At 61.4% G+C, this 56,567-nt stretch carries 54 protein-coding genes (2 of these 54 cut by a window edge); 29 read left to right on the top strand and 25 right to left on the bottom strand.

All coding sequences use genetic code 11. The features are described 5' to 3' along the window. Positions 1-1,363, bottom strand: the 5' portion of a protein-coding gene (gene ftsY, locus IEV88_RS11785) for a signal recognition particle-docking protein FtsY (protein WP_188158257.1). Its footprint begins 197 nt before the window's first position; 1,363 of the gene's 1,560 nt are visible here — the first part of the coding sequence; its start codon is at positions 1,361-1,363; its stop codon lies off the left edge, out of view. Positions 1,364-1,387: 24 nt separating this feature from the next. Beyond that, positions 1,388-2,713: a tRNA (N(6)-L-threonylcarbamoyladenosine(37)-C(2))-methylthiotransferase MtaB gene (mtaB, locus tag IEV88_RS11780; protein ID WP_188158258.1), complete on the bottom strand. Its 1,326-nt coding sequence runs from the start codon at positions 2,711-2,713 to the stop codon at positions 1,388-1,390. A 120-nt stretch (positions 2,714-2,833) separates the two neighbouring features. On the opposite strand from mtaB, the gene IEV88_RS11775 reads away from it, so the two are divergent. Beyond that, positions 2,834-3,385: a DUF3833 family protein gene (locus IEV88_RS11775; RefSeq protein WP_188158259.1), complete on the top strand. Its 552-nt coding sequence runs from the start codon at positions 2,834-2,836 to the stop codon at positions 3,383-3,385. A 101-nt stretch (positions 3,386-3,486) separates the two neighbouring features. After that, complete coding sequence (locus IEV88_RS11770) at positions 3,487-4,032, top strand: DUF3833 family protein (RefSeq protein ID WP_188158260.1); 546 nt, start codon at positions 3,487-3,489, stop codon at positions 4,030-4,032. 4 nt (positions 4,033-4,036) lie between these two features. Here the strand turns inward: IEV88_RS11770 and dapF are convergent, their stop codons facing one another. The 8 genes from dapF to ccmA form a co-directional block, all read right to left on the bottom strand. Continuing rightward, positions 4,037-4,897 (bottom strand): diaminopimelate epimerase, encoded by an 861-nt coding sequence (gene dapF, locus IEV88_RS11765; RefSeq protein WP_188158261.1) that lies wholly within the window; start codon positions 4,895-4,897, stop codon positions 4,037-4,039. 55 nt (positions 4,898-4,952) lie between these two features. Beyond that, a complete protein-coding gene (locus tag IEV88_RS11760) occupies positions 4,953-5,753 on the bottom strand; it encodes a hypothetical protein (RefSeq protein WP_188158262.1) in 801 nt (266 codons plus the stop codon). Next, complete coding sequence (locus tag IEV88_RS11755) at positions 5,750-7,312, bottom strand: glycosyltransferase family 2 protein (protein WP_188158263.1); 1,563 nt, start codon at positions 7,310-7,312, stop codon at positions 5,750-5,752. Before IEV88_RS11755 ends, IEV88_RS11760 begins: the two co-directional genes overlap by 4 nt. Beyond that, on the bottom strand, positions 7,309-7,572 hold the full coding sequence (locus IEV88_RS11750) for a hypothetical protein (protein ID WP_188158264.1): 264 nt from the start codon (positions 7,570-7,572) through the stop codon (positions 7,309-7,311). The genes IEV88_RS11755 and IEV88_RS11750 overlap by 4 nt, the downstream gene beginning before the upstream one ends. Then, on the bottom strand, positions 7,572-8,354 hold the full coding sequence (locus IEV88_RS11745; protein ID WP_188158265.1) for a hypothetical protein: 783 nt from the start codon (positions 8,352-8,354) through the stop codon (positions 7,572-7,574). The genes IEV88_RS11750 and IEV88_RS11745 overlap by 1 nt, the downstream gene beginning before the upstream one ends. 112 nt (positions 8,355-8,466) lie before the next feature. Further along, the gene (locus IEV88_RS11740; RefSeq protein ID WP_229731464.1) at positions 8,467-8,973 is read right to left on the bottom strand and encodes an invasion associated locus B family protein; all 507 of its coding nucleotides are present in this window, start codon (positions 8,971-8,973) and stop codon (positions 8,467-8,469) included. Positions 8,974-9,103: 130 nt separating this feature from the next. Further along, positions 9,104-9,757 (bottom strand): heme exporter protein CcmB, encoded by a 654-nt coding sequence (locus IEV88_RS11735; protein ID WP_188158266.1) that lies wholly within the window; start codon positions 9,755-9,757, stop codon positions 9,104-9,106. Then, positions 9,754-10,395, bottom strand: a complete 642-nt coding sequence (ccmA, locus tag IEV88_RS11730) for a heme ABC exporter ATP-binding protein CcmA (RefSeq protein WP_188158267.1) — start codon at positions 10,393-10,395, stop codon at positions 9,754-9,756. Before ccmA ends, IEV88_RS11735 begins: the two co-directional genes overlap by 4 nt. A gap of 144 nt (positions 10,396-10,539) precedes the next feature. On the opposite strand from ccmA, the gene IEV88_RS11725 reads away from it, so the two are divergent. The 3 genes from IEV88_RS11725 (at position 10,540) to IEV88_RS11715 (ending at position 12,256) form a co-directional block, all read left to right on the top strand. After that, complete coding sequence (locus tag IEV88_RS11725) at positions 10,540-10,737, top strand: hypothetical protein (protein WP_188158268.1); 198 nt, start codon at positions 10,540-10,542, stop codon at positions 10,735-10,737. Positions 10,738-10,831: 94 nt separating this feature from the next. Then, positions 10,832-11,368, top strand: a complete 537-nt coding sequence (locus tag IEV88_RS11720) for a Dps family protein (protein ID WP_188158269.1) — start codon at positions 10,832-10,834, stop codon at positions 11,366-11,368. A gap of 135 nt (positions 11,369-11,503) precedes the next feature. Beyond that, positions 11,504-12,256, top strand: coding sequence for a DUF3667 domain-containing protein (locus IEV88_RS11715; RefSeq protein WP_229731463.1), 753 nt, complete (start codon positions 11,504-11,506; stop codon positions 12,254-12,256). A gap of 82 nt (positions 12,257-12,338) precedes the next feature. Here IEV88_RS11715 and IEV88_RS11710 read toward each other — a convergent pair whose 3' ends face one another. The 4 genes from IEV88_RS11710 to IEV88_RS11695 form a co-directional block, all read right to left on the bottom strand. Continuing rightward, the gene (locus IEV88_RS11710; RefSeq protein ID WP_188158271.1) at positions 12,339-12,629 is read right to left on the bottom strand and encodes an anti-sigma factor family protein; all 291 of its coding nucleotides are present in this window, start codon (positions 12,627-12,629) and stop codon (positions 12,339-12,341) included. Positions 12,630-12,636: 7 nt separating this feature from the next. Then, entirely contained in the window at positions 12,637-13,158 is a 522-nt protein-coding gene (locus tag IEV88_RS11705) for an RNA polymerase sigma factor (RefSeq protein WP_188158272.1), read from the bottom strand. 498 nt (positions 13,159-13,656) lie between these two features. After that, positions 13,657-14,187 (bottom strand): alkylhydroperoxidase, AhpD family, encoded by a 531-nt coding sequence (gene ahpD / locus IEV88_RS11700; RefSeq protein WP_188158273.1) that lies wholly within the window; start codon positions 14,185-14,187, stop codon positions 13,657-13,659. A 156-nt stretch (positions 14,188-14,343) separates the two neighbouring features. Then, positions 14,344-14,889 (bottom strand): peroxiredoxin, encoded by a 546-nt coding sequence (locus IEV88_RS11695; protein WP_188158274.1) that lies wholly within the window; start codon positions 14,887-14,889, stop codon positions 14,344-14,346. A gap of 155 nt (positions 14,890-15,044) precedes the next feature. Between IEV88_RS11695 and IEV88_RS11690 the strand changes: the two genes are divergently transcribed. After that, positions 15,045-15,980 (top strand): hydrogen peroxide-inducible genes activator, encoded by a 936-nt coding sequence (locus IEV88_RS11690; protein WP_188158275.1) that lies wholly within the window; start codon positions 15,045-15,047, stop codon positions 15,978-15,980. Between the two features lie 12 nt (positions 15,981-15,992). On the opposite strand, the gene IEV88_RS11685 is transcribed toward IEV88_RS11690, so the two are convergent. Then, entirely contained in the window at positions 15,993-17,201 is a 1,209-nt protein-coding gene (locus tag IEV88_RS11685; protein ID WP_188158276.1) for an AI-2E family transporter, read from the bottom strand. A 127-nt stretch (positions 17,202-17,328) separates the two neighbouring features. Here IEV88_RS11685 and IEV88_RS11680 point away from each other — a divergent pair, with 127 nt between their 5' ends. Genes IEV88_RS11680 through IEV88_RS11665 form a run of 4 tightly spaced genes read left to right on the top strand, consistent with a single transcriptional unit; the run spans position 17,329 to position 21,351 of the window. Then, complete coding sequence (locus IEV88_RS11680) at positions 17,329-18,753, top strand: anthranilate synthase component I family protein (RefSeq protein WP_188158277.1); 1,425 nt, start codon at positions 17,329-17,331, stop codon at positions 18,751-18,753. Continuing rightward, a complete protein-coding gene (locus tag IEV88_RS11675; RefSeq protein ID WP_188158278.1) occupies positions 18,750-19,346 on the top strand; it encodes an anthranilate synthase component II in 597 nt (198 codons plus the stop codon). The genes IEV88_RS11680 and IEV88_RS11675 overlap by 4 nt, the downstream gene beginning before the upstream one ends. Further along, positions 19,346-20,200, top strand: coding sequence for an aminotransferase class IV (locus IEV88_RS11670; RefSeq protein ID WP_188158279.1), 855 nt, complete (start codon positions 19,346-19,348; stop codon positions 20,198-20,200). Before IEV88_RS11675 ends, IEV88_RS11670 begins: the two co-directional genes overlap by 1 nt. After that, positions 20,200-21,351, top strand: a complete 1,152-nt coding sequence (locus IEV88_RS11665) for a class I adenylate-forming enzyme family protein (protein ID WP_188158280.1) — start codon at positions 20,200-20,202, stop codon at positions 21,349-21,351. Before IEV88_RS11670 ends, IEV88_RS11665 begins: the two co-directional genes overlap by 1 nt. A gap of 63 nt (positions 21,352-21,414) precedes the next feature. On the opposite strand, the gene IEV88_RS11660 is transcribed toward IEV88_RS11665, so the two are convergent. Beyond that, positions 21,415-21,882 (bottom strand): pilus assembly protein N-terminal domain-containing protein, encoded by a 468-nt coding sequence (locus IEV88_RS11660; RefSeq protein ID WP_188158281.1) that lies wholly within the window; start codon positions 21,880-21,882, stop codon positions 21,415-21,417. Between the two features lie 241 nt (positions 21,883-22,123). Here IEV88_RS11660 and IEV88_RS11655 point away from each other — a divergent pair, with 241 nt between their 5' ends. The 10 genes from IEV88_RS11655 (at position 22,124) to IEV88_RS11610 (ending at position 32,077) form a co-directional block, all read left to right on the top strand. Then, entirely contained in the window at positions 22,124-22,852 is a 729-nt protein-coding gene (locus IEV88_RS11655) for a Crp/Fnr family transcriptional regulator (RefSeq protein ID WP_188158282.1), read from the top strand. 138 nt (positions 22,853-22,990) lie between these two features. After that, the gene (locus tag IEV88_RS11650) at positions 22,991-23,164 is read left to right on the top strand and encodes a Flp family type IVb pilin (RefSeq protein ID WP_188158283.1); all 174 of its coding nucleotides are present in this window, start codon (positions 22,991-22,993) and stop codon (positions 23,162-23,164) included. Positions 23,165-23,325: 161 nt separating this feature from the next. Continuing rightward, positions 23,326-23,832, top strand: coding sequence for an A24 family peptidase (locus IEV88_RS11645; RefSeq protein ID WP_188158284.1), 507 nt, complete (start codon positions 23,326-23,328; stop codon positions 23,830-23,832). 98 nt (positions 23,833-23,930) lie between these two features. Next, positions 23,931-24,689, top strand: coding sequence for a Flp pilus assembly protein CpaB (gene cpaB, locus IEV88_RS11640; RefSeq protein WP_188158285.1), 759 nt, complete (start codon positions 23,931-23,933; stop codon positions 24,687-24,689). 63 nt (positions 24,690-24,752) lie between these two features. Continuing rightward, positions 24,753-26,213, top strand: a complete 1,461-nt coding sequence (locus tag IEV88_RS11635) for a type II and III secretion system protein family protein (RefSeq protein ID WP_188158286.1) — start codon at positions 24,753-24,755, stop codon at positions 26,211-26,213. Between the two features lie 20 nt (positions 26,214-26,233). Then, positions 26,234-26,908, top strand: a complete 675-nt coding sequence (locus tag IEV88_RS11630) for a CpaD family pilus assembly protein (RefSeq protein WP_188158287.1) — start codon at positions 26,234-26,236, stop codon at positions 26,906-26,908. 26 nt (positions 26,909-26,934) lie between these two features. Beyond that, positions 26,935-28,590 carry a CpaE/TadZ family protein gene (locus tag IEV88_RS11625; protein WP_188158288.1) on the top strand — a complete coding sequence of 552 codons (1,656 nt, stop codon included), beginning with the start codon at positions 26,935-26,937 and terminating at the stop codon, positions 28,588-28,590. Positions 28,591-28,599: 9 nt separating this feature from the next. Further along, positions 28,600-30,066 carry a TadA family conjugal transfer-associated ATPase gene (locus IEV88_RS11620; protein ID WP_188158289.1) on the top strand — a complete coding sequence of 489 codons (1,467 nt, stop codon included), beginning with the start codon at positions 28,600-28,602 and terminating at the stop codon, positions 30,064-30,066. A gap of 2 nt (positions 30,067-30,068) precedes the next feature. Continuing rightward, the gene (locus tag IEV88_RS11615; protein WP_188158290.1) at positions 30,069-31,067 is read left to right on the top strand and encodes a type II secretion system F family protein; all 999 of its coding nucleotides are present in this window, start codon (positions 30,069-30,071) and stop codon (positions 31,065-31,067) included. Between the two features lie 29 nt (positions 31,068-31,096). Next, a complete protein-coding gene (locus tag IEV88_RS11610; protein ID WP_188158291.1) occupies positions 31,097-32,077 on the top strand; it encodes a type II secretion system F family protein in 981 nt (326 codons plus the stop codon). Between the two features lie 894 nt (positions 32,078-32,971). Here IEV88_RS11610 and IEV88_RS11605 read toward each other — a convergent pair. Then, positions 32,972-34,012 (bottom strand): tetratricopeptide repeat protein, encoded by a 1,041-nt coding sequence (locus IEV88_RS11605; protein ID WP_188158292.1) that lies wholly within the window; start codon positions 34,010-34,012, stop codon positions 32,972-32,974. A 142-nt stretch (positions 34,013-34,154) separates the two neighbouring features. Between IEV88_RS11605 and IEV88_RS11600 the strand changes: the two genes are divergently transcribed. Beyond that, a complete protein-coding gene (locus IEV88_RS11600) occupies positions 34,155-35,531 on the top strand; it encodes a leucyl aminopeptidase family protein (RefSeq protein WP_188158293.1) in 1,377 nt (458 codons plus the stop codon). Between the two features lie 13 nt (positions 35,532-35,544). Here IEV88_RS11600 and IEV88_RS11595 read toward each other — a convergent pair whose 3' ends face one another. Beyond that, positions 35,545-35,859 (bottom strand): RedY/HapK family protein, encoded by a 315-nt coding sequence (locus tag IEV88_RS11595; protein ID WP_188158294.1) that lies wholly within the window; start codon positions 35,857-35,859, stop codon positions 35,545-35,547. Between the two features lie 94 nt (positions 35,860-35,953). Here IEV88_RS11595 and IEV88_RS11590 point away from each other — a divergent pair, with 94 nt between their 5' ends. Then, on the top strand, positions 35,954-36,367 hold the full coding sequence (locus IEV88_RS11590; protein ID WP_188158295.1) for a VOC family protein: 414 nt from the start codon (positions 35,954-35,956) through the stop codon (positions 36,365-36,367). Positions 36,368-36,378: 11 nt separating this feature from the next. Here the strand turns inward: IEV88_RS11590 and IEV88_RS11585 are convergent, their stop codons facing one another. After that, complete coding sequence (locus tag IEV88_RS11585) at positions 36,379-36,996, bottom strand: hypothetical protein (RefSeq protein WP_188158296.1); 618 nt, start codon at positions 36,994-36,996, stop codon at positions 36,379-36,381. After that, a complete protein-coding gene (locus tag IEV88_RS11580; RefSeq protein ID WP_188158297.1) occupies positions 36,993-39,239 on the bottom strand; it encodes a peptidoglycan-binding protein in 2,247 nt (748 codons plus the stop codon). Before IEV88_RS11580 ends, IEV88_RS11585 begins: the two co-directional genes overlap by 4 nt. A gap of 306 nt (positions 39,240-39,545) precedes the next feature. Here IEV88_RS11580 and IEV88_RS11575 point away from each other — a divergent pair, with 306 nt between their 5' ends. Then, positions 39,546-42,026, top strand: coding sequence for a glycoside hydrolase family 9 protein (locus IEV88_RS11575; RefSeq protein WP_188158298.1), 2,481 nt, complete (start codon positions 39,546-39,548; stop codon positions 42,024-42,026). Here the strand turns inward: IEV88_RS11575 and IEV88_RS11570 are convergent. The 4 genes from IEV88_RS11570 to IEV88_RS11555 all read right to left on the bottom strand — a co-directional run bounded on the left by IEV88_RS11570 (position 42,008) and on the right by IEV88_RS11555 (position 46,070). Next, a complete protein-coding gene (locus IEV88_RS11570; RefSeq protein ID WP_188158299.1) occupies positions 42,008-42,283 on the bottom strand; it encodes a response regulator in 276 nt (91 codons plus the stop codon). The two genes, IEV88_RS11575 and IEV88_RS11570, sit on opposite strands and share 19 nt — an antisense overlap. Positions 42,284-42,377: 94 nt before the next feature. After that, positions 42,378-44,408, bottom strand: a complete 2,031-nt coding sequence (locus IEV88_RS11565) for a S9 family peptidase (protein WP_206711186.1) — start codon at positions 44,406-44,408, stop codon at positions 42,378-42,380. 96 nt (positions 44,409-44,504) lie between these two features. Next, a complete protein-coding gene (locus tag IEV88_RS11560; protein ID WP_188158300.1) occupies positions 44,505-45,518 on the bottom strand; it encodes a cupin-like domain-containing protein in 1,014 nt (337 codons plus the stop codon). A gap of 186 nt (positions 45,519-45,704) precedes the next feature. Next, positions 45,705-46,070: a hypothetical protein gene (locus IEV88_RS11555; protein WP_188158301.1), complete on the bottom strand. Its 366-nt coding sequence runs from the start codon at positions 46,068-46,070 to the stop codon at positions 45,705-45,707. 26 nt (positions 46,071-46,096) lie between these two features. Between IEV88_RS11555 and IEV88_RS11550 the strand changes: the two genes are divergently transcribed. The 4 genes from IEV88_RS11550 (at position 46,097) to IEV88_RS11535 (ending at position 54,529) form a co-directional block, all read left to right on the top strand. Further along, positions 46,097-49,822 carry a TonB-dependent receptor gene (locus tag IEV88_RS11550; protein ID WP_188158302.1) on the top strand — a complete coding sequence of 1,242 codons (3,726 nt, stop codon included), beginning with the start codon at positions 46,097-46,099 and terminating at the stop codon, positions 49,820-49,822. A 138-nt stretch (positions 49,823-49,960) separates the two neighbouring features. Beyond that, entirely contained in the window at positions 49,961-51,496 is a 1,536-nt protein-coding gene (locus IEV88_RS11545) for a tryptophan halogenase family protein (RefSeq protein WP_188158303.1), read from the top strand. Beyond that, positions 51,493-53,001, top strand: coding sequence for a tryptophan 7-halogenase (locus IEV88_RS11540; protein WP_188158304.1), 1,509 nt, complete (start codon positions 51,493-51,495; stop codon positions 52,999-53,001). The genes IEV88_RS11545 and IEV88_RS11540 overlap by 4 nt, the downstream gene beginning before the upstream one ends. A 10-nt stretch (positions 53,002-53,011) precedes the next feature. After that, positions 53,012-54,529, top strand: coding sequence for a tryptophan halogenase family protein (locus IEV88_RS11535; RefSeq protein WP_188158305.1), 1,518 nt, complete (start codon positions 53,012-53,014; stop codon positions 54,527-54,529). A 61-nt stretch (positions 54,530-54,590) separates the two neighbouring features. Here the strand turns inward: IEV88_RS11535 and IEV88_RS11530 are convergent, their stop codons facing one another. Further along, positions 54,591-55,370, bottom strand: coding sequence for a ThuA domain-containing protein (locus IEV88_RS11530; protein WP_188158306.1), 780 nt, complete (start codon positions 55,368-55,370; stop codon positions 54,591-54,593). A gap of 136 nt (positions 55,371-55,506) precedes the next feature. Between IEV88_RS11530 and IEV88_RS11525 the strand changes: the two genes are divergently transcribed. Further along, on the top strand, positions 55,507-56,130 hold the full coding sequence (locus IEV88_RS11525; protein ID WP_188158307.1) for a gluconate 2-dehydrogenase subunit 3 family protein: 624 nt from the start codon (positions 55,507-55,509) through the stop codon (positions 56,128-56,130). A 102-nt stretch (positions 56,131-56,232) separates the two neighbouring features. Beyond that, on the top strand, positions 56,233-56,567 hold the start of the coding sequence (locus tag IEV88_RS11520) for a GMC oxidoreductase (protein WP_206711187.1). Its footprint extends 1,345 nt past the window's final position; 335 of the gene's 1,680 nt are visible here — the first part of the coding sequence; it begins with the start codon at positions 56,233-56,235; the stop codon falls past the right edge of the window.

Here is a 56,567-nt window from a genome sequence, read left to right as displayed (position 1 = left end):
AAAAGGCCTCTGCCTGACTCAGCGCGTTCTGGCCGACCGTCGCATCGAGGACCAGGATCGCATCATGAGGCGCGGTCTCGTCCAGCTTCTTGATCACACGGACGATCTTGGCAAGCTCGTCCATCAACTCGCGACGGTTCTGCAGGCGGCCTGCGGTGTCGATCATCAAGACGTCGATGTTCTTTTCTTTCGCTTCCTTCAGCGCATCGAATGCAAGCCCGGCGGCATCGGACCCGACCGGGCGGGTAATAACGGGCGCGCCGGTGCGCTCGCCCCAGACCTGAAGCTGCTCGATCGCCGCGGCGCGGAACGTATCGCCCGCCGCCAGCATAACCGATTTTCCGTCATCAGCGAATTTCCTGGCAAGCTTGCCGATGGTGGTTGTCTTGCCCGCGCCATTGACGCCGGTCATCAGGATCACATGGGGCGCATTGCCCGCCTTGACCTCAAGCGGCCGCTGCAGCGGTTCCAGCGTTCTTGCGACTTCGCTCGCCAGCACGTCGCGCACCTCTTCGGGCGAAACATTCTTGTCATACCGCCCCTCTGACAGCGCCTTGATGATACGGGTCGTGGCCGGCAGGCCAAGGTCAGCGGAAATCAGCAGGTCTTCCAGTTCTTCCAGCGTTTCATCGTCCAGCTTGCGCTTGGTGAAGATCGCGCTGACACCGCCGCTTAGTTTTTCGGACGATTTCGACATGCCGTCGCGCAGGCGCGAGAAAAACCCGGGCTTCTTCGCAGATGTCGGTGTCGGCTGCGCGGACCGCGGTGCGGGCGTGTCCGGAACATCGGGTTCCGGATAATCGATGACCGGGCTTCGGGGCTCTGCTTCCGGCGCTGGCAGATCATCAGCAATGCCGTCGACCGGTTCGGGCATGTCGGATATGGAGGCTGGCTGTTCCTCTGCCACCGTGTCCCCAGGCGCAGTCCGTCGTTCCTTTATCTCCGGCGCGACGTCACCCTCGGTTTCCGTAACCGGAACATCGTTCAGGTGGCGCGCCTCGACATCGGGTACGGCCGGGCCGGTGTCGGCGACGGGCATCGCGTTTTCGTCGTCGATCTCGAGATAGCCGTCCACATTTGCATTCGGGGCGAGGTTGTCCGCGTCCTCGCGCTGTACCGGCACAGCGGCCTCTGCTTCCAGACCCTCACGCAGGGTGACCGCCGCTCCAGCCTCGCTGTCCTCGACAGCGGTGGCGGCGGCTTTTTCCTTGTCGTCGTCCGGGCGTTCCGCATCGACATCATGGGCGTCGCGATCGGTGACACCCTGGCGTCCCTCACTCGTCTTTTGGCCGCTCTTGACCTCATCATCGGCAGCATCGCGTGCGCCGAACAGTCGGCTGAAGAATCCCTTTTTCTCGCTCATCCGTTTGTCCGTTCTCTTTGCCTTCTACAGCGTCGCGACCAATGCGCGCCCGTCATGCCCGGTGATGATGACATCAATTATATGTCCCGCCGCGCGCAGATGGCCATTGCCGCCCGCCTCGAAGCGGACTTCGGTAAAGTCGGCGAGCCTTGCATGGCCGGTGCCGTCCTTGCCGGCTTTCTCCGTCAAGACACTCATCCTGTTGCCAACAAATCCGGCGAGATGACGTTCCAGCGCGGCGTCCCCGGCTGCACGCAAGCGCGCGGCGCGGTCCTTGATGATGGCGCCATCGAGCTGTGGCATGCGCGCGGCCGGTGTGCCCTTGCGCGCCGAATAGGGAAAGACATGCAGGAAGGTCAGCGCGCACTCCTCGACCAGCTTCAGCGAGTTCTCGAACATCTCGTCCGTCTCCGTCGGGAAGCCGGCGATGATGTCGGCACCGAAGGTCACTTCCGGCCGGCGCTCCTTGATGCCGGCACAGAAGGCGATTGCCTGTTCGCGCGTATGGCGGCGCTTCATCCGTTTCAAGATCATGTTGTCGCCGGCCTGCAGCGACAGATGCAGATATGGCGCGATACGCAGCTCGCTGACCAGCAGCTCGAACAGATGCCCGTCGATCTCAGCCCCGTCGATGGATGACAGGCGCAGGCGCGGCAGCTCCGGGACCTCTTTCAGAATGCGCGAGACGAGCATTCCCAGCGTCGGCATGCCCGGCAGGTCGGGACCGTAGGACGTGACATCGACACCGGTCAGCACGACCTCCTTCACGCCCTGCGCGGTGATGGCGCGGCACTCGGCGACGACATCGGCAATCGGCACGGAGCGGGAATTGCCGCGGCCATAGGGGATGATGCAGAAGGTGCAGCGGTGGTCGCAGCCATTCTGGATCTGCACATAGGCGCGGGCGCGTTCGACCCTGGGCAGCGGCGTTGCCGTCTCGGTCGTTGTTTCCTGCATGATGTCGCCGACGACCGCCGCGTTCCCGGCGGATACGGACTGCCATGCCGTTGCCGTCAGCTTGTCGGCATTGCCGATCACGGCATCCACCTCGGGCAGGCTGGAGAAGCCGTCAGGGTCGATTTGCGCGGCGCAGCCGGTCACCACGATGCGGGCACCGGGCGCCCGCTTGCGCGCCTTGCGGACGGCCTGCCGCGCCTGTCTCACTGCCTCGTTCGTCACCGCGCAGGTATTGATGATGATCGTATCCGACAGACCGGTGCTCTTTGCCAGTTCAGCCATCTTCTCGGACTCATAGGCATTGAGCCGGCAGCCGAGGGTGACGACCTCGGTCTTCCTGCCGGTCACTGGCGCAAGGGGGGATCCGATAGAGGGCGCGGCGGTTTCTGTCATGTCAGGGTACATGAGGCATGAACCGGTCCGTTGCAAGCGTGGGGCCGGCCTGAGACCCCTCCGGCTGTTCAGCCCGTCGCCGAGGCCTATGTCGATAACACAGACAGAACTGGAGATGCCATGAAGCACCGCGTGACCCTCCTGCTCATCCTCGCGATGACCGCTGCGTGCGAACAGCCGCCGGCAAACCCGCTCGACAGCGGCGACACCGCGCCGATCGATATCGCCCGGGACCTGCAAGGCGCCTTCATTGCCAATGCCCGCTTCACGGCGGTCAACGGGACCGACACGGAGTTTTCCGCGCGCATGAGCGGACGGATGAAGGATGACACCCTGATCTATGTGGAGGACTTCACCTATGAAGACGGGCGTGAGGAGCGCCAGACCTGGCACCTGACGAAACTCACCGACGGCACATGGCTCGGGTCGCGCGAGAATGTCATCGGCGAGGCGCGGGGCTGGCAGGACGGACCGGCGTTCCGCCTGTCCTATACTGGCCACCTGCAGGGCAGCGAGGAGGGAGAGGGCATGACGGCCTCGTTCGAGCATGTCATCGTCAAGCGCCGGGACGGCGTCATCGTGAATGTCGTCTCCGTCGGCAAGTACGGCATCGGGATCGGCAAGGCAGTCATGACCATCGTGCCGGTCGACGACACTGCATCGGCGGACTAGCGTTCGGAATTCGGGGCGCGGAGTCACATCTCACCGCAGGCGCTGTGCGCGCCGTGCTGCCGCCCTATCTCTTTTGTCAGCAATCCTGATGGGGGGAAACCATGTCCGCTTTTCGCATCCTTGCAGCAATGGCCTTGGCAACAGTAGCGACGACCGCCTGTGCTGGCCGCCCGGCCGTGCCGTTGGATAAGGCCGCGATCCAGCCATTCGTGGTCGAGCGCGATCTCGCGGGCAAGACGGTGGGGGAAGGGTCCTTCTCCGCCATCAACGGCACCAACCGCTCCTTCACGGCCTATCTGGACGGCTCATGGGATGGCGACACGCTGACACTGGTCGAGGATTTCGAATATGATGACGGCGAGATCGACAAGAAGATATGGCGTCTGACGAAGCTTGAGAATGGCGAGTATTCCGGCACGCGCGAAGATGTGGTCGGCACGGCCCGCGGTTTTATGGATGGCGACGCCTTCCGGCTGGAGTATACGGTCGTCCTGCCGAGCGAGGATGGCGGCAAAGGAATGACGGTGAAATTCCGTGATGTGCTGGTCAGGCAATCTGATGGTGTCATCATCAACGAGGCGACGGTCGGCAAATGGGGCTTCCGGGTCGGCAAGGTCGACCTGACCATCACGCCGGTTACGGAGTAATCCGCTACTCGAGTATGCCGTCGTATTCGAAGGCGACAGGGCCGGCCATCATCACGTGGTTGTCGCTCTCGCGCCACTCGATAGCGAGCGTGCCGCCATCGAGAACGACGCTTGCCTTGCGTGCCGTCAGACGGCGGCGGTGAGCGGCGACGAGGGCGGCACAGGCGGCGGTGCCGCAGGCCTGCGTAATGCCGGCGCCACGTTCCCATACCCGCAGGCGGATCTCGTATTTCGATTTGACCTGGGCCACGGAAACATTGGCCCGTTCGGGAAACATCGGATGGTTCTCGATCATTGGCCCGAAGCGGTCGAGCGCCTGGGCATCGGCATCCTCGACGAAGAAGATACAATGCGGATTGCCCATATTGACGGCTGACGGTCCCCACAGCACCGGCTTGTCGATCGGCCCCAGCTTGATATCGACAAAGCGCGTGTCCTGCGTCTCTTCTGCGAGCGGAATTTCTTCCCACTTCAGGCGCGGTTCGCCCATGTCGACAACGACGCGGTTGGTGCCGACCCGCTCGGCACTGATCGGTCCGGACGGCGTCATGAAGGCGACGGCGTCCTCGCCGCTTTCATCCATCAGGATCTGCCCGACGCAGCGGGTGGCATTGCCACAGGCACCGACCGCGCTGCCATCGGCATTCCAGATACCCATGAAGGGTTCGCCTGCGCGCTCCTCGATCGTGATGATCTGGTCGCAGCCATAGGGGCCAGCACGGTCGCCGAGATAGCGGGCAGCCTCCTCCGTCACCTTCATGCCCCTGTGGGCGCGCAGGTCGATGATGACGAAATCATTGCCGAGGCCGTTCATCTTGCGGAAGGCGAGACCGGCAAGGTCGCCAAGAGGAGAGGGCGTATCCATGGCCTTGCGATGCCACAAAAACCCGATGGCGCCAACTGGCAATCGAGGATGCGGTTCACGACGCGTAGAGCCAGACGGTGCATTGCCCGCCGGCCAAGGCAAGGCCAAGCCCGGTCAGGGCCATGCGCGCCGGTACGACCGGGATAAACGGAATATTCGCCGCCAGCATCGCGCCGAAGAAGACGAGGGGCGACACCGGCAAGGAAAAGTTCGCCGCGATGGCGGGCGCGAGGATCAGGCTGATGATGACAAAGCCCGCATGCCTGGCGCTTGCCTGACCCCACGCCGTGACCAATCGGACGACCGGCAAAGGCGCAATAAACACCGTCCACACGATCGCGCCCGCCGCCGCCGTCTGGAAATGTCCGCCATAGCGCGAGAGCCAGAGGTCGGCGCCCGGCAGGGGCTGCCGCGCGGCAAACCAGTCGCGGGCATGAAAGATCGCATCCGTCCGGTCGAGCGCCCCGAGAAAATCGAGATAGGCGGCAGACAATACGGCGAGAATGACCGGCATCAGCAGGACGACAAGAAAGCCGAATGTGTGCCGGTGCAGATGCCTGCGCGGCATGATGATCACCAGTCCCGATATGAGGAAGGGCATGAAGAGAATGCTGTAGACGCTCGACAGATAGAGCGCCGCGAGGCTGGCACCGGAGAGCACGCTTGCCTGCTGCAGGCCGGTACGCGGCAAGAGCCCCGTCGCCATGAACACCAGCGCCAGCCCGGCAGCCAGAAGCAGCGCTTGCGAATCAGCGAAGAGCGCGATGATCAGCGGATTGGTCAGCAGAAGGAGCGCCACGACGGCCTGTACCGCCCACTGGTGCCATGCGGCGCGCTGTCCGAACCGGGCCGTCATGATTTCTCCGTCACCGGCATGGCGCACGCGCCGCTCGTCGGCTCGTGTGTTCCGGACATTTCCCCGCCTGTCCCATGGGTGGTCTTTTCCCAATAGAAGGGCTTGATGATCAGCTGCCAGACCGCCTTGTAACCGGCGGCAGACAGCATCAGCCAATAGACAGGCAACAGGACGACACAGGCGCAATGGTCGAACCAGCGCCGCCGCAACGGGGCGATCAGCGTCAGATAGGCCATGAATGCATTGCCGCCGAGAAGGGTGAAGACTGACAATTCAAGCAGCGGCGGTGGATAGATCGCAGCGAGCCAGTCGCCGTGACCGGACAGCCACACAGCGTAGAGAACCCAGAACACCGGATTGACGACGGCAGAGATCAGGACCCCGCCCATGACGAGATGAAGCGTCACGAACCGGGTCAGCCCCGCTTTCGAGAAAAGCGGTGGCTTGGTAAAGTGAGGGTTCGTCCGTGTGTGGACCAGCCATGTCTGGAAATATCCTTTCAGCCAGCGCGAGCGTTGCCGGACCCATGCGCCGGGCGCGCTGACCGCTTCTTCGAAAGTCGTCGAGTTGATGATGCCGACATGATAGCCCGCCGCAGCGAGGCGCAGGCCGAGATCGGCGTCCTCGGTCACATTATAGCCATCCCAGCCGCCGATATCCTGCAGCGTGCGTGTACGGAAAAAATTCGACGTACCCCCCAGCGGGATCGGCGCACCGATGCGGGCAAGGGAAGGCAGCACGATATCGAACAGCAGCGCATACTCCATGGAGAAGAGCTGTGTCAGCCAGTTCTTGCGGCGATTATAATAGTTCAGCCGCGCCTGGACGCAGGCAAGGCGATCATCGCCAGCGCGAAACGCCATGACAGCCTTTTTCAGCTGATCGGATTCGGGACGGTCCTCGGCGTCATAAATGACGGTGAACTCGCCAAGCGCGGTCCATAGCCCGTAATTGCAGGCCTTCGGTTTTGTCCTCGGCAGGTTATCGGGCACATGGACGAGGTCGAAACAGGGAGCGTTGCACAGCTTTTCAGCCAGCGCCTTGGTCTCTGGATCGTCCTCTTCGAGCAGGATCTTGATGTCAAGCCTGTCGGGCGGATAGTCGAGGCCGAGCAGCGCCTTGACCAGATGGGGCAATGTGGCGGCTTCCCTGTAGAGGGGAATAAGAATGGTCACGACCGGCCAGTTTTCCGGCGCAGCCCGTGCGGGCTTCCTTGGCGGTGGTTTCAGATTGGACGCCAGCATCCAGCCGCGCAGCGCGAGACCGGCGCAGCAATAAAGGACGAACAGGCCGTTTATCACGGTCAGCGTGCTGATCGGGACCAAGGCGACGGACGCGATGAAGACCGCTGCCAGGACAAGGGCCATGGTCTTCTGTTGGCGCGACAGGCGGTGGCTGGCGCTCAGCATCGGCATTTCACTGCGCAGCTTTTCACGTGCCGCCCAGTCCAGAAACCCGGCATTGTCACGCCTGATGGCTGCCGTGTCCGCGTGGGTGGCGCGGGCAAGGCGGGCCTGCAAACCGGCGGCCTGCGCGGTGCGGTCCTCGAGAGAACTCATCGTCCGTGCCGTCTCCGCCAAAACCGGATACGGGCCACTGTCCAGTATGCCACGGGCATGGCGACCAGCATGGCCAGGATCAGGAGCGACGGCAGGCGCACGCCCGAGATCGCGTCACCAGGGTCCAGCCACTGAATCGCCAAGCCAAGGCTGGCCTCGAAACTGGCATTCGGGCGTGTCGTCGCCGGCGGACTTGTCAGCGAGGACAAGACCAGCAGGCAGAAAAGACCTGTTGCGACAAGGTGAAGGCTATGGCGCATCAGAACCTGCTCCATATGCCGAAAAAGGCGGCGGTGCCGGTCGCCGTATTCCGGCCTTCGACATCAGACCGCACGCCGATTTCATAGGTCGTTTGACCCTTCGGCGTCCAGGCGATCACAGGCTCGAGGCGATAGATGTCGTAATCGGAAAGAGGTCGGTTGCCATCGGTCAGGCTGGTCGTGTTGAGCGATTTAACCATGAGCATCCAGTGCTCGTCCGGTTTCCAGCCGATCACCAGTTCGGTGTTCAGCCGTTCCGGATCGAGCCCCAGCGAGGTCCGGTATCCCGCCTTCGCCGACACAAACACGGGCCCGATATCGCGGCCATAATGGAGCGCCGCCTCCAGTCCCGCATCCTGCTCGACCAGTTCGCCTGTGCCCGCTGCCAGCACCCGGCTGATATTGGTTTCGGCACTGTAGAGAAGGCTGCCCGAGACAACCGACGTCCCGGTCCGGTGAAACCGCGCCTGAAGGAAGGCTTCGGCGGTGGCGATGCCGGAGGAGGCGCCAGCGAATTCACCGTCATTGACCTGGTCGGCATAGAACAGCGTCCCGCCCAGCATCAGAACGTCGCTCAGGCCAGCCTCCAGATAGAGGCTGGTAGCAATCTGCTCGTAGTGGGAGGCGCGGTGGTTTCCCCTGAAATACTCGCCGCGATTGATGAGAAGGACTTCGCCCGACGGCCGGGTCCAGGCCGAGGCAGAGGCAAGGCACGGATACGCTGCCAGCATTGCGGCAAGCGTGACCAGTCCGAATTGTCTGAAACAAGCCCCCCAGCTCACTCCCGTCCCCCTTGCAACCCACGGTTATGGTCACGCAACGGTGCGGGCAATCAGCAATGTATCTACCTTAGGTAGATAAAGCTGGAAATGCAACCTCGAATCAGCTAGCCGGTCAGCGGCATTCGCGCGAGGCGCGTTCCAGCGCATCGGAAACGCCGATCAGCGAGAACGTATAGTTGGTTGCCGTCCCGCGCTCGGATACGGCAGAAATACGCATGTCCGAGCCACGCCGCATGGCGGCGATGAGACGTTCTTCGTCGCTCGTGTCGTCGATGAAGCCTTCGGTTTCGGAAATGAACATATCCCATTTGTCAGAGCCGATCCGGATGGTCGGTTCCGGCGCGTCGCGCAGGGCATAGCCGGTCATCAGGCTCGGCTGGTTTTTCGCGACACCGGATTTCCAGGTCGAGACGAGGAAGAAGACGTTGCCGTGGTTGACCGCGCTCGGCAGTTTTTCCGTCGGCTCGGTCACGACATAGCAGACCGTGTCGCCGTTCAGATCCTGCCTGTATACGACCCAGTCACGGTAATTGGCGATCGTCTGGGGCGCGGCCATTGCGGGCAGGGCGATAAGGCTTGAGATAAGCGAAAACAGAAAAATCAGGCCAGTCTTCTTCATGTAGTCCTTCCCGTAGTGTCTTTCCCGGCAATCACTTGCAAGAGTGGTAGCGCAACCCTGTTCTACATCAATCCCGCGCAAAAATGACCCAGTAAGTGGACCATGTCATGTGCGCCTTGTCCATTTAAAGCTATTCCATGTTCTGACGTATGGCGAGGCCAGCCAGAAGCGGGCACAGGGCCACAGCCTGAAGGCTGAAAGCGGCAAGAAAAAGACCGGCGGACAGTGCGTCCTCTGCGGCGCCGGCGAGACGCGTGCCAAAGATCAGCGCCGGTGCAAAGAACGGCAGGGCGAGAAAGATGACGAGGCCGGTACCGCGTTTCACAACCCCGGCAATGGCGGCGAGCGTCGCACCCAGCATAGCGAGGGCCGGGGTGCCGATCAGGAGCGAAACAGCAATGGCCAGGGCAGCATCGCCTGTGCCGGAAAGAAGATAGGACACGGGCAGGCTCGCGATCACGACCGGCAGGCAGACAACCAGCCAGTAGACGCTCATGGTCGACAGCGCGATCGCCCAGCTCGGCAGGCCGGACAGGCGCAGCACCGCCATGCGGCCCGAGGCGATGTCCTCCTGGAACAACCCCTCGAGCCCGACCAGCACCGATATCGCCGCGATCAGCCAGACATAGCCGGGCGCGATCCGGGCCAGCAATTCCGGGTCCGGGCCGAGTGAGAAGGGCGCGAGGACGCCGGCCAGCACGAAAAAGCCGAAAGCGACATAAGGCGAAGGCCCGCCGGCACGCAGGCGCAACTCGTCCTGTATCAAGGCGCGCATCTTGTTCATGCGGCATCCGCCTGTTGGAGCGACAGCGCGATGACGTTCTCGATCGGGAACAGTCCGTGTGAAGAGGAGATGATCATGCCGCCCCCTGCGCGGTGGTTCACGCACAGGCCAACCAGCATGTCGCGCCCGGCGGCATCGAGCGCGGTAACCGGTTCATCGAGGAGCCAGATCGCCCGTGGTGCGACCAGCAGCCGGGCGATGGCAAGGCGCTGTTGCTGGCCCGCCGACATCTTCCATACGGGGCCATTCAGCAGCCCGACAGCCTGCAGTGCTGTATCAGGGGTCAGCCCTGCGTCGCTTTCGCCGGGGTTGAGGAGATCGCGCCAGAAGAAGAGGCTCGTCAACCCATCAGCGCGCCGGTTCAAGCCCGTCTCGTGCCCCAGATAATGGATATGGGCAGCGATCGCGTCCTGCCGGTCGCGCGGTCCGGCGCCGTCGCCAAAGGCAATGGTGCCAGAAAAGCGGGCAAAGCCTGCAATCGCGCGCAACAGGCTGGTCTTGCCGGACCCGTTCGGCCCTGTCAGCATCAGTGCATCACCGGGCTCGAGGCCAACACTGACCCCTGCGACAACATCCATGCCGCCGCGCGCGACGCTCACATTATCGAGAGAGAGGGTGACGGTATGGTTCAATGACATAGGTCTTCTATAGAACGCGCTGTAAGGGCGCCACAAGAGACGCTGTGTGGCAGGCTCTTAACCAAGTGCCGGCAGCCCGGATGAGTGGAACCCGCGGGCTTCCAGTGTGTTATGACAGTGCAGGAAATCTGAAAGGACTGAACAATGGTCGAAGTATCAAAAGAAGAGGGACGCCAGGGCGAAACCCGCAACGAGATGCGCTGGGTACTGCTGATTTCGACGATCCTCGCTGTGCTGGTACTGGGCGCTTTCCTGTTCTTTAATACAGGTGGCGACACAGATACAGCTCAGCAGCCCACAGGATCTGCCGCAACAGCGATTTCATCCAGCTTCATAACCTGACGCGCTGACCCCCTTAACACGATCGGGCGCATGGCGCTGTTCCAGCGAACAGGCCGCAATGCGCATGACGCAAACGCAATGAAGAGGTATCATCATGGCAAACGCCGCATTTGACGCAAGAAGTGAAGAGCTGCCGGTAGACTCCGGTATAGACCGCGATCAGCGCAAGATCCTGGCCAAGAAACTCGGTCATGCCCTCGCCAGCAGCTATGTGCTCTATCACAAGACCCACGCCTATCACTGGAACGTAACGGGTCCCCTGTTCTATTCGATCCACAAGCTGACCGACGAGCAATATACCAATCTCGCCGACGCCATCGACGAAATCGCCGAACGCATTCGTGCGCTGGGTTTCCTGACGCCGGTCGGGTTCGAAAAATATTCCAAGGACAGCGTTGTTGAAGGCGTGTCGTCCATCCCCGACGCCGCTCACATGGTCCATGAGCTGGCCAGCGACCACCACAAGATTTCGGCCCAGATGCGCAAAATCGCCGAAGCCGCCGAAGAAGCCGAAGACGTCTACACGGCCGATCTCCTAACAGCACGTATCGGTTTCCACGAGGAAGCCGCCTGGATGCTGAATTCCCTCATTGTTGAAAACAAGGACGGTCTTCTGCACGCGGACGACTGATTCCGGGTCCAGCTTCGCCGCCGAGACTGATAAAGCCCTGCATGACCAGTGCAGGGCTTTTGTTTATGAAATTGAATAGCGATCCTTCCCGGATTTCATCTAAAGTCGGGGGTGTTAAACCCTGGCAGGTGGATGATGAAAAACATGGACGCGAAGCGGCATTGCGAGAATTGCCAATCCCTGTTGCATGGCCGTTATTGCAGCCGATGCGGGCAGGATTGCACATCACCCATCAAGCCGGTGCGCCAGGCTTTGATCGACGCCGTCGCGGATATCCTCTCGTTCGACTCCCGGATCCTGAAAAGCCTCAAAGTGCTGTGCCAGCCGGGCCGGTTACCGGCGCGTTATGTCGGTGGGGAGCGGGTCGGCCACGTTCCGCCTTTCCGAATGGCGTTGAGCGTCAGCCTCGTCCTGTTTCTCGTCGTGACCCTGGTCCTGCCCGACTATGGCGAGCCGACAGCACAGTCCGGCCTTGCCGCCGATCTCAGCTTCGTCGCCCGCGAGCATGCCTTGGCCCTGGTGCTCGCCCAATTGCTCACCCTGCCGCCGCTGGCGCTGCTGCTAGGGCTGCTGTACCGGCGCCGTCACCTGCTGTTCCTCGCCCATCTCGGCTTTACATTTTACTATCACGCCGCTTTCAATTTCGTGTTGATCGGGCTCTTCGCGGCCTCTCCTGTTCTACCCACTGAAACACTCGGATATCTGACGTTGAGTGCGCTGTTTGTAGTACTCGGCCCATACCTCTTCTTTGCCCTGAAGGCCTTCTACCGGGCAGGATTTGTGCATACCCTGCTGTCGTGGCCACTGCTCGCCCTGTCCCATCTTGCCCTGATGGTTCTTTCCTTCCTCGCTGTCGTCGGCATCTTCGCATGGATACCTGCGTGGTAGTGGTCCATCAGAAAAGCCGCCTGCATTGCTGCAGGCGGCTCAATCGCAAAAATATGGGTGGGGCAGTATTCGATGAACTCGATCAGCCGCGATTGTGCATCATCACATTCTCGAAATGCGGCGGCTCGTTGTCGGCAGACCGATGCTTTTTCAACAGTCGCTCCACTTCCGACTTCAATTCCCTGTCCTCGTAGAATTTCTCTCGATAGCGATGGAGGCCAAGATTGGTGCGAAACAGCTCAACGGCCCGTTCGAGGGTCAGGTGCCGATCCGCCAGAAAGCGCTCGACGGCGCGCCGTCTCGGTTTGGACAGTTCACCGTCGAGGTAAGCGTGTAAGTCTTGTTCGCGTATGAGGTAATGCGGCTGTGTCATACCCCCCTTACACGACAGCGGCCAGGGAAGTTCCTTCTGCGACACCTTCGTCATCCATCAGCTCGACCAGTTTGGCGCGGGCGCGGGACAGGCGGGAGCGAACAGTACCGACCGGAATCTCAAGAACGGCGGCGGCTTCGTCATATTTCAGGCCCTCGATGACGACCAGCGACAGGATCACCTTGTCGTTCAGCGGAAGCTTGGAAAAGTTCTCGACTACGTCCTGAAAGTGCATTTTGTCCTCCTGAAGGGCTTTGGCGGAAAATTTGGACTCGGGGGTATTTTCGATATCGACTTGCGTACCGCGGCTCTTTTCCTTGCGGATCTGGTTGAGAAAGACGCGGCGGCAGATGGTGAACATCCATGAGCGCAGGTTCTGGCCATCGAACAGATGGGCTTTGTTCAGGGCGCGCTCTACACAATCCTGTACCAGGTCGTCGGCGCGGTCGGCGTTGCGGGTCAGTTTAAGCGCGAACCGATTCAGCGCCGGCAGACATTCCTGAAGCTCTGCTGAAGTAATGGTCGTCACAATCAACTCTCCTGTGTTCGTTGCTGATGACGAAATTACGCGGGCTCAGAAAAAATGCAAACAAAAACATATACTTAGCATGAGTGGGTGCCTCATTATGAGGGGCGTGACGAGGACTGTCAGGGCCCTCGGGCCACTCATGATGAGGGGGTCACTCATCATGAGTGAGTGGAGTTGTTTTTGGTCATTTTCGAGTTCCGTTAACACGCTGAAAAACCGGTGAAAATTTCCGGGCAACTAACCTGGGTTAAAGGATCGTTCATGGAACCGGCCGCGGGTCAGGCCGTCACGGAATCGCGGATTCGCCGCTTCCAGCCTTTCACCGGCCACGAAACGGGACAGAATTTTTTTCGAAAAATTCGCTTGCAGCGCCAATTTTTCGGGCTCTGGCGACGCGCCGCTCAAAGAAAAAGGCCCTGCCGGGTGAGGGCAGGGCCTTCGGGATGCTCAAGGCGGTACGCGCCTCGAGCCTCGGGGGAGAGGGAAACCGGCTCCTGATCAGCTTAGCGCGTCTTCACCGTCGATCACTGCGGCGGCTGCCGCAACCACGGAGGCGATGCGGGCGGCAGTCTGGACCATCTCGGTGGACATGCCGGCCTTGCGCACGACGGCCTCATGGGCGTCAATGCACATGCCGCAGCCATTAATGGCCGATACGGCGAGCGACCAGAGCTCAAAATCGGCCTTGTCGACACCCGGATTGCCGAGGACGTTCATCCGCAGCTTCGCCGGCAGTGTCTTGTAGGTCGGGTCCTTGGTCAGATGCAGGAAGCGGTAATAGACATTGTTCATGCCCATGATCGCCGCGGCGGATTTCGCCGCCTCGATCGCTTCCGGCGACATCTTGTCTGCAATTTCTTCGTTGATCGCGCGGATCACGTGACCATTGCCAGTGGCCAGGGCGGACGCGAAGAAGCAGCCATATTTCTGTTGATCGTTGAGAATGGTTTCGTTCGCCAGGCTGCCGAGATTGAGGCGGATATCCTTGGCGTAGTCGGGAATTCGGCCGCGCAGGGCTTCAATAGACATCGAGCAGGTCTCCTGTGTGAAAAGGGATTGCGTGAGCGGTGAGGAAGAGAGTGGAAAGTACCGGCTCGCCATTTGGGCAGGGGAGAGGGGCGAGCCGGTACTTCCTATACTTGGTTGCCAGAAAGGGCAGGAACGGCAACCAAAACTTCATCAGCGCTACAGTGTGTCCCCGCCAACAGGGCGGTTGCAGGGACAGAGCTCATCTGTCTGAAGTGCGTCGATAACACGGAGCGTATCCTGCGGGTTCCGGCCAACGTTCAAATTATTCACGTAAACGTGCTGGATGACGTTATGCGGGTCGACGACGAAGGTCGCGCGCAGGGCAACGCCTTCATTCGAGCGGATCCCGAGACCGTCGACAAGGGCACCGGTCGTGTCGGCAAATTGCCAGGCCGGGTGCTTGTTGAGGTCGGCGTGATCGCGGCGCCATGCGAGTTTGACGAACTCGTTATCGGTCGAGCCGCCCATGACGATGGCATCGCGGTCAGCGAACTCGCTGGCCAGTTTGCCGAACTCGGCAATCTCGGTCGGGCAGACGAACGTGAAATCCTTCGGGTAGAAATAGATGACTTTCCATTTGCCCTCGAAGGAATCCTGGGTGAGGTCCTCGAATGCGGACTCACCGTTTTCCTCGATATCGTTGAAGCCCGGCTTTACGCCAATGACTTTGAACTCAGGCAGTTTATCGCCAACACCTAGCATTGAAATCTCCTTGCAGGTTGGTGTGAACTTGAAATTTCTGTTTGAAACAACGAGGTCCCCCGCTGTCAGGCCCTATATGGCGCAGCGCAGCATGTTTAATCAAATAGATTATACATCTTGATCATATCGATTAACTTGATAGTGTGCAGGTCATCATGAAAGCATTGCCAACGCTCCGCCAATTGCAGTTTTTTGTCGCCCTTGCGCGCCGGGAATCGTTTTCCCGCGCCGCCGAAGACTGTCTCGTGTCCCAGTCGACCCTGTCGTCGGCGATCAAGGAACTGGAGACGGTGCTCGATGCGACCCTGGTCGATCGCACCAGCCGGTCCTTCTCGCTGACGCCCGTCGGGGAAATGCTCCTGCGCCAGGCAGAGGAGCTGATCGCTCTTGCGGAAGACATGGTCCGATCGGCCAGCCGGCCGGAGCCGCTGACCGGGGTGATGAAGCTTGGCGTGATCCCGACGATCGGGCCGTTCATCCTGCCCGACGCGATGCCCCTGTTCGAAAAGGGCTATCCGGCGCTGTCTCTGTATCTGCGCGAGGATCTGACCGCGAGCCTGATCGAGCGGCTGCGGGCCGGGCTGATCGATGTCGCCCTCATCGCCTTTCCCTACGAGGCCGACGGGCTCGACACGATGGATATTGCGGAGGACCCGTTCTGGTTCGTGTGCGCGCCTTCGCACCGCCTCGCGGGGCGCAAGCGGATCGGCGTTGACGACCTTGCCGGGGAAGACCTGCTGCTGCTCGAGGACGGCCACTGCCTGCGCGATCATGCCCTGTCGGCGTGCCAGTTGCAGATGCGCGAAACCGCAAACACCTTTGGCGCGACCAGCCTGTTTACGTTGACGCAGATGACCCGGTCAGGCCTTGGCGCGACGCTATTGCCGGAAATGGCGATCCGTCAGGGGCTGGCAAAGGCATCGAACCTGATCGCGATCCCCTTCGCCGGAAAGGCGGATGAAGTGCCGGCCCGCCAGATCGGCCTTGCCTGGCGGCGCGGTTCCGGCTTCGAGCAGGAAGCCGAGGCGATCGCCGGCGTGCTGAAAGCGGCATTGAAGAAGCCAGTGCGCAGCGACGCGGCAATTGCCTGACCACATCCCTGCTTAATTCCCTTCGGCCTGTTCTTTCCGCGCCAGCCGCTTGATCGGTGAAATCTCGCCATTGTCGGACAACAGCACGGCGACGGGTCTTGTGTCCTGGAACTGCGTGCAGACGATCATCAGGGAGACCGTGATCGGGACGCAGAGCAGCATGCCGGCAAAACCCCACAAGCTGCCCCACACCGTCAGCGACAGGAGGATGATCAGGGGCGACAGGTTCAGCGAGCGGCCCATCAGCCGCGGCTCGATCACCGAGGAAACGGTCTGTTCCGCCGCCGTCAGCAGGCCGAGTGTCAGCAGAAACAGGGGCACGCCGCCGCCATCGGGCTGCACCAGCGCCAGGATCGATGGCAGCATGACGCCGGAGATCGCGCCGATGATCGGTATATAACCGAGGGCGAAGATCAATAGTGCCCAGAACCCGGCAAAGTCGATGCCGAGGATCGTCATGATGATGAAGGAGAAGGTCGCGGTGGTCAGGCCCATCAATGTCTTGATCGATATATACTGGCGCACGAGATCGCCGATATCATTGATGATCTGGCTGATATCGAGCTGATCTTCCTGCATTCCGGCGACGATACCGACCTTGCGCAGCAAGGCACCGCGTTCGATCAGCATGAAGCTGGTATAGAGCAGGATGGTAACGAGGTTCTGGGCCAGCGAGCGGATCGCCTGGCCGATTTCGCTGGCGATGCCCGAGATGAAACCGAGCAATTGCTGCTGGAACTGCGTGATCAGCGCCGAGACGCCTTCCGCCGTCGTAATCGAGCCATCCTCGGCGCGCAAGCTGTCGACATCGACATTGCTCTCGAACCAGTCGGTGAAAAAGGGCAGGCTTTCGAGAAAGGTCTTGATCTGGTCGAGAATGGCGATCAGGCGTTCCTGATAGGCGGGACCTGCCTTGATGATCGCCCCGGCATTGGCCGTGATGATCTGCCCGAGCGTGATCAGCACCAGGGCAATGACGGCGAATGACAGAATGTAGGCGATAAATTCCGGCAGCAGCTTGCCCAGAACCGGAATCCTCCTGATCGCGGTTTTCAGCGTCACGATGATGAAAGACAGGAACATGGCGATGACGAGGGGGATGAGAATACCGCGCGCGACGTAGAGGATGAAGCCGAGCAGAATGGCTATGCTGATCGCATAGAAAAAGCGCGCGAGCCCGCGCTGCTCGATATGCAGGTGGTCGGTTTCGTTTCTGTCCATGGTCCCGTTTCGCTGAATGCCTGCGCCCGCCGTGAGGATTAGCCGTGTTCTGTCCCGCTGTCAGCCGCGACGTTCGGGCAACCGGCGCCACTTTATCCCGGCCGGCAATTGGCGTAAGCCAGCGGCGATGATCGAGCGAGATTTCCCTTTTACTGATCACCGCACTGACCCCGTCGCCGCCTTCGCGCCGCTGGCGGGGCAGCCTTTTGCGCATCTGTTACGTGGCGGCGCGGGCGCGGCCCATAGCTGGGGCGGGGGGCAGGACATTCTCGTCGCCGCGCCGGCCTCGACGCTGGTGGTTCGCGGTGGGCAGGTGCGGATCGATGGTCGCGACATCGGGCCGGCCAGCGCCAACGATCCCTTGGCCCTGTTGCGGGACCGTCTCGCCATGCGTCGGCGGGAACGGGCTGTCTCCTCTGAATCGGGCGGCTTCCTGTCCGGCGCGGTCGGCTATCTTGCCTATGAAATGGCCCGCTATATCGAGCCGGTGTTGAGCGACCTTCCGCCCGCACCGGGCAGGATGCCGGAAATGGCGGTCGGGTTCTACGATGCCGCGATCCTTTTCGACCGGGAGACCGGCACCGCGAAACTGGTGGCCCTCAGCGAGGAAGCGGCAGACAGATTGCAGCAGACGCTTGAGCCGGGGAGTACCGGCACGGCGACTACAGGGCAGGGAGGGATCAGGCAGCCAGAGAATACCACACGGCACGACGCGGAGGATTTCATCGCTGCGGTCGAGGCGTGCAAGGCACGCATTCTCGACGGGTCGATCTTCCAGGCCAATATCACGCGCCGGCTGACGGCCACCTTTCGGGATGCGGATTGGCGCGGCCTGGCACTGCCATTGTTCAGGTGCCTTCATGAGGCAAGCGCCTCGCCCTTCGGTGCCATGCTGCAGTTCGAGGAAGGCTGTGTGCTGAGCGATTCACCGGAGAAGTTTCTCGAGGTGCGCCCGCAGGAGGACGGGTTCAAGGCTATCGCCGAGCCTGTGAAGGGCACGCGCCGGCGCCGGGACGACCCGGCGGAAGACAGGGCGGTGATCGATGATCTGCTCGGCGATGAAAAGGACCGCGCCGAGAATGTGATGATCACCGATCTCGTCCGCAACGACCTGTCGCGCGTCTGTCGCGACCATTCGATCCGCGAGGAGGCTGTGTGCGAGCTGCAGAGCTTTGCCGGGGTCCATCATCTCGTCTCCCGGGTCAGCGGGATGGTGCGTGACGGGCTTGGCGCAGTCGATATCGTGCGCGCCAGCTATCCCTGCGGATCGATCACCGGGGCGCCGAAGATCCGGGCGATGCAGGTTATTGCCGATCTGGAGCAACAGGGCAGGGGCGTTTATTGCGGCGCCATCGGCTGGTTCGACGATCGCGGCGGCGCGATGGTGTCGGTGCCGATCAGGACGGGCGTGCTCGAGCCCTCGGAAGCGGGCGCGGTCCTGACCTATGGCACCGGCGGCGGGATCACCGTCCTTTCCGATCCGCAGGCGGAATATCAGGAAACGATCGACAAGTCAGGCCCGTTCCGGCGGCTGACCGGGGATCGCCAATGATCCTCGTCATCGACAATTATGACAGCTTCGTCCACAATCTCGCGCGCTATGTTCGCGAAACGGGGGAGGAGACCATCGTCTGGCGCAATGACGAGCGCAGCGTCGCGGACTGCCTTGCCCTGGCGCCATCGGGTATCATCCTGTCGCCGGGCCCGGGGCGCCCGGCCGAGGCCGGCATCTGCAAGACGCTGATTGCGGCCGCGACCGAAACGCCGATCCTCGGTGTCTGCCTTGGCCATCAGGCGCTGGGGGAAGCTTGTGGCGGTGCGACGGTCGCCTCGCGCGAGCCGATGCATGGCCGCACCAGCGTCATCGACCATGACGGCACCGGCGTCTTTGCCGGGCTGCCATCGCCGCTGGCGGTCGGGCGCTATCACTCGTTGAGCGTAGATGTCGCCGGGGCACCGGACCTGATCATACAGGCCCGCGCCGGGGACGGAGAGATCATGGCAATGCGGCATCGCTCATGCCCTCACCATGGCGTCCAGTTTCACCCTGAATCATTGCTGACCCCGGAGGGCAGGGCTATGATCGAAACCTTCGTGGCGATGGCCGCGGCCTCTTCGGCGACAACTGCTCAGGGCGGGGGATAATGACCTACTGGATCAACGGTACATATCGGGAAAAGGCTGACAGCGTTATCGCGCTGGCCGATCGCGGCTTTGCCCTCGGCGACGGCCTGTTCGAGACTCTGCTGGTGCGCGGGGGCGAGCCGGTCTTCCTGTCTGAACATCTCGCACGGTTGAAAAAAAGCGCCGACTTCATGGCAATACCTGTCGCCCATGACGAGACGGCGATACACAAGGCGATACGCAAGCTTGCGGATGGCGCGGAGGGCGACCTGGCAGCGCGGATCACGCTGTCGCGCGGTGTGGGTCCGCGGGGTATCCTGCCGCCGAAAAGTGCCGTGGCAAAGCCGGTCATGACCATCGCCCTGTCGCCCGCGCCACCGGCGCGGCGGGCGTCGGTGTCTTGCATCCTGTCGTCGATCCGCCGCAACGAAGGCTCGCCCGCCGCGCGGATGAAGACGCTGTCCTATATCGACAATATCCTTGCCCGGCAGGAAGCAGAGCAGGCCGGTGCGGGGGAGGCGATCATGCTGAACAATCAGGGTCTCGTCACTTGCGCCAGCGTCGGCAACATCTTCATCGTGACCGGTGAGAACCGGCTGCTGACGCCGAACACGGATTGCGGGGTGCTGCCCGGCATCGTCCGGCGCAAGATCATCGACCTAGCCCGGGAAAACGGCATCGAGGCCGAGACCGGCTATGTTCAGGACAATGACTATCAGGGCCGCCCGATCTTCATCACCAACTCGCTTACCGGCATGGCGCCGGCGCATATTCTGGGCGAGCCGCCCTCGGGCAGGGTGGAGGTGATTGCCCGCCTCAAATCCCTCTACGCCGCTGCCGTGGCCGCTGATCTGAAACAGCGCAAGGGGGGCTGATGGAGAGCTTCAGCCTGTCAGTGAGCCAGATCGCGCGCTTGTCCGGTGCCCTGACCGGGGACGAGCTGTCACGCCGGTTCAATACCTATACGGATTTCCTGACCCAGTCGGAATGGAATGCCGGAACGATCGTCGGTCCAGGCGGGCTGGGACTGAGCCAGGAGAGAATCGACGCCTGCGCTGCGCGTCTGTGCCAGTTTTTCGACAAGACAGGCGTCGATCTCGATGCGCAGCCGACGGATACGTTCGGCGACTGGGCCGAACGATTTCTGCCGACGCTATCGCGATCGCTGAAAGTCATGCGGTTTCATCCGGCGACCCAGGCAGGTTCCGCCGATGTGCGCCACAATGCCGATGAGGTATTCCAGGACGCCCGGGTCGTTGCCAGCCTGATGCATGGCCGCCGCCGGGTTCTCAGCCTCGTCTCACCGCACAGCCTGTTCGGGTTCATTACCACGATGCTGGCACCGAACCTGCAGCATCTCGAGGTAGTGGATGTCCGCTCGATGGCACCGGACGAGCTGAGCGAGGCGGTTGCCTTCGGCGATCTCATCGTCGCGACGCCGACCTTGTGGCGCTACCTGCACGAGACGATCTCCGGTTTTCCGAATAATGTCATGGGACTGTCTTTCGGTGAACCGCTCCTGCTCGACCTTGCGACGGGATTGCGCGAGCGTGGATTGGGCGCGATGCGCGAGCTCTATGGATCGACCGAGTCCGGCATTATCGGGTGGCGCGATACCCCGGCCGAACCGTTCGTGTTGTTCGATCACTGGATCGCGGCGGAGGAAAAGCTCGTCCGGATCAGGCCTGACGGCTCCGAGCGCGAAGTCGTCTGCATGGATCACATGGAATGGCAGGGCGAGCGCACGTTCAAGCTGGCCGGTCGTCGCGATGGCGCCGTACAGATCGGGGCGATCAACGTCTTCCCGTCGAGCATCGGCGCGATCATCGGCGAGCATCCCGATATCGTCGACTGTACCGTGCGGGTCACCCATCGGACCGGGTCGCTCGACAGGCTGATCGCCCATATCCAGCTGCGCGACGGCATACAGCCGACACAGGACATCGCATGGTCCGTAGACGAATGGTGCCGCAACAAGCTGCAGCCGCCGGAGCGGCCGCGTATCTATGTGTTCAACAAGAAATGAAAAAAGGCAGCCCGGGGGCTGCCTTTTGGGTGTCTGCTTGTGCGGCTCGGACAGGGACGAAAATCAGCGCTCGTTGGCCTGGGCCTGTGTGCGGATCTCGGAGTTCTTGCTCGAGGATTGCCCGCTGACGACGTCAAAGACCTCCGGACTGTCGCCGATGACCGGGGTCATCTCGCAATTGTTTGTACAGGTATAGGAGGTGCGCTGGGTGCCGCGATAGACGACGAGCATGTCGTTTGTCTGGCTCTGTACCCTGATATTCAGGTTCTCCAGGCGGTTACCATCCTTGTCGAAGAAATAGATATTGGTCAGGCCCGGTGCCTTGCCATAGAGCAAGACCTTGTTGTTGGCCTGAACGCTGACGTCGGCAATCACCGGATTGCCGACAACGATGCTGGCGACAGGCTGGCGCATATCGTAGGCGCGGACCTGGTCGATCGTCAGCCACATCTCGTTGGTCTGGGCATTAACGCCAGTTGCGGCGAATGCCAGGATGACGGAAATGACGGCGCTCAGAAAATTTCTGGCCATGACAGAACCCTTTTTAATTGGACGCGTGAATACGGACGCTGGGAGAAAAATCCCATGAAATGATCAAGGAAGGGTTAAACGGCCGTTCAGCATCGCCTGGTCGTCCATGTCGGGGGCGGTTTTTTCTGTCGCTGGCAAATGCAAAGCCGGCAGCCGATACAATTTATGCGCGATCTTTTACGGGCCCTTAACAACAGTATGGAAAAGTCCGCTTCAATTATTCGCATGCGGAGCAGGAACTATGGCAATGGTATTGACCCAGCCGGCAGAAGATAATGCCATCGACGACGCTCTCGTGACCCGGATCAAACAGCTTCCCCTTTTCTGTCACCTTCCCGAGGCCGTCCTTACGGCGCTCGCCATGGCTGCGACGGAGAAGAATGTCGCGCCGGGCGAAATGGTCTTCTCCGCCGGCCAATATGAATCCGATGACCTGATCTGCTGCATTGCCGGTCGCGGCCAGATGACCAGCGGCGATGGCGTGGACGGCTCAATTACCCGCCGGCTGTTTGCCGAGGGCGATGTTCTCGGGCTGGAATTCATCCTTGCCGGCCTGCCGGAACTCGGCTCCGCCATCGGTCTGCAGGCAGAAACAGAGATGCGCCTTCTCCTGATTGATTCAGATATTTTCCGCGAAGCGATCTCATCATCCCACCAGATGGCCGTGGTGCTGCTTCGCGAGATGACGCGGCGGGTACTGGGTCAGTCCATGGGCTATGCCGCAGTCGACAAGGGCGCCATGGGAAGGATAGCCAAGGCGCTTTTCGGGCTGGCTGAACGCAGCCAGAGCAATGGTCACTGGCGGATCGCTACGATGCCACGCCATCGCGATCTCGGCCTTCTCGCGAATGCCGGCGAGAAGGACGCCGCCGAGGCGGTCGCCCGGCTGATAGGCATGCATATCCTGAAGCGGGACTATCCCGGTATGATGATAACGGACTATCCGGCGCTGATGGCGATTGCCGAATAGGCCTGTTCGTAAACGGCTGTTAATCATCAATATTAATATTCCGCTAACTGTATAATATAACCTTTCTTTTACTTCGCGGTGATAGGCTGTGATTATTCGGGAAGTCCGAATGTGCAAGTGTAAAACAGGAGTTCGACCATGAACAAACTTATCAATCGTTTCGTCAAAGACGAAGAAGGTGCGACGGCTATCGAGTACGGCCTGATCGCTGCTCTGATCGCTACGGCTATCATTGCTGCCCTGCAGGGTGTTGCCACCTCGCTGAGCACCAACTTCTCCGAGATCTCTGCAGATATCGACAGCGCTGGTTAATCGCCAACGCGTTCGAGAAACAAGAGGGAGGCTCCGGCCTCCCTTTTTTTGTTTTCCGAAGCTTGCTCTGTTGCCGGCGCGCCGCGAAAACTTCGTCCCTCTAAGGAATAATTAACGCTGTTTTTGCATAGTCGCGCGTGAAGATGTGGTGAGAAGTTGAAATGCTTGGCTATCTGTTTCTGTCAATTCCCGTCGGTGCATGGCTGGTCGCGGCGCTGAATGACGCCGAGGAGATGAAGATCCCGAACTGGATTTCCATCGCGCTCCTCATCAGCTTTCCGGCTGCGGCGCTTTATTTCCAGTTCACGACAGAGATGTTCGTGGCGTCGGTCGCGCTCGGCATTGCCGTTCTGATCGGCTGTTTCATCCTGTTCGCGCTCAATGTCTTCGGTGGCGGCGACGCCAAGCTTCTCGCCGCCTCCGCCCCATGGGTCGGCCTTGCCGGGTTCCTGCCCTTCATCATCAAGATCGCGCTGATGGGCGGCGCGCTCGCCATTCTGGTGATGATGTTCCGGCGCATGCCGCCCCTGCCGATCTACGCCCATATGCCGTGGCTGATGCAGGCGCATGAGGGCAAGAGCTACATTCCCTATGGCATCGCCATCGCCGCCGGCGGCGTCTGGAGCCTGCCCGACCTGCCGATATACGTATTGGTTACTGGCGGTTGAGACAGCATTAACATTGTTTTGAGAGTTTCCGGGCAGAGTAACTCTTGAATTTTACAAAGCCATGCGTGGCGCCGTCAGAAAATTAAGGGCAGTTAGTCATGAATTCGGGACGTATCATTCTACTTGCCGTGGCACTTGTCGCCGGTGGCGCCGTCTTTTTCCTGATGTCATCCGGCGGCAACGAACCGGTGCCGACGGCACAGATCATCCCCCAGCAGGATGCGATCGAGGTCGAGCAGGTGCTCGTCGCCGACCGCGACTTTGCCCGCGGTGATCGCCTCGATGTCGAAGGCACACGCTGGGTCAAATGGCCTGCCAGCAACCTGCCGGAAGGCGCGATCACCAAGGCGAATGAAGAGTTCTACGCATCGCTGCCGGAGACGGTCGCGCGGTCCGTCATGGTCAAGAACGAGCCGATTACCGAAGCCAAGGTTCTGCGTCCCGGCCAGGCCGGCATGATGGCCGCCCTGCTGACGCCGGGCATGCAGGCCGTCACCCTGGACGTTTCCATGCGCCAGTCTGCCGCCGGCTTCATCCTGCCGGGCGACAAGATCGATATCTACCATACAGTCGATTCAGATGACCGCGATGGCACACTGACTAGCCAGCTTCTTTATGCGAATGTCCGGGTACTGGCGATCGACCAGACCTTCGCTCAGACCGGCGAAGGCGCGCAGCCGAGCTCGACCGTGACGCTGGAGCTTGTACCGACGCAGGTCGAGAAATTCCTTACCTCCCGCGAGAACGGCACGCTCAGCCTGGCGCTGCGCAGCGCGTTCCAGCCGGAAGGGGGCGATGAATTGCTGCAGGAAACCCAACCGTCCGAAATCGTCGTCATCCGTTATGGCCAGTCGTAGAGGCGGCGAGAGAGAATGGTCAGCAGGGGCAAGAATATGAAACACCCAATGTCAGGAAATGCCATGAACCGGGCAAGAAAAATCCTCACCGCGTCTCTCGGCGCGGTTTTCGCGAGCCTGACCGCCTTCTCCGCAGCGATGACGCCTGCCGCGGCACAGGCCGACGATGTCGTGATCAATCGCGGCGGCGACAGCCAGAGTTCCCGAACGCTGACGCTTGCGCTCGACAAGGCGGTGATCATCGAGCTGCCGCAGGCGGCGTCCGATGTGCTGATCTCCAATCCGTCCAAGGTCGATGCGGTCATCCGCTCCTCGCGCCGGGTCTATCTCCTGGGACTTGAAGCGGGGCAGGCAAACGCCTTCTTTTTCGACAGCCGCGGCGAGCAGATATTGAACCTGGAAATCATCGTCGAACGCGACACGGCAGGTCTCGATTCCCTGCTCAAGAAGCTGATGCCTGATGCGCGCATCACCGTCGATACGGTCAATGCCAACGTGATCCTCAAAGGCTCCGTACAGACATCGTCCGATGCGTCGCGCGCTCAGGATGTAGCGGCCCGCTATGTCGGCGATCCGGAACTGGTCATGAACATGCTGTCTATCCGCGACCAGAACCAGGTCATGCTGAAAGTGCGCATCGTCGAGATGCAGCGCCGCCTGGTCAAGCAGCTCGGCGTCAACGGCTCGGCCTTTGCCCGGCTCGATGATGCGATCCTCAATACCTCCTGGACGTCGTCCTTTGCTGCCTCCGGCAGTGCGCTTGGCGGCATCGACGCGGACCTTGTCACCAACGGCATCGGCGACATCACCGATCTCGATTTCATGTTCAATGCGTTCGAGCAGAACGGCATGATCAAGACACTGGCGGAACCGACCCTGAACTCGTTGTCCGGCGAAGCGGCAACCTTTCTTGCCGGTGGTGAATTCCCGGTACCGGTCGGCCAGGATGATGGCCAGGTCACGATCGAATTCAAGAAATTCGGTGTTTCTCTCGGCTTCCGCCCTGTGGTTCTGTCGAAGAACCGCATCAACCTTGCGATCGATACAGAGGTCAGTGAAATTTCCCGTGCCAACTCCTTTACCCTTGGAAGCGGCACGACGATCGATCCTGACACGGGTAACCCGACGGTCAGCAGCGTGCTGACCATTCCTGGCCTGACCGTACGCCGCGTGTCCAACGTCGTCGAGCTTCCCTCCGGTGGCTCGATGGCGATTGCCGGCCTGCTGCAGGAAAATATCCAGACTGCGGTCGAAGGCGTGCCGGGGCTGAAGGACGTTTCCGTCCTTGGCCAGCTCTTCCGGTCGAATGAATTCATCAACCAGGAAACCGAGCTCGTCGTCATCGTCACGCCGTATCTGGTCGAGCCGACCACCATGGCGAACCTGACCGATCCATCCGAAGGCTTTGTGCCGCCGAGCGAAATACAATCGATCGTCGTCGGCAAGTTGCAGTCGGCCTATGGCATGAAACCGCGCGGCGAGCCGCGTACCCTGCAGGGCCCCCACGGCTTCATTCTCGACTAACGCGAAAGAGAACCAGGCATATGAAGAAGCATTTCACCCTCCTGATCGCCGCGACGGCTCTCACCGCATGCGCCTCGCCTTTCAATGGCGCGCAGCAGGCGCGTACCATCGAGGAACAACATCCGATCAGTATCGAGCAGCAGGTCGTCACGATGACTGTGTCGGTAGACCGGTCGCTAACGGAGCTTTCCGCCATCGACAAGGCCCGGCTCAGGGCTTTCGCCGATACCTATTTCACCCGCGGCCATGGCCCGGTGACTATCACCGCGCCGTCAGGCGGCGGCCAGGCCGATTTCTATGGCCAGCAGGTCGTCGCTGACATCCGCGATGCACTTTATGCGGAGGGTCTCGACTACGCCGCCATGCAGGGTGCCAGCTATCGCCTGTCACCGGAACAGAGCGAGCCGGAAGTGATCATCAGCTTCAGCAATTATGTCGCAAGCCCGAGCGCCTGCGGGGCATGGGACGAGGAATATTACCGCCGGTCCCATAATCTGCGCACGAAGAATTTCGGCTGCGCCCAGCAGAACAATATCGCTGCCATGGTCGCCGACCCGCGTGACCTTGTCGGTCAGCGCCGCCTCGGCAATCCGGATGCAGCGCGCGAGGCAGCGGTCTACGGAAAGTATATCCGCGGCGAAGTGACCTCGAGCGAAGCAGAAGAAAGTTCGGAAATTTCCGCATCTGATCAATAGGGGCCCTCGAAGGTCTGGAGAATACCATGAGCAATGTGTCTAACAGCAAGTTCGATTTCGACCGCGAAGATGCCTTCGACGAAGATGTCGCCGGACTGGAGAGCCTGTCCGACGACGATCTCGATATCGATCTGGAGGGGTTCGACTTCGACGATATCGATCTCGAAGGCATGGACGACTGGGACGACGATGAACTTGACGAGGCGCTCGACGGCGTGCGCGGCGACGCGGAAAGTGCGGACTCATCGTACGACCTGCTTGCCTTTGAGTCACAGGGTGACGCGGACGAGAGCGGCCTTGAAGGCAGCAATGCTGCCGGACAGACGCCGGCCCAGATGCAGCAGGCTCTCGAAGATGACGATGAGCTGCCGCCCCTCCTGGATGAAGTCGGCGATCACAGCGCCGCCGCCCCTGTCGCTGCTACAGCTGTCTCTCACTCCCGCCATGACTATGGCGACGACGAATTCGAAGCGCAGGAAGGCGACCATATTCCGGTGCCGCGCATCAATATCGATGTCTTCTACGAGACCACGGAAATCAGTGGGCTGATCGAGGCGACGGCAAATGACCGGCGCATGGCCAAGGCACACATCAACCTGTCCTTCGGGGGCGTTGAAAAAGCCGCCCAGCATTACCAGAACGCGGCAACGCCGAACCTGATCGTTCTTGAAACGGTCCATGGCGGCCAGCAATTGTTCGATGGCCTCGCCCATCTGGCCGAGGTGTGCGACCCGTCGACCAAGGTCGTCATCCTCGGCAAGATCAACGATGTCTCGCTCTATCGCGAACTGATGGCGCGCGGCATCAGCGACTATCTGATCGCACCGCGCGCGCCGATCCAGATCACCCGGGCAATCGCCGGATTGTATCTCGACCCGTCGGCCCCGCCGATCGGCAAGAATATCGTCTTTGCCGGAACCCGCGGCGGCACCGGCTCCTCGACCATTTGTCACAACGTCGCCTGGGCCATCGCGGAACATTATGCCAATGACGCGGTACTGCTCGACCTCGACCTGCCGTTCGGCACGGCGAGCCTCGACTTCGCCCAGGACCCGTCCCACGGCCTGACCGAGGCGCTGGGCGCGCCTGAGCGTCTTGACGACGTGCTGCTCGACCGTCTGCTGCAGAAGTGTACGGACCGTCTGTCACTTTTCTCCGCGCCGAACATGCTCGACCAGGATTACGACGTGCCGGCCTCTTCCTTCGAGGAAGTGCTCGACGTCGTCCGCAAGGCTGCGCCGAACATCGTCATCGACCTGCCCCATGGCTGGAGCGCTTGGACGAGAAACATCCTTCATTCCGCCGACCAGATCATCCTGACGGCGACGCCGGACCTGTCCTCCTATCGCAATGCCAAGAACCTGATCGAGACGATCAATGCGACGCGCTCCAATGATGCACCGCCGATCCTTGTCATGAACCAGGTCGGCGTGCCGAAACGGCCTGAAGTGCCGGTCGAGCAATTCGCCGAAGCGCTGGATATCGAGCCGACCGCCGTGATCCCGTGGGACCCGGTTCTGTTCGGTACGGCGGCGACCAATGCCGAGACGGTCTTCCAGACCGATGCCAAGTCGAAGGTGACCGGCTCGCTCGATTTTATCGCCGGCACCATTCTCGGCCATCATGGCAAAAAATCCCGCAAGAAGGGATTCGATATCAAGTCACTGCTGAAAAAGCTTTAGGGACAGACTATGTTTGGTAAGAAATCCGCCCTGCAGGAAAAGCCCGCCGCGCTGAAGCCGGCACCCTCTTCCTCGGGGAAACCTGCCGCCGCAAAGAGCGCGCCGAAGCCGGGCCCATCGGCTTCGGGAAAGCCTTCTGCAAAACCGGCCGCCAAGCCGAAGGCGGAGGCTGACAAGCCTGTCGTCGAGAACAAGCAGCAGTCGGAGAAATATTACCAGACGAAAACGACGATCTTCAATGCATTGATCGACACGATCGACCTGTCGCAGCTCGCCCAGCTCGACCCGGAGTCCGCTGCTGAAGAGATCCGCGATATCGTCAACGAGATCATCTCGATCAAGAACCTGCAGATGTCGATCGCCGAGCAGGAAGCGTTGCTTCAGGACATCTGTAACGATGTTCTGGGCTATGGTCCGCTCGAACCGCTGCTCGCGCGCGACGATATCGCCGACATCATGGTCAATGGCTCCAGCCGCGTCTTTATCGAGGTCAACGGCAAGATCCAGCTGACCAATATCCGCTTCCGCGACAACGCTCAGCTGATGAATATCTGCCAGCGGATCGTTTCCCAGGTCGGCCGCCGGGTCGATGAATCGAGCCCGATCTGTGACGCGCGTCTGCCGGACGGCTCGCGGGTCAACGTCATCGCGCCGCCGCTGTCGATCGACGGTGCTGCGCTGACCATTCGTAAGTTCAAGAAAGACAAGCTGACCATGAGCAATCTGGTCGATTTCGGCTCGATATCGCCGGAAGGGGCCAAGGTGCTTGAGATCATCGGCGGCTGCCGGATCAACACGCTGATTTCCGGCGGTACGGGCTCGGGCAAGACGACGCTGCTGAATTGCATGACCTCCTTTATCGAAACCGACGAGCGGGTCATCACCTGCGAGGACGCAGCCGAACTCCAGCTGCAGCAGCCTCACGTCGTACGCCTCGAAACCCGCCCGCCGAACCTGGAAGGCCAGGGCGAGGTGACCATGCGCGATCTCGTCAAGAACTGTCTGCGGATGCGTCCCGAGCGGATCATCGTCGGCGAGGTGCGTGGCCCGGAGGCATTCGACCTCCTCCAGGCCATGAACACCGGCCATGACGGCTCGATGGGCACGCTCCACGCCAACTCGCCGCGCGAAGCCCTGCAGCGGGTGGAATCCATGATCACCATGGGCGGCTACAACCTGCCGTCGAAAACGATCCGTGAGATGATCGTCGGCTCGATCGACATCATCATCCAGGCAGCGCGCCTGCGCGATGGCTCCCGCCGCATCACTCACATTACCGAAGTGCTGGGTACCGAAGGCGATACCGTCATCACCCAGGACCTGTTCGTCTATGACATTGACGGCGAGGATGATGACGGCAAGGTCCTCGGCCGCCACAAGTCGACCGGTATCGCCCGCCCGGCCTTCTGGGACCGCGCGCGGTATTATGGCCGCCATGCAGAACTGGCCGAAGCGCTTGACGCGGCATCGGAGTAACCATGCAGCTTGACCAGCAAACCCTCCTGATGCTGATCCTTGGCGCCGTCTGTATCGGTGCCCTTGGATATGTCTTCATGGCGCCGACGAACCAGAAAAAGGCAAGCCAGCGCGCTGCCGGTCTGGCGGGCAATAGCCGTACGGCGCAGCGCAATACCGGCAAGGGCCAGCAGGACAATACCCGTGACCGGCGCAAGCATATCCAGGAATCCCTGCGCAAGATGGAAGATGCGCAGAAAGAGCGGGCGCAGAAGCAGAAGCTCAGCCTGCACCAGAAGATCGAGCAGGCCGGGCTGAACATTTCCGAGCGCGATTTCTATGTCGCCTCCGTCATCTGCGGCGTCGGCTGCGCCCTGATCGGTTTCATCTCCGCCCAGGCAATGCATGTCATCGCCATGATGACCTTCGTCGGCGCGCTGGGCCTGCCGCGCTGGGGGCTGTTCTTCCTGAAAAGCCGTCGGCAGAAGAAATTCCTCACCGAATTTACCGGCGCCATCGACGTGATCGTGCGCGGCGTCAAATCCGGCCTGCCGGTACATGAATGCCTGAAGATCGTATCCAAGGATTCAGAACAGCCGGTACGGGCCGAGTTTGCCCTGATGATCGAGGGCCTGCGCATCGGCCTGTCCTTCGAGCAGGTCCTGGAGCGCATGTATGACCGCATGCCGCTGCCGGAAGTGAACTTCTTCTCCATCGTGCTGATCATCCAGCGCCAGACAGGCGGCAACCTCGCCGAAGCGCTGGGCAACCTTGCCACGGTGCTGCGCAACCGCAAGATGATGCAGGGCAAGGTCTCGGCGCTGTCGATGGAAGCCAAGGCTTCCGCTGTCATTCTCGGCTCGTTGCCCTTCATGGTCGGCGGCATGGTGCATATGTCGTCCCCGGAATATCTGGAGCCGCTCTGGAATACCCAGATGGGCAATTTCATCCTTCTCGGGTCTGGGCTGTGGATGTCGATCGGTATCTTCATCATGAAGAACATGATCAGCATTAAGGTCTGATTCACCGTAAACCCTTTAGGCTCGCGACCATGGAAGACTTTCTCAACGTAGTAATGGACCGGCACAACCAGATCGCCTTTCTGGCGGCTGTTGCCACGGCTGCTGCGGCGATCACCCTGCTCGGGCCGATGCTGGCGCGCGACCCCATGGCCGGGCGTCTGAAGGAAGTCAGCGACTATAAATCCCGTCTGCGCGACGAGCATCGTGAATCGCTCAAGAAAAAAGGCGGGAGCCTGCGCACGGAGACTGCAAAGGGCGTGGCCCGGGAAATCGTCGAGCAGTTCAAGCTGCTCGAATTCTTCGACGCCAAGAGCGCCGCCAGAAAACTGGCCCAGGCCGGCTATCGCGGCGAGCGCCCTGTCTTCACCTTCATGCTGGCCCGTCTCGTCATGCCGTTCGTCGCCTGCTTCGCGGTCGGCTGTTACGTCTATATCTTCAACGGGTTCGACCTCGGCAGCTTCATGCGCCTGGTCGCCACGATCGGCGCCTTCGCCGTCGGCTTTTACCTGCCCAATATCTGGCTGTCGAACAGCATCACCAAGCGCCGCCAGAAAATGCAGCTGTTCTTCCCGGATGCGCTCGACCTCCTGCTGATCTGCGTCGAATCCGGTATGTCGATCGAACATGCCTTGCAAAAGGTCAGTGAGGAAATCGCCGTGAACTGCCCGGAACTGGCGCAGGAACTGGCCCTGACGACGGCCGAACTTTCCTATCTGCCCGACCGCAAGGTCGCCTATCAGAACCTTGGCGACCGGGTCGGGACGGAGGGCATGAAATCCATCGTCACCGCCCTGATCCAGACAGAGAATTACGGCACGCCGCTGGGCCAGTCGCTGCGCGTCATGGCCGCAGAAAACCGCGAGATGCGGATGCAGGCCGCCGAAAAGAAGGCAGCCGCGCTGCCGCCGAAACTGACGGTACCGATGATCCTGTTCTTCCTGCCGGTCCTGTTCGCCATCATCCTTGGCCCTGCCATGCTGCGCGTCTTCGGCATGGATGGTGCGGAGTAGGCGGAACAACCTCACTTGGCAGCCAGACCTCTCACGGCAATGCCGGCCGCAATAGGCCGTCGCTGGATTTTTATTTTTCTTGTCATCACGGCCGAGCAAAGCGCGAGCGGGACCCCATTCGCAGAGACGGTACATTGATGAATAATTTGCTCCGCAGCCGGCTCGATTCCTTCATCATGGAGAAGCCTCTGGCATTCGGTGCTACAAATGATTCACTGGATCATTTGCAGGTCACCTCATGGTCCCGGGTTGATGCTGGCGCATCCCCCAGGAGGACAAGAGCGGCAGCACTAAACGCACCGGCAAGCAACGCTCGCGGTGTTGGAAGTATGAGGGAGCCCGTGTGTAGCGGCCATTGCCTCATTTAGAATAATAGTGACTGGCATAGCTCTCGCTACACACGGCGGCGATCGATGCGGGGCCAAAGTGCATAGCTCTCCCGCCCGGGGGCTACCCCGGGACGCCGTTCCGCCGGACGGTGCAAAGCTGTACACACCCTCAACTGCCGGCAGAAACCTGATACGCCGATGCTCCGTGCAGGTCACACATTGCGAACGGCGCCTCCACCGGGTCCTCACCCGGCTTGGGAAGGAGAATAAACGGGTTGGCGGGGGCGGGGATAAGTTATGGGGCGTGGGCGTAAGAAGTTTGTCGTTAGTAGTTTCTAGAGGCGTAAGCTACGGCCCACTAGATCGTTTCAGCGTTCTGTCGAAACGCTGAAACGATCCAGACTCCTCATTTTCCGCGTTTCCTGCCTTCAAATGATTCCATTTGAAGGCAGGTTGATCCAGGAACCAATCACACCTTACACACGAGAACGCCGCCGGAGATCTCCGGCGGCGTTCTCGTGTGCCCGTGCAAGACAGGCTCCCCCATTTTTCAGGCGCGGCGGCGTTATCCTTGCGTGTTGTCGTCGGCAAGCGAGGACAGGATCTCGTCGTTCTCTTCCTCTTCCGGCTCGACCGGCTGCGGCTGCGGTTGCAGCGGCCGTGGCTCGGTTGCTGCCGGCGCTGATGGCTGTTGCGGCGCGCTGCCACCCGGTGCTGCCTGGCCGTTGACCGTCAGCGGTACTTCATGGACCGGCGTCATGCGCGAGGCGCGGGGCGGATTGACATATTCTTCACCGAAATCCGGCAGGTCCACATTGTCGCCGGTAAATTCCTGCCAATAGGCCGGCTGGGCGACGAGCGAGCGGAAATAGGCGACATTGTTGTCGGCGATGCGCGGCGGCAGGTCGGAGCGGGCGAGGCGCTCTGCCTCGCTGGCCTTGCCAGCGAAGCCGAGCACCAGGGCGAGGTTCTGGCGCACGCGGGCCGAACCCTCGCGATTGCTGCTGGCCTTGCGCAGGGTCAGCTCGGCGCGCTGGATGTCGCCGGACAGGGCATAGGACAGGCCCTTGTTGTTCAGTATGGTGACATTGTCCGGAGACAGCGACAGGGCGATGTCATATTGGTTGCGCGCTTCGGCATGTTCGCCGATCTTGTCGAGGGCGACGCCATAGGCCGAATAGGCGCTCCAATTGCGCGGATCGGCCATGATGGCGCGTTCCAGCGGGCGCACGGCCTCGAAGGCGCGGTCATTGGCGAGCAGCACCTTGCCGAGTTCCAGGTTTACCGCGGCGTCGGTGCGAACCGTTTCGGCGAAACGGGTCATGACCTTCAGCGCTTCGTCATTGTTTTCCATGTCGCGCAGGGCTTTGGAGTACTGGACCGCAGTGTCGCTGTCGGACGGGTTGCGGTCATAGCGCGTGCCCCAATAGGCGGCCTTGGAGATGACATCCATATTGTCCGGCGAGGGGGCGCCGGACATGGCACCGAGCTGGGCGTTGAGCGCCTCGTTGGAGCGATCGAAACTGGCGGCGTCCTTGACGCCTTCGACACTCGAGCACGAGGCGAGCGCCATGGCGGAGACGCCGATCAAGACTCTATTCAGCATGCGGGACATAGTTGATCCTCACTTCAGACCTGTTACCTTTCCGGCGATCATGGCCCAAGGTGTTCAAGAAACCCTTAACCACCGCTGGCCAAACAGGTTTTTCATCCCAGTTATGTGCTTGAGACAGTCAGAGAGTTAACGAATGGTTGCCTTTAACGACGCCTATACCGCCCATGACCGGGACCGGGCCGCCAAGGCGGTGCCGGTCTATCTCGCCCCGACGGAAAATTTCGACCAGTGGCTGGAAGAGACGGCGATCGACCATTTGCCGCTGGCCAGGGCGAACAGGTTCAAGGGCCAGGCGGGCAAGGTGCTGATCGCGCAGAACGCGGTCTTTGTCGGCCTCGGCGATGGCAGCGACCCGTTCGTGACCGGCGCGGCGGCGGCGGCCCTGCCTGAAGGTGATTATGCTTTTGCCAACCCGGTCGAGGGCGAGGCGGCGCAGCTGTTCTGCCTTGGCTGGGCGCTCGGTGCGTACAAGTTCGACCGCTACAAGGAGCGCGAACAGCCCCCGGTGCTGGTGCTGGCCGAGGGCGTCGACAAGGGTGTGCTCGACCGCACGGCGGAAGCGGTCTGGCTTGCCCGCGATCTCGTCAATACGCCGACGGAGGATATGGGCCCGGACACGCTCGCCGATGCGGCCAAGGCCGTCGCCGCCCGGTTCAAGGCCAAGGTCAGCGTGATCGAGGGCGAGGCGCTGTTGAAGCATAACTTCCCGCTGATCCATGCCGTCGGCCGGGCGGCGGAGAAGGCGCCGCGGCTGATCGATTTCTCCTGGGGTGACAAGGCGGCGCCGAAGCTGACGCTGGTCGGCAAGGGTGTGTGCTTCGACACGGGCGGGCTGAACATCAAGCAGGGCAGCTACATGGCCCTGATGAAGAAGGATATGGGCGGTTCGGCCAATGTGCTGGCGCTGGCCCAGATGATCATGGCGGCGGGGCTGAACGTGCGCCTGCGCGTGCTGATCCCGGCGGTCGAGAACAATATCGCCGGCAATGCCTTCCGCCCCGGGGACGTGTTCCCGTCCCGCAATGGCATGAGCGTCGAGATTTCCAACACCGACGCCGAAGGCCGGCTGGTGCTGGCCGATGCGCTGGCGCTGGCAGTGGAGGACGCGCCGGACATGCTGTTCACTTTCGCGACGCTGACCGGGGCTGCCCGCGTGGCGCTGGGGCCGGAGGTTTCGCCATTCTATGTCCGTGACCGGCGCATTGCCGAGACGATCATGGCGGCGGGGGACAGGCTCGCCGATCCGTGCTGGCGCATGCCGCTGTGGAAGAACTATGACAGCTATCTCTCGTCGGACATTGCCGATGTGAACCACGCCGCCGACACGCCATTTGCCGGGTCGATCACGGCGGCGCTGTTCCTCAACCGCTTTGTGCCCGAGGCCATTGCCTATACGCATTTCGACATTTTTGCGTGGAACCCGAAGGACCGCCCCGGCAGGCCGAAGGGCGGCGAGGCGATGGGCATCCGCGCCGTGTTCGACATGCTCTGCGACAGGTATGGCGGGTAGCGCCGGCGCGGCGTCAGCCTATCGTCTCGGCAATGATGAATTCCGGTGCGTCGGCAAAGCCCATGAACTGGCGCATGATCGTCTGGATGGTTTCGCCCGGCATGTCCTCCGCGGCGAACCCGTCAATGTCCGTGATCTCGAAAATCTCGACATAGGCGACGGAAGGATGGCCTTCCCCGATCAGCAGGCGTTCGGTCCGGTGGGTTTCAAAGTTTGCGACCCGCGACAGGCCGCGCATGGCCGGATAGTCCGTCTCGCGCACCCAGCGTTCGAAATCGGCCTTGCTGACGTCGTCCCTCAGCCTGTACATGATGATGACCTTGGTCATGTCCTCTCTCCCTGATGAGTTCAGGCCGGGAGGATAGGGCCGGGCGGCCCGGGCCGGTATCCCCGGAACGAGTGAGACGAGAGAGGTATTGGCGATGACACCCTTCCACCTGGCATTCCCGACGACGGACCTCGAGGGCACGAGGCGCTATCTGGAGGGCGTGCTCGGTTTCACGGTCGGGCGCACCGCGGTGCGCTGGGTCGATTTCGACATTGCCGGGCACCAGGTGACCGCGCATCTTGTCGACAGCGCCGGCGAGCTGGCGACCAACCCGGTCGACGGGCGCGCCGTGCCGGCGTTTCACTTCGGCCTCGTGATGGACTGGGATGAGTGGCAGGCACTGGCCGACCGGCTGGACGTTGCGGGCACGGATTTCCGTATCGAGCCGACGATCCGGTTCAGGGGCCAGCCCGGCGAGCAGGGCACATTCTTCGTCAACATACCCGGCGGGGCGGTGATGGAATTCAAGACCTTCCGTGACAGGGCGAAGCTGTTCGCCACGGAATAGGCCTCCCGGGATCAGTCGTCGTCCGAGCACACGGTCAGCACGTCACTGACAGTCGGGCAATTGCGCTTGCGGTTGAGGTCCGGCGCATCGTCCTTGTCAGCCTTTTTCGCGTCATACTCCGCAGCGGGAACATCGGCAAAGGGTTCCCATGACAGGATGCGGCTGGCCTGGCTGTCGAGACGGCCGCCCATGCCGTAGAAATCGGTCTGGGCGATCAGCATGTCGCCGCGCTTGGCCTCGCACGCATCCCAACTGTCGCCGGTGGCGCCGCTCTCGCATTTCAGCAATGCCGAACAGCTGTTGCTGGCGCGGGAATAGGTACGCGACAATTCCGCCTCCAGCGCCTCCATCTCGCGCTGATAGGCATTGGCGCGCTTGATGTCCTGTTCCGTACGCGGCGCGACCGTGTTGACATAGAGCCGCTCGCGCGTCATCTGCCACAGGCTCTGGTACCGGGCCGCGTAAATCGCGTTCTGGGCGGTGATCTCGCCGGGCTGGCAGCTCGGTTCGTATTTCACCGGCCTGGGGTTGCCGGTGATGTTGTGGAATGAATTATCCATCGGCGTGCAGGCGGAGACGGCGAGCATGGCCGCAGCCAGCATGACGGGGACAGTCTGCATCAATCTCATAACGTCTCTCCTGCCGATGTTTCCGGCGCTGTGACCAGGGGGGGATTGGGCTGGCAGCCAAAGCCGACATTTTCCAGCCGCCGTTCGAATTTGGTATCGTCGCTCGCCGGCAGCGGATCGCCGTCGAGGCCGAGATCGGTGCGGATCGCGGTCCAGCGCGCTGTCGTGTCCAGCCGGCCATATTTCTCGACCAGCCGGCGCGCGACCGGGTGGCCGGCATCGGACGCTTCCTCGAGATAGGCGTCGGCCTGTTCCTCGTTCTCGACGACGTCGCAGACCTGGTAGCTCGACAGCACGGTGCCGGAGCCATAGAGCAGCGCCAGATTGTAGAGCGCGTCGTCATCGCCGTCGCGGGCGGCGAGCTTGAGCCATTGCAGGCCGAGATCCGTGTTCTGAACGGTGCCAAGCCCGGTGACATACATCAGGCCGAGGGTCGTGTAGGCATCGACATCGCGGGCGATCTCCGCCGCGCCGCAGATGAGATAGACGGTCTCGATCGGGGTCAGGTCGCCGGTCTCGCGGAAGCCGAATTCACGCTGGAAGCTGGTGATGGCGGCGCGGGTATTGGGGCCGTATCTGCCATCGACATCATCGCGGTAATGGCCGAGCGCCCTCAGCGCGCGCTGGCGGATGATCAGGTCGATGATGTCGCCGCCTTCGGGATTGTTCTCCGCCCCGCGGGCGATGCGGCGCAGGCTGTCCGGCGTGTACTCGCAGGTCAGGTTCAGGGCACCGAGCCGCTTGGAGGACATCACCGCATACTCGGATCCGCAGGTGCGCCCGACGGTGATCGCCTGAGTGAAATAGGCGCGGGCGGCATCGAGGGCGCCGCGGGCCATTTCTGCCTCGCCGAGATTATAGTTATAGCGGGCCTCGTCGCTGCAGGTCAGGGCGGCGAGACGGTCGCTGCAATCGGCGGGGGCGTTGGCGCCGCGGCATTCCGGCGGCAGGCCGTCATAGGTCATCTCGGTACGCGGGACGCCGCCGCCGGGACTGTCGCGATAAAATTTCGATCCGTCGGCGGACAAACCCTCTGCGCCATAGCCACGCATATCCTCGCCCGATCCGAACGAGCCGCCGGGGCGGCCGCCCTGCTTGGTACTGGCTGGCGCGGGATGGCTGGCGATGAAGCGGTCGAAATCCGCCACCGGCAGCCAGATCGTCGCAACAAGCTGATCGAGCGACAGGATGCCGGTATCGGTCAGCAGCATGTGCGGCTGCAGGCGGGACAGGCGGTCTTCAAGATGGGTCCCCGAACAGAATGCTTCGCGCCGGGTACCGGCGCGGCTGACGAGGTCGGCAAGTTCCTTTTCCCCGGCTTCGCGCTCGGCGCTCTGGTTCGCCTCCGTGATATATTTGCGCATCGTGATCTCGTTGCGCCACTGATAGGCGTTGGGCACGTTGCAGAGCGTGGCGATGTGGAAATAGCGGAACGCCTTGGCCGGGTCGGTGGCAAAGACGGGCAGGGCGGTGTCGGCCAGCGTCGTCTCCATGACCTCCGGATGGCCCTGCACCGGCTCCTGCGTGATGATCTCGCCATAAAGATAATATTGCCCGAGGGCGAGATAACCCTCGCCGCCATTGAGCTGGTGTACGGCCTCGAAGGTCTTTTGCTGTTCCGCACCCAGGTGCTTGCGCTCCTGCAGCAGGATGACGCTGGAGCGGCGCTCGCCCCGTGTCGAGGCGAAGAGATAATGCAGGGCCGCTTCGGGCGCCCGGCGCAGGGCATATTGTTCGTACAGCCCCAGATTGGCATGGTCGATGGCGCCGGCGTCGATGCTGATCGCCTTCAGCTTGCGGCTGGCGACATAGGCGGGCTCGGCCTCGACGATCCAGGGCGTCAGCGCCAGCGCTTCCGCCTCGACCCGGTCGGTCACGAGGGATGCATTGTTCTCGCGCTTTTCCTTCAATTCAACAGCCAGGGCTTGCTGGGTCTGTGCCCGCGTCAGCGCATGGGTGCTGTAGATGCCGAACACGAAAACCAGCAGGAAAAGCATGCTCATGGCGATGAGGATGAGGCTGAGCATGCCGATGCTGACAGAAGCGCGGACAGGCCCTGGCGCAGGGGGCGGCGCGCTGGTGACCGTCTTCACCGTCGAGGACGATTTTTTCGACAATGTTTCCTCGGATGTTGATGGAAACCGTCGCGGTATCTCGCAGAAATCGGGGTCGGCGGAGGTATCCGGCCCGGCGTTGCCGCCTGAACGCCTGCGATGGTCCGGCGCCGGGTCGTTCTTGAACAAACGCCGCCCTTTGGCGGGATTACGCCGGAAAAGCGGCTTGTCCCCGCGGTCGTTCCACTTCCCCATGATCCCCTACCTGCCGCACGTTACAAGACACGTGCAGCTCTCAATACCCCACAACATTGTCCACTCTATGCCAAAGGCACAAGGGCGTAAACATTAACTATAATAATGGCGCATTTATTGATCTTTGCCGCTCCGGAGGGACGAAAAGCGGGCAAATCCGGATACATGACACCGGTGACATGCGCGGGCACTTGCCCTACTGTGCCGACCAATAACGAACAGATCCAAGTGGAGGGACGAATGAGGAACATCATCGGCATTATCGCCGCGGCGGGGCTGCTCGCGCCGGCTGGCGCAGCCGCGCAGCTGGAACTGAATGACAAGGAATATTTCGAGGCGCCGGGGCTGAACGTCACCGTGTTCGCCGATTATTATCCCGATGGCCACCAGACCGGGGTGACCATCATCCAGCATGGCCAGCGCGTCGCCGCCAATGGCGATGTGCGCCTCGAAGCATCGCCGGGCCAATGGTCGCCGGTACCGAAGTCGGTGGAGCGCACCGTCGACCGCGAGACAGGCGTCATTACCCAGCGTATGGCGTATCCGGACGAATCGAAGGACCGGACTGGCTTCAACCCGATCGTCTATCCCGACCTCGAATTCGAATATGAGGTGAAGGTCCGCGCCGGTGCGGGCGACAGTGTCATCGTGTCGGTCGATCTCGACGAGCCGATCCCCGATGAATGGGCCGGCCGCATCGGCTTCAATTTCGAGCTGTTCCCGCCGCATTATTTCGGCAAGGCGTTCCTGATGGACGGCGAGAGCGGGCAGGAGGCCGGTTATTTCCCGGTACAGCCGAACGGGCCGCTGGTCGATCATCACGGCGAGACGCTTGCCGCGCCACTGGCGACGGGGACGAGCCTGAGCGTCGCGCCGGACGACCCGATGGTGTCGATGGTGATCACGTCCGAGGCCGGGCTGGAGCTGTGGGACGGGCGTACCAATCACAATAATGGCTGGTATATCGTCCGCACACCGATTCCGGCGGGTGCGACGGAAGGCGCTGTCGAGTGGACCATCACCCCCAATGTCGAGAAAGACTGGATGTATGAGCCGGTAGTACAGGTATCCCAGCTCGGCTATGGCCCCGACCAGCCCAAACGCATCCTGATCGAACAGGACAAGCGCGACCTGAAGGCCGACCGGCTGACCATCTATCGGCTGACGCCCAATGGCCGCGAGGAAGTCTCTGCCGGCACGCCTGAGGCATGGGGCGGGTTCCTGCGCTATCACTATCTCGAATATGATTTCTCCGAGATCACCGAGCCCGGCGCCTATGTCGCTGACTATCGCGGCCGGACGACCCATGCGTTCCGTATCGGGAGTGATGTGTTCGGGCGCCACGCCTGGGCACCGACACTGGAATATTACCTGCCGGTGCAGATGTGTCATATGCGGGTCAACGAGAAATATCGTGTCTGGCACGGCCTCGACCATCAGGACGACGCCCTGATGGCACCGCTCGACCTCAACCATTTCGACGGCTATGTCTCCGGACCGGAGACGATGACCCCGTTTGCGCCGGGCGAGCATGTGCCGGGCCTGAATGCGGGCGGCTGGCATGATGCAGGCGATTACGATCTGCGCGTTGAAAGCCAGATCGGCACCGTCTGGCTGCTGACGAAAATGATCGAGGAATTCGGCCTCGAGCACGACGCCACGATGATCGACCAGGACAACAAGCTGGTCGAACTGCATCAGCGCGACGGCGTCAACGACATGCTGCAGCAGGTCGAGCACGGGCTTCTGTCGGTCGTCGGCGGCTATGAATCCCTCGGCCGGCTCTATCGCGGCATCATCGTGCCGACCAACCGGCAATATGTCATGCTGGGCGAGGCGAACGACCAGACGGACGGCGTGGTCTGGGACCCGGATGCGCCCGAGCAGCGCCGCGCCGACGGCTATGACGCGATGGACGACCGCTGGGTCTTCACCGAGGACAATCCCAATCGCGAGCTGCAGGTCGCCGCAGGGCTTGCTGCTGCCTCACGCGTCATGCGCGGCTATGATGACGATCTGGCAGATCGCACCCTGGTGGCCGCACTTGGGGTCTATGATATGTCTTTCGATCGGGCAGACAGCCTGCGCAACAAGGTCTTTGTACTGAGCGAATTCTACCAGACCACCGGCGAGGCAGATTATCTTGACCGGCTGATCGCGATGCAGGACGAGATCACGGCGAATATCGCCGCGACCGGCTGGCTGATCGCACCGGCGCTCGAGATGATCGAGGATGAAGCCTTCCTCGCCGCGCTTGACGCAGCCGTCGCTGCCCATCAGGAAACGGTTCGCGCGCGTGCGACCGAGACGCCCTATGGCGTGCCCTATGAGCCCGATATCTGGGGCGCCGGCTGGACGATCCAGCGCTTCGGTGTCGAGCACTATTTCTTCACCAGGGGATGGCCGCAGCATGCGGATGAACAGCTCTATCTCGATGCGCTGAATTTCGTGCTCGGCGTTCACCCGGGGGAGAACACGATCTCCTTCGTTTCCGGGGTCGGGGCGAATTCCGCCCTGATCGCCTATGGCACGAACCGGGCCGACTGGTCGTTCATCCCGGGCGGATCGATCTCCGGCACGGCGCTGATCCGGCCGGACCTGCCCGAGCTGAAGGACTGGCCGTTCTTCTGGCAGCAGACGGAATATGTCATGGGCGGCGGCGCGACGAACTACATGTTCCTCGCCCTGGCAGCCAACGCTCTCTACGGCGAGCGGGAATAGGGGCCTGATTTCAGATCGGACCCGTGTACTGACGGAAGCCTGGCCTTAGCCGGGCTTGCCGCCCTGCAGCGGGAATATATCGAGGCCCGTTCGACAAGCCGCGGCAAGCGGCTGACCGGGACCGGCTTGGACAGGCACGGGTCGCTGGAAAAGATCTCCGGCTGCTGGCTCTCGGAATAGCCGGAAGTGACGATGAAGGGCGGGCCATCGGCTTGCAGGTTCTCGGCGATGGGGACGGAATTTTTCGATGCAATCACGGACAATCTCATCCTGACCAATCCGCGCGAGTAGACCGGGGCGTTTCCGGAAAAAGCCCCTCCCGGATTATCCGGGAGGGGCCTGGGTCGAGGCTCAGTCGGTTTCCGCAGTCGGCGTTTCCGTTTCCGGCGTTTCCGTCTCCGGTGCCCCGGCGGCGTCCGGGCCGGGCGACCACGGCGTTTTCAGATACTGGTCGAGGAAGCTGACATAGGCTTCCGAGGCCTCGATCCGGTTCTCGCGCTTGGAGAAGCCGTGGCCTTCGTCCTCGAACACCACATACTCGACCGGCACGCCATTGGCGCGCACGGCGGCGACGATCTCGTCGCTTTCGACCTGCAGCACGCGCGGGTCGTTGGCGCCCTGTACCACCAGCAGCGGTACACGGATGTTATCGGCGTGGAACAGCGGCGAGATGGCGCGGTGGCGTTCGCCATCGGTGGCCGGATCGCCCATCTCGTCGAACAGCGCCTCGCGGAAGCTCTCCCACCATGGCGGGATCGACTCCAGCGTACGGACCCAGTTCATGACGCCGAAGATGTTGACCCCGACCTTGAACACGTCCGGTTCGAAGGCGAGAGCCGCACCGACCATGTAGCCGCCATAGGACCCGCCGACGATGCCGATCTTGCCGGCGTCGACGAAAGGCTGTTCGGCCAGCCATTTCTCGGCATAGACGATATCCTGCAGATCGACATCGCCGTGGCGGCGGTCATCCATGTGGAAGAACGTCTTGCCGTAGCCGGACGAGCCGCGATTATTGGCGGCAAGCACGACATAGCCATGATTGACGAGGTGCTGGATCGTCGCGGAATAGCCGGCGCGGCTCTGGCCGCCGGGGCCACCATGGACCCAGACCAGCGCCGGGGCGGGATTGGCCTCCGCGCCATGGGGCACGTAAAGAACGCTCGGGATTTCCAGCCCGTCAAAGCTCTCATAGCGGATGATCCGTGCGTCAACGAGGTCGTCCTCGTCGATTGCCGGGTTGAGCGCGTCGGTCAGCTGCGTGATCTCGCCGGTTTCCAGGTCGGCGATCATGACATTGCTGGGCGAGGTGTCGCTCGACAGCATGAAGGCGATCTTGCTCTCGTCGCGCGAGAACCGCACGCTGCCGATATCGCCGGCGGGCAGGTCGATGGCGTCGAGCGGTTCGCCGGTCGCGGTCTCGATGATCTTCAGCGTCGTGCGGGCATCCTCGTTGATGGCATGGACGCGATAGTCCCCGGACGGAGAATAAAGGACATACATGACATCCCAGTCCTCGGCGATCAGTTCGGCTTTTTCGCCGGTCGCGACGTTATGGGTCCAGGCCTGGCTGAACTCGCCGAACTCGTCGGTCGAATAGACGAGCTGCGTGCCGTCGGGCGTGAAGCCATAGGCGCCATAGGCGATATTGCCCTCATGCGGCGTGATGTGCACCGGCGCCGCGCCGCTTTCGAGATCGGCGAGATAGAGGTCGGAATCGGCCGAGGTGCGCGGCCGCACGAGGGCGAGGCTTGTGCCGTCGCCGCTGACAGCTGCGATCTCAAAGCCCTCATCGTTCTGGAAGACGAGTTCACGCTGGAAGCTTTCCGTGTCGTACTCATAGAGGTCGAAGAAACGGGCATCGCGCTCATTGGTGGTGACGTAGAAGGACAGGGCATCGTCGCTCCAGCCGGCGAAGCTGGCCTTGACCGCGTCGCCCGGGGTCAGGTCGACAGAGGTGCCGTCCTCGTCGATCAGGTAGATGTGGGTGAGTTCGTCGCCGCCTGAGTCATGGGTGACGAGAATGCGGTCGTCGCCGGGGAAGTAGGACAGGGCGAAGGTTGAATCGGTGCCTGACTGCGTCAGCGTCGCCGGCTCGCTGCCATCGACCGGCAGGGAATAGGCGTTGAAGATGCCGGTCTCGTCGGAATGGACGAGGATGGCGTCATCATCCGGCGAGAAGGCGTAGCCTGCGGAACTGGCCATGCCGAAGCTGGTCGTCTCGAAAAAGGCGGCTGCCGCATAGGTCTCGACGGTGCGGGTTTCCGCTTCCGGTGCCGTTTGCTCACCGGCAGACGCGACTTTCTCGCTGGTGCAGGCCGTGAGCAGGGCGCAGCCGGTGGCGGCGCCCATCAATGTCTGGATCAGGTGGGTGTGGTTCATGGATGTCCCCTTCTTGCCGTTACCCTCTGATATGACTCTATGGGAGATGGGGGCGCCTGTCAGCACAAAGGTTAGCGCCGGGCCGGCCCGCCGGGATTACCGGAGGATATTCGATATGGCGACCCTGATCTCCCGGATCTTCTCGCCATCGAGCGGGCCGAGAATGCCGCGCCGTTCCTCGGGTATATGCGCCGCAGGGTCACCTTGTTCGTGAAAGACATAATGGTCGAACAGGGTTTTCCACGCGGCCCGGTGGACCGGTGGCAGGGCCTTCACGGTGAGCATGGCGTGCAAGAGGGCATCGCGCGGCTGGCCGCGCCCGTCATTGCCGGGCTTCCACCAGTAATTGATGAGCATGTTGATCTTTTCCAGCGAGCGCACATGGTGCCACCAGAGATAGGGGATGAAGATGGCGTCGCCGGGCGCCAGTTCGGCCGATCGTGCCGCCTCCATCGCCCGGGTAAAGCGCGGGAACCGCTCGAGGTCGGGAGCGTCGAAATCGACCAGGCTGATCGGCACGCCTGCCGGGGTCATCTCGAACTGTCCGATGTAAAGATTGGCGACCTGTTCCGGCGGGAACAGGGTGAAGAGGCGCCGGCCTGCCGCAACGCAGGCGATGTTCTCCGACGGGTCCTGATGGGCGGCGATGGTCACGGAATTGCCGAGCCAGAGGCGCGGGCTGATCGCGCTGTCGAGAAGTGGCATCGGATTTCTCTCCGCGAACCCGGGCAGATAGTCATGCATCGGCACCGACTGGATGGCATAGGCCAGCGGCCGTCTGTCATTCTCATGGTCGATCAGATAGTCGAGCGACGATGCAATCGGGATCTGCTCCATCCGGAAATTGAGGCCGCTCATGTCCTCATTGTAGAACAGCCGCCCTTTCAGCGACGGCGGACCTGTGGCAGTGCTGACCGCGGCACCCTGGTCGAAATTCCGGATATAGTCGAGGACCTCGCGGCCCGAGGAGCGCCCTGCCTCGACCACCGGCCAGCCGGTGACGAGGCCACGCATGACCACGGGCTCGCCGGCGGGGAGGATTTCGGTCTGGAATATCTCGGCCGTGACGTCTGTGCGTTCGGCGATCGGGCGGGGCGAGGGAAGTTCCATAATACTCAGATCTTGCCGGTTCGGACGGAGGGGTTGCCGGAGTGGCTTTACAACAGGACTTGATCGCCGTCGGGGCATCAGGTCACCCATACAAACGGCAATTGCGCGAAAAATCAAACTGTCATGATGAGGCATCGAGGCCCTGAGCGGCATCGCGCACGCTCTACCCGGTACGGGATGTGGGCGCTACCAGACACCGCTCGCGTTGGCGCTATCATCACAGGCAGTCCACTGCGTCTTTTTAGCACCAACCACCATAAAAATTCCCGCTTTCGGGGCGTTTGAGGCGATATCCGGCGGTTTTGGAGCGGCCCCTGTCAGAATCCGCTTGATTGATAAATTTGAAATATCTATCAGTGGAATGTGAAATTGCAGCAATGTTGGTGTTCCGCGCCGCCAGAGCAAAAAAACGCGGTCGCCAGTTGCAGTTAACATAAAAAACGTCGGGAAAACCGACGGGACGGGAAACGCCTCGCGACTGATCGCAGACAATTCTTGTCCAACCGCAATGTCCGGTGACTGTGCGGAGAAAAGATTTGGGAGCGTAAACATTCAGTGCCAATGGGAGGGCAAGGGAAATGAAATCACTAAACTCTAGTTCCAAAACGAGGGCCTGGGCCCTTACGGGTGCGTCCGCGCTCGTGCTCGGTGTCGCGGGTATCCCGTTCGCACCGTCAATGGCCTTCGCGCAAGATGACGTTGAGGCAACCGACGAAAACGAAGAAATTGAAAGCGACGATACAATCGTCGTGACGGGCGTGCGCTCATCGCTTCGGTCTGCCCAGCAGATCAAGCGCAGCGCCGACACTGTTGTCGACTCCATTACCGCGACCGACATCGGCGCGTTCCCGGACAAATCCATCGCCGAAGCGCTGCAGCGCGTTGCCGGTATCACGGTGAACCGCTTTGCCGCCTCGAGCGACACGGCACACTTCTCCGCCGAGCCGTCGGGCGTTATCGTTCGCGGCCTGCAGCAGGTCCGTTCCGAGTTCAACGGCCGTGACACCTTCTCCGCCAACTCCTCGCGCGGCCTGTCCTGGTCCGACATCTCGCCGGAGCTGATGGCCGGTGTCGACACCTACAAGAACCAGACTGCCGAGCTGATCGAGGGCGGTATCGCCGGTACGATCAACCTGCGCACCCGCGTGCCGTTCGACTCCAATGGCCGCCTGATCGCGCTGTCTGCCAACGCCAACTACAACAACCTTGCCGAAGCGACGACGCCGGAAATTTCCGGCATCTTCTCCGATCGCTGGGACACCGAGATCGGTGAGTTCGGCATCATGGCGAACGCTGCCTTCTCCGAGGTCCAGACCAAGTCGGAAGGCGTCCAGCTCTATCGCGCCAACCGTTTCGGCGTGAATTACCAGGCCGACGAGAATGGCGTGTATTCGCAGAATGATCGCGAATGCGGTGTCAACATCTTCACCGCCGATGGCCGCAATATCCAGTACAACGCGCCCGGCTTTGCCATTTACGACGACCTGCGTTGTAACAATAACGGCCAGATCGACGAAAGCGATGGCATCTTCTTCCTGCCGTCCCAGATCTTCGTTCGTGACAACACCTATTACCGTGAGCGGACCGGTGTGTCCCTCGCCGCCCAGTGGCAGGATCCGAGCAAGAAATGGCTGGCAACGGCTCAGTATCAGCGCTCCGAATATGATCAGCGCTGGGAAGAATATGTCGTGTTTGGCGTCCCGGCCGACTTCTCCTTCGGTCAGTCGATCTTCTATGTCGTGCCGAACCAGGACATCAACGCCGATGGCGTCAGCCTTGGCGACCCGCGTCCGCCGCAATGGCTGGCCGGTACCGATCCGTTCACGTTCAACAATGATGGTCTGTTCCAGCAAGGCACGATCGTCAACGACACAGGCTGGTGGGGCTCTGACAGCACCGCCGCTTCCCGCTTCCTGTCGAACGGCGACGGCGAAGCTCTCGTCAATCCCTGCTATGGCTGGAACGGCTGCGCGCCGCGTCAGCGTGGTACGGACATCCTGACCGAGAGCCGCTCGAACAATAACACCAACCTGACGGAAGATTTCGGCTTCAACCTGAAATTCGCCCCGACGGACCGTCTGCGCTTCAACTTCGACGCCCAGTATGTCGATGCGTCGGTGTCGAACTATGACATCACCGCAGCCCTGCAGACATTCGGTAACCTGACGCTCGACCTGACCGGGGACATTCCGGATATCGGGATCGCTCCGGGTATCAACATCAACTACACTGACGGTGAAGCAGCCGGTGCGGCAAACACCAATGCCGAATATCAGTCGAACACCTATGACAATTCGGTGTTCGGGGATCCGAGCAACTACTTCATCAAGCACATCATGGACCATATCGAAGACTCCGAAGGCACGGAAACGGCCTTCCGCGGCGATGTGGAATATGATGTCGAAAATGGCTGGGTGCGCTCGGTCAAGCTCGGGGCGCGTTATGCCAACCGCGAGCAGCTGATCCGCAACTCGACCTATAACTGGCAGAACGTCGCCAACAACTGGACCGAAGGCAACGCAGCCTATGCGAACCCGAATGCCGGTCCGGTTGCTTCTGCTGACCTGTTCAGCGGCGTCCAGGGTCGTTTCGGTCCGGATGGCTTCCTCGGCTATCAGCCGGGCGGTGTCGAAACCCTGCCCTTCGGTATCGATCTCGGTGGCACGGATCTCGGTCCGGACGAGTGGGTCTTCTTCAACATGGACCTGCTGCAGGATCGCGAAGGGTTTGCCAATGCCTTCGGTCGTGAGGCTGTCGGCGGTATCGGCAATGACGGCCACTGGTCGCCGATCTGCTCCGGCGGTGGCGAGCGTGGTCCGAATGCGGCCAACCCGGCGTTCCGCGAAATGCCAGGTTCCTGCTACGGTCCGGGCGAAATCGCGGACGTTCAGGAGGAAACCTTCGCCGGTTATGCCCAGCTCAATTTCGGCGGCTCCGATACAGAGCTGTTCGGCATTCCGTTCAGCGGTAATATCGGCGTGCGTTACGTCGAAACCAATAACTCCAGCACGGGCAGCCTGATCATCCCGACCCTGCCGGATGTCTACTTCGCCGAATACGAAGTCGCCACCGATACGGATACGGGCGATCCCATTCTTGACCCGGATACAGGCGAAACGACCTATCGTGTGACGAGTAATATCCTGCCACGCACGTTCGAAAACCTCGCCTGCTATCGCCTGGCTCCTCGTGCCGATCAGGAAACGGGTGATCTCAGTGCACCGCCGGTCGCATTCACGCCGGGTTGCTACGTCTCCCAGGATCAGTTCAACTTCCTGAGCGGTGGCAACATCGAAACAACGACGGAGCAAAAGCACGAGCACTGGATGCCGAGCTTCAACATCAAGTTTGACCTGTCTGAAGAATGGCTGATCCGTTTTGCTGCCTCCCGTGCCATGTCCCGTCCGGATATCGGTACGTTGCGGAACTTCGCCAATGTTGGCGTATCGGTTCCAAACGCATCGGGTGACTTCGATCCACAGCTCTATTCGACCAACAGCGCGGGTGAAATCACGGGCATCACGCCGATCTATCGCGGTTCTGCCCAGAACCCGTTCCTGGCACCGGTTATGGCGAACCAGTTCGACATCTCGCTCGAGCGTTACTTCGCCGATGTGGGCTCGTTCTCCTTCGCCGTCTTCTACAAGGAGTTCGAGGACTATATCCAGGTCGGTGAGTATGAGCGTGAAGTCACCAATAATGGCGTCACCGAAACGGCTCTGATCCGTGGTCCGCTCAATGGCGAAGGCGCCTCCATCCAGGGCTTCGAAGTTGCCTATCAGCGCTTCTTCGACTTCCTGCCCTCCCCATGGGATGGCTTCGGCGTCCAGGCCAACTACACCTTCGTCGACAACCAGGGCGTCTCCACTGACCGGGTCGTCAGCGATGGTCCGAGTGGCGATGGCGAGGACAGTGGCCAGGTTGGCGGCGGTGCCGAGAACCAGGTCCAGGTCGATCGCCTGGAAGGTCTCTCCGATCACTCCTACAACCTCGTCGGCATGTACGAGAAAGGTCCGTTCGCGGCCCGTCTCGCCTACAACTGGCGCAGCGAGTACATGATCACGGCTCTCGACTGCTGTGTGGCCACGCCGATCTGGAACGAAGAGCAAGGCTTCCTTGACGCGTCGCTCCGCTACCGCGTGAACGACAATGTCGAGCTCAGCGTTCAGGGTCAGAACCTTCTGAACACCAAGACGGTGACAGAATCCCAGGTTCAGAACTCTTCGGAAGGCGGCTTCCGCCTGCCGGGTTCGACCTTCCAGAACGATGTCCGCTACACCTTCGGTGTCCGGATGAAGTTCTAGTCATTGCCTGAGGGCCTGACTTAACGTCACCCCTCTCGCGGCTTGCGATACCGGTCCGACCGGGTCGCGATGTCGCGGGAGGGGTGATTTCGTTTCGGACACGGTGTATTATCGGATACCAGCAGGATAAATTGTGTCATGGATACTCCCCTGAATATCGTCATCGTCGGCGGCGGCACGGCCGGTTGGTCCGCTGCCGCGGCGATTGCCGGTATCGTGTCGCGCAATGTCGCATCCGTCCGCCTGATCGAGTCCGAGGAAATCGGCACGGTCGGCGTCGGCGAGGCGACCCTGCCGCACATGAAGGAATTCAACGACCATATCGGCGTCATCGAGGCCGACATGATGCAGCAGGCGAACGCGACCTTCAAACTGGGCATCGAGTTCGTCGACTGGGGCTTCAAGGGCTCTTCCTATATTCACCCTTTCGGGGTGCACGGGCAGCCGATCGGCGGCGCGAGATTCCACCACCAATGGGTCCGCGCGACGCAGAGCGGCCATGAGACAAATTTGCAGGATTACAGCTATCCGATCGTCGCCAGCCGCGCCGGCAAGTTCGATTTTCCGTCCAAGGATCAAAACCAGATCAGCTCAACCTATTCCTATGCCTATCATTTCGATGCGGCGCTTTATGCCGGCTATCTGAGGCGGTTTGCCGAACGGCGCGGCGCGGTGCGCACCGAGGGCAAGGTGACGGATGTCTCCCTTGACGGCCAGAGCGGCGATATCGCCTCGGTCACGCTGGAGAGCGGCGAGGTCGTGACGGCGGATCTGTTCATCGATTGCACCGGGTTCCGCGCCCTGCTGATCGGCGAGACGCTGGGCGTGGCCTATCAGGGCTGGTCGAAATGGCTGCCCTGTGACCGCGCGGTTGCCGTGCCGTGCGACCGGCTGCCGGGGAAACTTCTTCCGTATACCCGGTCGACGGCGCGCGCCGCCGGCTGGCAATGGCGCATCCCGCTGCAAAGCCGGACCGGCAATGGCTATGTCTATGCCAGCGACTTCATCAGCGATGATGAGGCTGCGAGCACGCTGTTGTCGAATCTGGATGGCGCAGCGCAGAGCGATCCGCGCTTCCTGAAATTCAGGGCCGGGCGCCGTGTCGCGTCATGGCAGAAAAACTGCGTTGCCATCGGGCTGTCGAGCGGGTTCCTCGAACCCCTGGAATCGACGTCGATCTATCTGATCCAGCAGGCCATCACCACCTTGCTGACCCTGTTCCCGCGCAAGACGGTCGATCCGGCGCTGCGGGCCGAGTTCAATCGTCGCGTCGATCTGGAATATGACCGTGTACGGGATTTCCTGATTCTGCACTATTACGCCAATGCGCGCGACGATGCCGAGCTCTGGCGCTATTGCCGGTCGATGGAGGTGCCCGACAGCCTGCTCGAGAAGCTCGAATTCTTCCGCAGCACCGGGCATATCGAAACCTATACCGCCGGGCTGTTCACGCCGGCGAGCTGGCTGGCGGTCTATGTCGGCCAGGGCGTCATGCCGCAGCGCTATGACCGCCAGGCGGACAAGCAGCCGCTCGAGGAAATGCTGGGAGAAATCCGCAAATTGCGCGCCCAGATTGCCGAGCGCGTCGATCGCATGCCAAGCCATGGAGTCTTCGTCGAGGATTATTGTCCGTCCAATGACGTTCCTGCCGCCATTGCGGAGGCCGTTGAATGAGCAAGCCTGTCGAAACCATTGTCATTGTCGGGCGCGACGCCGCCTTGTGGCTGACTGCCCTCGGCCTGCAGCGCGCCTATGGCCGGGCGGGCGTCGAGATCAAGGCGATCGAGCTGCCGACGCTGCTTCAGCCCCATGACGTTTTGAGTGCCCTGCCGACGGCCTCTGGCCTGCACGGATTGCTCGGTATCGCCGAGAACAATGTCTTCAGGTTTGCCGGGGCATCCTATGCGCTCGGGCAGCGATTTGCCGGCTGGTCGGGTTCCCGCCCGCCCTTCATGCACGCCTATGATTCGACCGGTACCCGTTTCGGCCATGTCGACTTCGTTCATTTCTGGCAGAAGGCGCGGCTGTCCGGCATGAATGTGCCGTTTGAGAATTTCTCGATCGGCGCGGTCGCGGCGGCGCAGGGGCGCATTGCCGATCTGCGCGAATCCGCGACGCCCTTCTCCAAGGCGTCCCAGGGCTTCAACCTCGATGCCCTCAGCTATGTGCATCTGCTCAAGGCCTACGCCCTGAAAAGCGGCATCGCCCATACGCAGGGCCTGCTGCAAGAGGTGACTATTGCGGACGGCGCGATCGGATCGGTCGCCCTGTCCGACGGCTCCGTCCATGACGGCGACCTTTTCGTCGACGCCACCGGGCCGGAGGCGGCCCTGATCGGCCAACTCGGCGGGGCGGCGCCTGACTCCTGGGACCATCTTTATCCGTGTAACCGCATGATGGCTCTCGCGGGCGAGCCGCTGTCGCCGCTGCCTTCCTATAGCCAGGTCCAGGCCTTCAGGGGCGGATGGCTGGGCATGTTCCCCCTGCAGGGCCGCACCGCGCTTGTCGCTGTCTATGCCGACGACGAATTGTCCGATGATGACATGATGGAAACGGTGCCGGTTCTGTCCAGCATGACGGTCTCGGGCAATGCGGTGGTCAGCACGCTGAACACCGGCCTGCGCCGGGACGCATGGGTGGGGAACTGTATCGCCATGGGCGATGCTGCCGTGCAGCTGGAGCCTCTCGATGCGGTTTCCCTGCATAGTCTGCATATCGGGCTTTCGCTGCTGGTCGATCATTTCCCGGGAACTGCCGGCGCGATGCCCGAGGCGCGGCTGTATAACCGGAAATTCGCTAGCCACATGGAGAATATCCGCGACTTCCAGCTTGCCCATTACCGCCTGAACCAGCGCTATGACGAACCGGTCTGGGACAGGGCGCGGCACCAGGAAACACCCGAACGGCTTGCCTACAAGCTCGGCACCTTCAAGGCGACCGGCCAGGTGCCGGACTATGACGACGAGACTTTCGACAAGGAGAACTGGATCTCGATCATGATCGGTCACAATCATCTTCCCGACCAGTACCATCCGCTTGTCGATGGCGTGGCCGAGGCGGAGTTGATGCAGCGCTTTCAGGCGATGCTGAACTTCATCGCCGAGGAAGTTTCGGAAATGACGTCCCTTTCGGCGCATATGGAACTGTATGCGCCGCAAAAACCCAGAAGCTCATTCTAGGATCAGCACCATGCAGAAGAAAATACGGAAAATCGTGATTGTCGGCGGCGGTACCTCGGGATGGATGGTCGCCGCGGCGCTCGCAAAAACTCTCGGTACGCATCACCACGACATAACCCTCGTCGAATCCGAGATGATCGGTACTGTTGGCGTGGGCGAGGCCACGATCCCGCAGATCGCCCTGTATAACAATGTGGTCGGCATCGACGAAGCCGAGATCATGCGCGAGACCAATGCGACCTTCAAGCTGGGCATCGAGTTTCGCGACTGGCGCAAGCACGGTCACAGCTATTTCCACCCCTTCGGCTTTTACGGCGTCGACATGGGCGGGATCAGTTTCTCCCATTACTGGCTGCGCTGGAAGAAGGCCGGCGGCAATCTCGACTATACCAAGTTCAATGTCGAAACCGAGGCGGCGCGCGAGGAGAAATTCCTCAGGACCAATGACGACAAGAATATTCACATGCCGTCGGTCAATTACGCCTACCAGTTCGATGCCAGCCTTTACGCGAAATATCTGCGCATGATTTCCGAGAAACGCGGTGTACGGCGCATCGAAGGAAAGATCGTCGATGCCACCCAGAATGCTGAGAGCGGCCATGTCGAAAGCGTCAAGCTGGAGGGCGGCAAGACGATCGAGGGCGACTTTTTCGTCGACTGCTCCGGCTTCCGCGGCCTGCTGATCGAGCAGGTGTTCAAGGCCGGCTATCATGACTGGAGCGCCATGCTGCCGGTCAACAAGGCTGTCGCCGTGCCCTGCGCAAAGAACGGCCCGCCGCTGCCCTATACGCGGTCCACGGCCCGCGAGGCCGGCTGGCAATGGCGCATTCCGCTGCAGCATCGCACCGGCAATGGCTATGTCTTTTCCGGCGAATTCATCAGCGAGGACGAGGCGACGGCACGATTGCTGTCTTCCCTCGACGGCGAACCGCTGGCCGACCCGAAGGTCCTGCGGTTCACCACGGGCGTGCGCAAGAAGAGCTGGATCAAGAATGTCGTGTCCGTCGGCCTGTCGAACGGTTTCCTCGAGCCGCTCGAGTCGACGTCGATCCACCTCATCCAGGTCGCAATCGCGAAAATCCTCGCCATGTTCCCCGGCGACGGGATTCAGGAGAGCCTCGTCGATCAGTACAACGAGGAAATGCACTGGGAATATGATCATGTGAAGGATTTCCTGATCGCGCATTACCATGTGACAGAACGTGACGACACGCCGTTCTGGAATTATGTGCGCACGATGGAAATTCCCGACGAGCTGAAGCGGCGCCTCGAGACCTTCCGTAATCGCGGCGAGACGCTGTGCCACAAGAGCGAATTGTTCAAGGAAGTCAGCTGGTTTGCCGTGCTTTACGGGCAGGGGCTGGAGCCGAAAGGCTATCATCCGGTGGCGAATTCGATTTCCGAGGATGATCTGAAACTGCGGCTCGCAAAGATCCGCTCTGGCATCCAGGACAGGCTCAACGGCATGCCGGCCCACCAGGAGTTCATCGACCACTATTGTGCCGCAAAATCCCTGATGTCGGCCTGACACAAAAAAAGGCGCCGAAACACTGTTCCGGCGCCTTTGCAGTGCTGATCAGTGCCGGGAGCTATTCAGTCCCCGTCAGGACCCAGGCGATCCCGCCGGCGACATGGTCGAGGAAAACCGGATCGGAATAGGTTTCGATCGTATGGCCCATCGAGGTGTAGAACACCCGGCCGCCATCGAATTGCTGCGCCCACGAGATAGGCTTGTCGGCACCGGCCGGCTCCCCGATCGATTCCGGATCGAGCGTGACCAGCAGGTCCACGGACGGATCAAAGTCGGCAATCCAGTACCATTCATCGGTGCGCGAAAATACCGGGTCCATATGGGTCGTGGCGGGATGGTCGCTATTGACCACGGACAGCTCGCCCATCGGCGTGCCCTCCGGATGGCTTTCGAAATAACCGCCCATCATGTCGCCATACCAGTCCCAGCTGTAATGGGAATCCGAGGCGCCATGGATGCCGACGATCCCCTTGCCGGCGCGGACAAAGTCCTGCAGGGCATCCCGCCGCTCGCCGATGAGCCATTCATTTTCCACTTCGTTGCCGGTGGTGGAATTGAGGAAGATGATCGCATCGAACCGGGCCAGGTCCTCTGCGTTGAAGATCGCCGGATCCTCGCTGTTCACCACGGTGTAGCCTTCGCGCTCGCCAAGCGCCGTCAGCGCCTCGACACCGGCAGGGATCGAGTCGTGCACCCAGCCTGTCGCCAGGGAAAAGAGCAGAATTTGCGTATCGCCGTCCGCGGATGCGCCGTCGCCCGGCTCGGCATCGCTGCAGGCGCCGGCGGCCAGCAGGCAGAAAGCGCCCGCAAGAGCAGTTGTATACTTCGAGATCATCATCGTTCCTTCCCTGATTTTTGGATGCCGGACCATAACATGCGCCGCCGCCGATCTGAAGTGCCGCTTGCCCTGCCGAATTGCTGGACAAACGGGAGCCGGGCACCATAGAGTTGTTGAAAAAAGCAAGGGCAGGAAAGTGAGTATTTCCCGATATAGCGGGTTCAGCAGGCGCCAGCTTCTGTCTGGCGGTGCGCGCATTGCCGGCGGCATCGCGGTCGGCGGCGGTCTTGCCGCCTGCGCGGACAGTGCCGGTCAGGAAGCATCTGACGGGCTGGCTGCCAGGCTCGATACGCTCACCACCCGCGATGCCCTGCGCCGGCCCGGCCATTTCTTCTCGATTGCGCAGTTCCGGCTGCTGGAGCGGATCAGCGACCTGATCATGCCGGAGACGGATACGCCCGGCGCGCTTGCCGCCGGTGTGCCGCAACTGATCGACCGCATGATGGTGACCTGGGCGCTGCCGGAAACCCGAAGCGACTGGCTCGCCGGTCTTGCCGCTATCGATGCGCGCGCCAGACGGGAGCATGGCGTGGCGTTTGCCCGCCTCGAGCCCGACACCCAGTTTGATGTGCTCTCGCGCCATGATGGCGAGGCCCTGTCCGCGAGCGATCGCGCCTACAGACAGATGAAATCAACCATCGTCGAGGCGTATTATTGTTCCGAACCCGGTGCAACGGAAGAGCTCAGATATGACCCGGTTCCCGGTCCGTACAGGGGGTGCGTTCCCTTCGACGAGATCGGCCGGACATGGGCCACGTAACCGTGGCGGCCCTGGTGCCGCATTGCTGAGCGCCCTGACAAAGCCGGCCGGGAAAGAGCCGGTTAAAAACAAGCCGGCATGCCGGCAGTGGAGGAAAACAGTATGACTGCGGATTTCGACGCGATCGTCGTCGGTTCCGGCATGAGTGGGGGATGGGCCGCCAAGGAGCTCGCGGAGCGCGGGCTGAAAACCCTCGTGATCGAGCGCGGGCGGCACATTGAGCATGGTACGGACTATACCGATTTCAAGGCGCCATGGGAGCTGCCCAATCTGGATGCTGTGCCTGAGCGCGAGCAGGTCCATTATGGTGGGCGCGTGATTGCCGCGTCGACGGCGCATTTCCGCATCAAGGAAGACGACCACCCCTATTCCGTCGCCGAGGGCAAGCCGTTCCGCTGGTTCAGGGGCTATCATCTTGGCGGGCGTTCCCTGATGTG

Origin of the sequence: Aquisalinus flavus (genome assembly GCF_014640095.1) — a bacterium.
Taxonomy (GTDB): Bacteria; Pseudomonadota; Alphaproteobacteria; order Caulobacterales; family Parvularculaceae; genus Aquisalinus; species Aquisalinus flavus.
This window is presented reverse-complemented; position numbering and strand designations above follow the sequence as displayed.

Coding starts and splice junctions, on each gene's coding strand:
- IEV88_RS11550 (WP_188158302.1), top strand. CDS start 46,097: ATGAAATCACTAAACTCTAGTTCCAAAACGAGGGCCTGGGCCCTTACG.
- IEV88_RS11610 (WP_188158291.1), top strand. CDS start 31,097: ATGGAAGACTTTCTCAACGTAGTAATGGACCGGCACAACCAGATCGCC.
- IEV88_RS11740 (WP_229731464.1), bottom strand. CDS start 8,973: ATGAAGAAGACTGGCCTGATTTTTCTGTTTTCGCTTATCTCAAGCCTT.
- IEV88_RS11680 (WP_188158277.1), top strand. CDS start 17,329: ATGATCGAGCGAGATTTCCCTTTTACTGATCACCGCACTGACCCCGTC.
- IEV88_RS11755 (WP_188158263.1), bottom strand. CDS start 7,312: ATGAGTTCTCTCGAGGACCGCACCGCGCAGGCCGCCGGTTTGCAGGCC.
- IEV88_RS11535 (WP_188158305.1), top strand. CDS start 53,012: ATGCAGAAGAAAATACGGAAAATCGTGATTGTCGGCGGCGGTACCTCG.
- IEV88_RS11585 (WP_188158296.1), bottom strand. CDS start 36,996: ATGAGATTGATGCAGACTGTCCCCGTCATGCTGGCTGCGGCCATGCTC.
- IEV88_RS11665 (WP_188158280.1), top strand. CDS start 20,200: ATGGAGAGCTTCAGCCTGTCAGTGAGCCAGATCGCGCGCTTGTCCGGT.
- IEV88_RS11725 (WP_188158268.1), top strand. CDS start 10,540: ATGGTCGAAGTATCAAAAGAAGAGGGACGCCAGGGCGAAACCCGCAAC.
- IEV88_RS11625 (WP_188158288.1), top strand. CDS start 26,935: ATGAGCAATGTGTCTAACAGCAAGTTCGATTTCGACCGCGAAGATGCC.
- IEV88_RS11685 (WP_188158276.1), bottom strand. CDS start 17,201: ATGGACAGAAACGAAACCGACCACCTGCATATCGAGCAGCGCGGGCTC.
- IEV88_RS11660 (WP_188158281.1), bottom strand. CDS start 21,882: ATGGCCAGAAATTTTCTGAGCGCCGTCATTTCCGTCATCCTGGCATTC.
- IEV88_RS11575 (WP_188158298.1), top strand. CDS start 39,546: ATGAGGAACATCATCGGCATTATCGCCGCGGCGGGGCTGCTCGCGCCG.
- IEV88_RS11750 (WP_188158264.1), bottom strand. CDS start 7,572: ATGCGCCATAGCCTTCACCTTGTCGCAACAGGTCTTTTCTGCCTGCTG.
- IEV88_RS11600 (WP_188158293.1), top strand. CDS start 34,155: ATGGTTGCCTTTAACGACGCCTATACCGCCCATGACCGGGACCGGGCC.
- IEV88_RS11760 (WP_188158262.1), bottom strand. CDS start 5,753: ATGACGGCCCGGTTCGGACAGCGCGCCGCATGGCACCAGTGGGCGGTA.
- IEV88_RS11645 (WP_188158284.1), top strand. CDS start 23,326: ATGCTTGGCTATCTGTTTCTGTCAATTCCCGTCGGTGCATGGCTGGTC.
- IEV88_RS11615 (WP_188158290.1), top strand. CDS start 30,069: ATGCAGCTTGACCAGCAAACCCTCCTGATGCTGATCCTTGGCGCCGTC.
- IEV88_RS11715 (WP_229731463.1), top strand. CDS start 11,504: ATGAAAAACATGGACGCGAAGCGGCATTGCGAGAATTGCCAATCCCTG.
- IEV88_RS11630 (WP_188158287.1), top strand. CDS start 26,234: ATGAAGAAGCATTTCACCCTCCTGATCGCCGCGACGGCTCTCACCGCA.
- IEV88_RS11690 (WP_188158275.1), top strand. CDS start 15,045: ATGAAAGCATTGCCAACGCTCCGCCAATTGCAGTTTTTTGTCGCCCTT.
- IEV88_RS11590 (WP_188158295.1), top strand. CDS start 35,954: ATGACACCCTTCCACCTGGCATTCCCGACGACGGACCTCGAGGGCACG.
- ahpD (WP_188158273.1), bottom strand. CDS start 14,187: ATGTCTATTGAAGCCCTGCGCGGCCGAATTCCCGACTACGCCAAGGAT.
- IEV88_RS11605 (WP_188158292.1), bottom strand. CDS start 34,012: ATGCTGAATAGAGTCTTGATCGGCGTCTCCGCCATGGCGCTCGCCTCG.
- IEV88_RS11545 (WP_188158303.1), top strand. CDS start 49,961: ATGGATACTCCCCTGAATATCGTCATCGTCGGCGGCGGCACGGCCGGT.
- IEV88_RS11540 (WP_188158304.1), top strand. CDS start 51,493: ATGAGCAAGCCTGTCGAAACCATTGTCATTGTCGGGCGCGACGCCGCC.
- IEV88_RS11735 (WP_188158266.1), bottom strand. CDS start 9,757: ATGAACAAGATGCGCGCCTTGATACAGGACGAGTTGCGCCTGCGTGCC.
- IEV88_RS11595 (WP_188158294.1), bottom strand. CDS start 35,859: ATGACCAAGGTCATCATCATGTACAGGCTGAGGGACGACGTCAGCAAG.
- IEV88_RS11565 (WP_206711186.1), bottom strand. CDS start 44,408: ATGAACCACACCCACCTGATCCAGACATTGATGGGCGCCGCCACCGGC.
- IEV88_RS11650 (WP_188158283.1), top strand. CDS start 22,991: ATGAACAAACTTATCAATCGTTTCGTCAAAGACGAAGAAGGTGCGACG.
- IEV88_RS11675 (WP_188158278.1), top strand. CDS start 18,750: ATGATCCTCGTCATCGACAATTATGACAGCTTCGTCCACAATCTCGCG.
- IEV88_RS11655 (WP_188158282.1), top strand. CDS start 22,124: ATGGCAATGGTATTGACCCAGCCGGCAGAAGATAATGCCATCGACGAC.
- IEV88_RS11695 (WP_188158274.1), bottom strand. CDS start 14,889: ATGCTAGGTGTTGGCGATAAACTGCCTGAGTTCAAAGTCATTGGCGTA.
- IEV88_RS11710 (WP_188158271.1), bottom strand. CDS start 12,629: ATGACACAGCCGCATTACCTCATACGCGAACAAGACTTACACGCTTAC.
- IEV88_RS11530 (WP_188158306.1), bottom strand. CDS start 55,370: ATGATGATCTCGAAGTATACAACTGCTCTTGCGGGCGCTTTCTGCCTG.
- IEV88_RS11720 (WP_188158269.1), top strand. CDS start 10,832: ATGGCAAACGCCGCATTTGACGCAAGAAGTGAAGAGCTGCCGGTAGAC.
- dapF (WP_188158261.1), bottom strand. CDS start 4,897: ATGGATACGCCCTCTCCTCTTGGCGACCTTGCCGGTCTCGCCTTCCGC.
- cpaB (WP_188158285.1), top strand. CDS start 23,931: ATGAATTCGGGACGTATCATTCTACTTGCCGTGGCACTTGTCGCCGGT.
- ccmA (WP_188158267.1), bottom strand. CDS start 10,395: ATGTCATTGAACCATACCGTCACCCTCTCTCTCGATAATGTGAGCGTC.
- IEV88_RS11670 (WP_188158279.1), top strand. CDS start 19,346: ATGACCTACTGGATCAACGGTACATATCGGGAAAAGGCTGACAGCGTT.
- IEV88_RS11560 (WP_188158300.1), bottom strand. CDS start 45,518: ATGGAACTTCCCTCGCCCCGCCCGATCGCCGAACGCACAGACGTCACG.
- IEV88_RS11770 (WP_188158260.1), top strand. CDS start 3,487: ATGTCCGCTTTTCGCATCCTTGCAGCAATGGCCTTGGCAACAGTAGCG.
- IEV88_RS11635 (WP_188158286.1), top strand. CDS start 24,753: ATGAACCGGGCAAGAAAAATCCTCACCGCGTCTCTCGGCGCGGTTTTC.
- IEV88_RS11775 (WP_188158259.1), top strand. CDS start 2,834: ATGAAGCACCGCGTGACCCTCCTGCTCATCCTCGCGATGACCGCTGCG.
- IEV88_RS11620 (WP_188158289.1), top strand. CDS start 28,600: ATGTTTGGTAAGAAATCCGCCCTGCAGGAAAAGCCCGCCGCGCTGAAG.
- IEV88_RS11555 (WP_188158301.1), bottom strand. CDS start 46,070: ATGTTTACGCTCCCAAATCTTTTCTCCGCACAGTCACCGGACATTGCG.
- mtaB (WP_188158258.1), bottom strand. CDS start 2,713: ATGACAGAAACCGCCGCGCCCTCTATCGGATCCCCCCTTGCGCCAGTG.